Here is a 55807-nt window from a genome sequence, read left to right as displayed (position 1 = left end):
GGCCAGTGCGCTCCTGGGTGTGCCCCAGGTCGCCGCTCCGGCGGGCTTCGCCCGCGTCCTGGGCGTGGACGACACCTTCCGGCACCGCTCGGCCACGACCGCCGTCGGTGTGCGGGAGCTGGCGGCGGCGACCGGGCTGCTGGGACGACCGCATCCCGCCTGGCTCTGGGGCCGCGTCGGCGGCGACCTCATGGATCTGACGATGCTGACCCGGGCCCTGAAGAACCACGACGGCCGCGGCCTGGGCCGCACCGTTGCCGCGACCGCCGCGGTCACCGCCATCACGGCCACGGACGTCTACGCGGCCGTGACCCGCACCCGTAGGAGCGCCCCCATGGAACTGACCGCGGCCACCACCGTCGCCCAATCCCCGGACGAGGTCTACGCCCTCTGGAGGGACCTGGAGCGCCTGCCGGACTTCATGGCGCACCTGGACGAGGTGCGCGTCACCGGCCCGCGCACCAGTCACTGGCGGGCCGGCGCGCCGTTCGGCAAGGCGGTCGAATGGGACGCCGAGACCACGCAGGACGTCCCCGGCCGGCTGATCGCCTGGCAGTCGGTGGACGGCGCCGAAATCGACAACTCCGGCGAGGTCCGCTTCGCGCCCGCCCCCGGCGGCCGGGGCACGGAGATCCGGGTGACCCTGCGCTACGACCTGCCCGGCGGAGCGCTGGGCAAGGCCGCGGCGCGCTACTTCGGCGAGGAACCGCACCAGCAGCTGGACGACGACCTGCGCCGCTTCAAGCAGATCGCGGAGACCGGCGAGGTCGTCCGCTCCGAGGGCGCACCCGGCGGCAAGCGGGCCCGCGGCGAGTTCCCGCAGCACCCGGCCCGACCGCTGACCGAGGACGAACTGAAGGAGGCCCTGGCATGAAGGCGAACTGCTGGACGGGACGCAACTCGGTCGAGGTGCAGGACGTTCCCGAACCCTCGATCCTGAACAGCCGCGACGCCATCGTGAAGATCACCTCGACGGCGATCTGCGGCTCCGACCTCCATCTGCTCGACGGTTACGTCCCCACCATGCAAAAGGGCGACATCATGGGCCACGAGTTCATGGGAGAGGTCGTGGAGGTCGGCCCCGGCATCACCGACGGCAAACTGCGCGTCGGGGACCGGGTCGTCGTGCCCTTCCCCATCGCCTGCGGCGCCTGCGCGTCCTGCCGCGCGGAGCTGTACTCGTGCTGCGAGAACACCAACCCCAACGCCGGCATCTCGGAGAAGTTCTTCGGCCACCCCACCGCCGGGATCTACGGCTACTCCCACCTGACCGGCGGCTTCGCCGGGGGCCAGGCCGAGTACGCCCGTGTGGTGCTCGCCGACGCCAACGCCCTCAGGATCGAGTCGGACCTCGGCGACGAGCAGGTGCTGTTCCTGTCCGACATCCTGCCGACCGGGTACATGGGTGCCGACATGTGCGACATCCAGGAGGGTGACGTCGTCGCCGTCTGGGGCGCCGGTCCGGTCGGCCAGTTCGCCATGGACAGCGCCCGGGTCCTGGGCGCGGAGAAGGTCATCGCGATCGACAAGGAGACCTACCGGCTCGACATGGCCGCCGCCCAGGGCTACACCACCATCAACTTCGAGGACACCGACGTACGCTCGGCGCTGCTCGAACTCACGGGCGGCCGGGGCCCCGACAAGTGCGTCGACGCGGTCGGCATGGAGGCCACGCACGGCGCCTCCCACGTCCACCTCTACGACCGCGCGAAGCAGGCGGTCCGCTCCGAGACCGACCGGCCACACGCCCTGCGCCAGGCCATCCTGTCCTGCCGCAGCGGCGGCGTGGTGTCGGTCATCGGCGTCTACGGCGGACTGATCGACAAGTTCCCGGCGGGTGCCTGGATGAACAGGTCCCTGACCCTGCGCACCGGGCAGTGCCACGTGCAGAAGTACATGAAACCGCTGCTCGGGCTGATCGAGCAGGGCAAGATCGACCCCACCAGGGTCATCACCCACCGGCTGCCCTTGACCGAGGCACCGACCGGCTACGACGTGTTCAAGAACAAGAAGGACCGCTGCGAGAAGGTCGTCCTCACGCCGTGAAGGTCGTCCTCACGCTTGAGGGGCCCGGCGGGATCACCCCGCCGGGACGAGTACCTCGTCGGCGCTGCGCGGTTCCGTGCGCGGTTGCAAGTTGAGCTTGTGGCCCGCGATGGAGGAGTGGCGGTAGACCTCTTTGCGGGCCCGCATGATGTTGCCCAGAGGGGCGTGCTCGGCGGTGACCCTCCAGGGTGTGAAGGACAGTGAGTCCATCTTCGCCAGGTTCTCCGGGCCGGAGATGTCCTGCTGTGGGAGCCGCAGCCTGGCCACGGTGACGGACGGCGACAGCCCCTCGGGCCACTCCACGGTGGTGTCCTCCACCGGCATGCGTCGCAGGTCGGTGCAGAGCTGGACCTGGATGTCGAAGGCGTAGGGCCGCTCCCGCAACTAAGGTGGTGCGTCCGGTCGGAAGCTGGTGGACGTCCTGTTCCCAGATGACCCGGACACCGGGGGTCTCCTGGTAAGCGACCTGGGCCCGTTCCAGTCTGGACCCTCTCGTCATCCGCCGCGTCGGCCATGGTGGCGAGATCCTCGCGCAACGCGTCCGCATGGCCGGGCTTGATCTCGGTGAACACGGTGAACTCGCTGCACACCCCGTTCGACCTGCCGGGACGGTCGGGGTGGGCCGACTGGTCCGCTCGTGCCGTTGCAGTCATCGTGAAACTCTCCTGCCACGGATCGGTGTGAGGGTCGCCAAGCACCCGAGCCCAGGGCACCATCGCACCCATTCATGCTCGGCACGGATGCGCCGCCTCGCATTTCGGCCGCCGGGGACCGTGACCCGAGTCGAAGCCGCCGAGGACAGATCGAGCCCGGCGCAGGAAGAGGGGACTGGGCCGTGCGTGCCGAGCACGGGGTTGTCACCTTCTCGGTCCGCCGTCCCCCCCGCGGCCGTGAAGCCGCGGCGCGACCTTGCGCACGGGAACCCCTCCCGCCGGGCAGGCGGCCGGGGCAGTCGCTTCACCTGCCCCCCGCCGGACCACTGCTCAACGGGATCGCCACCCTGACCTCAGCTGGAGGCAGCCATGGGCGCAGTTCTCGGTGACGTGCTGGGTTTCGCGGCCGGCGTCGCGGTCAGCCCGCTTCCGGTCATCGCCGTCATCCTCATCCTCGCCACGCCCCGAGGACGTCTCAACGGAATCCTCTTCACCGTCGGCTGGATCCTCGGGCTCTCGGCACTGGGCGCCGTGATGCTGGCGATCGCCTCCCCGGCGGGTGCCTCCGCGCACAAGCACCCGGCCACCTGGGTCGGGGCTCTCAAGCTCGCTCTCGGCCTGCTCCTCCTCTTCTTCGGTGCCCGGCAGTGGCGGCGGCGCCCGAAGGATCCCTCGCAGGCGAAGCTGCCGAAGTGGATGGGCGCGATCGACCGCCTCACGCCGGTCAAGGTCTTCGGACTCGGCACGGCCCTGGCCGCGCTCAACGCCAAGAACGCCCCGCTGACCGTCGCCGCGGGTGCCGCCATCGGCTCGGCCGGCCTCCCGGTCGGGCAGCAGATCGTGTCACTTGCGGTCTTCGTCGTGATCGCCACGCTCGGCCTGCTGGTCCCGCTCGGCGTTTTCCTGCTCGGAGGGGCGCGGGCCAGGACCACGCTCGGGAACTGGAAGGACTGGGCGGCTCAGCACAATGTCGCCGTGATGGCCGTCCTGTTCTTCGTTCTCGGGCTGAAGCTGCTCGGAGACGGCATCTCCGTCCTCGCCTCCTGACGGGCCATGGCCGGAGGTGCCGGCACCTCCGGCCAGTCAGCACTCCTCGGTCGGGTCGTTGCGGTTCAGCTTCTCCAGGTATTCGTGGGCCAGCGCCGTGGCGCGGGTGAACCAGTCGGTGATGATCGCCAGCTCCTTGGGGGAGTAGTCGGAGAAGAGGGCCGTGAGGCGCTTGTAGTGGCCCGCGTACACCGCCTCGACGCGGGTGACGGCGTCCGGTACGGCGGCCACGCGGACCCGGCGGCGGTCGGTGGGGTCGGGGCGGCGGGTGACGTAACCGGCGCGTTCGAGGCGGTTGAGGATGCCGGTGACCGCGCCCGTGGTGACGTGGGCGCGGGCCGCGAGGTCGCCCGCCGTCAGCAGCTCGTCGCCGGCCTCCAGGACGAAGGCGAAACAGGTCAGGTCGGTGACGTTCAGTCCCAGCCGCCGGGCCAGCTCCTGCTGTCCGATGAGGTGGGCGGCGATGAGGTGGTCCATCGCCGACAGCGCCTGGGCCGGAGTGGCGGGCGGGCGCGGCGTGCCGTGCATCTTTCGAAATCCCTTAGGTAGTGAGATATTCGGAGTATAGATTTCTTAGCCCGTGAGGGAAATGGGTCGTCCCCTGGAGGCGGTTCCATGAGTCTGTACGACGAGGGTCACACGATCGCCGGCTGGACCGGCGCCGCCATCGCGACCACGGGAGGCGCCGTGGTGGGGCTGGGAGTCTGTACGGCCTCCCTCCCCGTGGCCGGTGCCGGGCTGGCCGTGGTGGCGGTGAGTGTCCTGGTGACCTGGGCCCTGCATCTGTCCGGCTGGGGCAAGTCGCCCGGGGTGCGACCGCGCGAGCAATGGGGGATGCGGGTCCGGGACACGCAGGCCCGGGACGGGCACGCGGGGTGCGTCGGGTGCCGGCTGGCGGGGCGGGGACGGAAGCGGTCGGCCGGGGCGCCGGCCTCGGTGTCGGGTGCGGTGCCGGCCTCGGCGCCGGGTCCGGTTCCTGCCGAATCGATCCCTCTGTCCCCTATCGAGTGAACGAGCTTTCTTCGAACGGCAGTTGCCGATCGCCGACCCTAGCTTCCGGGGTGGAGGTGATGCTCGATGAACGAGCAGAACGACACCCCGTCGGAGCAGCCGACGGGAGCGAAGCGGGACGCGATCGACATCAACGACTTCGTGTTCGCGGCCACGGGGGCGCGGGTGCGGAGGCTGACGACGCCGAGAGGGGAACACTGGTTTCCTGCGGCGGACGTGGCGGCAAGGCTGGGCTACTCCAACACGCGCGACGCTCTCAAGTCGCACGTTGACTCCAGTTTGCAAATGAGCCTGGGTGAGATTGCGCAAGGCGTCGGTACAGCCGACACCTTGCGCAAACTCGCAGGTCACAGGCTTCAGCGCTCGATGAAGATGGTGAACCTCAAGGGGCTCATCCAGCTCGTCAACGGCTGCACCAAGCCCGAGTGCGGCCCCTTCAAGACCTGGGTTTGCGAGGTCATCGAGACCGTCCAGCGAGACGGTTCCTACTCGCTCGACCCCGCCCCCGTACAACCCGCCCCGGACGGCACCACCGCCTACCTCATGCCCCAGCAGGTCGCCGACGCGATCGTCCGGCTGGAGGAGCGGAACATCCGGGCGGACGAGGAGCTGGCGGTCGCGCGGTTCGAACGGATCGAGCAACTGCGCCGGACCAACGAGCACCTGGGGCACGTCACCGATCAGCTGAGCCGGACCAACGATCAGCTCGGTGGCGTCAACGACCGCCTCGGCGCTCTCGCCGACCGTGTCGGTGGTGTGCATGACGTGCTCGGGCGGATCGCCGACTCGCTGGACGTCATCGCGGACCGGCTGCGGCCGACCGGTCCCGTTCGCTCGGCGGTGAGTCCTCAGCAGCTCCTCGCGACCTGGCGGGCGAAGAACCTCGTCGTGACCGAGGACGTGCACGCCGTGGCCGCCTATCTCGCCCCGGCGCTGGTGCGCGGGCCGGTGCACTGCCGGCTGGAGGAGGTCGCGGACCGGACGGGGCTCACGCTCGACCGGGTCCACGACTGTGTGCGCATGCTGCTCAAGCGGGGCTGCATGCGGCAGGCGGGAGTGGGGGCCGGGGGGATGCCGGTGTACGTCCTGCCGTAGCCGGGCAACGGAGGAAGGCCCGAAGCCGCAATACAAGCTTGCGGCTTCGGGCCTTCGCCCACCGTACCCCCGTCCGTCGCCCTCGGGCGGTTGTCAGACCCACGTCCTACCCTCACGAGTGATGGCACAGGTCTGGAAGTGCACGGGACTGCGGTGGGCGGCAGGTGGTCCGGTGCTGGAGTGGGACGGTGGGCGGCGCAGTGCGCTGCCCCGGGGGAAGCGGGTCGCCTTCGCGGTTCCGGAGGGCGGAGGGCGTACGTGTGTGGGGGCGCGGGGGCATGTCTGTCCGGTGCGGGCCGCCGTGCCGGCGCGGAGTACCGGGGCCCGCTGCGAGGAGTGCGCGCGGCTGGACCGGGCGCACTCCGTGGCCGCCGACACGATCGCCGACGATCCACGGCCGTACCGGGTGTATCTGGCGTGGTTCGGGCCGGGGATGGTCAAGGTCGGCATCACCGCCGTCGAGCGGGGGCCGGCCCGGCTGCTGGAGCAGGGCGCGGTCTGCTTCAGCTGGCTCGGTAACGGTCCGCTGATGGCCGCCCGGCGCACCGAGGAGCTGTTGCGGGCCGCGTTGCGGGTGCCGGACCGGATTCCGTACGCCGAGAAGCGGGCGGTGCGGTCGGCGCTGCCGGGGACGGAGGCCGAACGGGCCGCCGAGGTCCGGGAGCTGCACGCGCGGGCCGTCGCGCTCGCAGGGTGGCCGGAGTCGCTGCGGACCGAGCCCTGCGAAGTGGTCGACCACGTCGCGGTTTTCGGGCTCGGTGGGGGGCCGGAGGCGTGCGGGGAGGTGGTCGGACTCGTTCCCGGCGGGGGTGTGAGCGGTGAGCTGGTCGCGGTTGCCGGGCCCGATCTCCATCTGGCGGTCGGCGGTCGCGGGGTCGTCGTGCTGGACACGCGGCTGATGACCGGCTGGGAGCTGGTGCCGTCGGGGTCGGTGGCGGCCGGATGCGCTTTCCCCGTCCGGGAGTTCAGGAGGGAACCGGACGGGTTGTTCTGACCCGGGTGTTCCCTGAGAGGCGCCTGTGCGTTTCTCAGGGAAATCACAGATTCGTGAAAGCGTGTTCTCAGAGGGCACCGACAAGGTGTCCAGCATGACCACGACCTCGCCCCAGGGGCGCACCGAACTGCTGAGGCCGGACGGGAGCCCCGTCCGCGTGCTGGTGGTGGACGACGAGATGTCGATCACCGAACTGCTGAGCATGGCTCTTCGTTACGAGGGCTGGCAGATCAGGAGTGCGGGGGACGGACAGGGGGCCATCCAGACGGCCCGTGAGTTCCGGCCCGACGCCGTCGTGCTCGACATGATGCTGCCGGACATGGACGGGCTGAGCGTCCTCGGCCGGCTGCGGCGCGAGCTGCCCGATGTGCCGGTCCTCTTCCTCACCGCCAAGGACGCGGTGGAGGACCGTATCGCCGGGCTCACCGCCGGCGGGGACGACTACGTCACCAAGCCGTTCAGTCTCGAAGAAGTCGTCGCGCGGCTGCGCGGGCTGATCCGCCGGTCGGGGGCCGCCGACCGGCGGTCCGACTCCGTGCTCGTCGTGGGCGATCTGACCCTGGACGAGGACAGCCACGAGGTGTCGCGGGGCGGGGACAACATCCATCTGACCGCCACCGAGTTCGAGTTGCTGCGCTTCCTCATGCGCAACCCCCGGCGGGTGCTGAGCAAGGCGCAGATCCTGGACCGCGTGTGGTCGTACGACTTCGGCGGGCAGGCCAATGTGGTCGAGCTGTACATCTCCTATCTGCGGCGGAAGATCGACGCCGGGCGGGAGCCGATGATCCACACCCGGCGGGGAGCGGGTTATCTGATCAAGCCCGCCGCGTCATGAGCGGGCGGCGACGGCCGGGTCCGCGGCGGCGGCGGAAGCGACGAGCCGGACAGCCGCGCACGCTGCGGACGCGGCTCGTCGTCGCGTCCGTGACGCTGATCGCCGTGGTGTGCACCGTGATCGGCACGGTCACCACGCTGGCGCTGCGCTCGCACCTGTACGAACAGCTGGACGGGCAGGTGGCGGAGGCCGGCAAGCGCCTGTCGGGACCCGTGAAGCCCGGCGGCATGAACGACTCCGGGCTGACGGACCGGCTCACCGGCTTCGTCAAGGGCCCGACGCAGCGGAAGACCATCGCCGCCGAGGTCGGCCCCGACGGCACGGTCACCCGGGCGGTCATCGCCCGGCAGGCTTCCATCGACAACGGCCCGTTCCAGCGGAACGACGCCGTCGCCCTCAGCGACGAGCAGAAGGCCGCCCTGGGCAAGGTGCCCACCACGGGCACGCACACCGTCGTCGTCCCGGGCCTCGGCGAGTACCTCGCGCGGTACGTCGCCGGAGCCGGGGGCACCTACTACGTCGCCCTGCCGACCGAGACGGTCGGCAACACGATCGACACCCTGATCCTCGTGGAGATCAGTGTCACCGCCGCCGGTCTCGTCGCCGCCGCCATCGCGGGGTACGTCCTCGTCGGCGTCGCCACCCGGCCCCTGCGCAAGGTCGCCGCCACCGCCACCCGGGTGTCCGAACTGACGCTGCACACCGGCGAGGTGAACCTCAGCGAGCGGGTCCCGGAGGCGGAGTGCGATCCGCACACCGAGGTCGGGCAGGTCGGTGCCGCGCTCAACCGCATGCTGGAGCACGTCCACGGCGCCCTGCACGCCCGGCAGCAGAGCGAGACGCGGGTACGGCAGTTCGTCGCCGACGCCAGCCACGAGCTGCGGACGCCGCTCGCCTCCATCCGGGGGTACGCCGAGCTGACCCGGCGCGGGCGGGAGCAGGTCGGGCCCGACACACGGCACGCGCTGGGGCGGATCGAGTCGGAGGCGGGGCGGATGACCCTGCTGGTGGAGGATCTGCTGTTGCTCGCCCGGCTGGATGCCGGGCGGCCGTTGCGGTTCGAGCAGACCGATCTCGTCCCGCTCGTCGTGGACACCGTCAGCGACGCCCGCGCGGCCGGCCTGGACCACGTCTGGCGGCTCGAACTGCCCGACGAGCCGGCGCCGGTGTCGGCGGACGCGGCCCGGTTGCAGCAGGTGCTGGTCAACCTGCTGGGCAACGCCCGCAGTCACACGCCGCCCGGTACGACGGTCACCGCGCGGGTGCGGCGGCGCGGGCCGTGGATGTGCGTGGACGTCGAGGACAACGGGCCGGGGATCCCGGCGGAGCTGCTGCCGCACGTCTTCGAGCGGTTCGCCCGCGGGGACTCCGCGCGCTCGCGCGCCACCGGGTCCACGGGGCTCGGGCTCGCGATCGTGCAGGCGGTGGCCGCCGCGCACGGCGGTGCCGTGACCGTGGACAGCGTGCCCGGCCGCACGGTGTTCACCGTGCACCTGCCCGCCCTCGGCCCCGCCGTGCCCCGGCAGGAGCCCGGAACGAGCCGGGGCTCGGACTCACAGCCACAGCACAGTGCCACCACATGGGTGCGACAGGGGAGTTGAGAAAAGTCGGTGCCATGCGAACCGACTCTTCTCCCGGCACCCTGCCGGCGCGGGAGCACCTCCCGGCCGGAGACGCCGGTACGCCTGTCCTGGACGTAGTGATCCCCGTCTACAACGAGGAGAAGGACCTCCAGCCGTGCGTCCGCAGACTGCACGAGCACCTCACGCGCACCTTCCCGTACGCGTTCCGCGTCACGATCGCGGACAACGCGTCCACGGACACCACCCCGCTGGTGGCGGCGCGGCTGGAGGCGGAGATCCCGGAGGTCCACAGCGTCCGCCTGGAGCAGAAGGGGCGGGGGCGGGCGCTGCGGACCGTGTGGTCGGCGTCGGACGCCCCGGTCCTCGCCTACATGGACGTCGACCTGTCCACCGACCTCAACGCCCTGCTGCCGCTGGTGGCGCCGCTGATCTCCGGTCACTCCGACCTGGCGATCGGCTCCCGGCTCGCCCGCACCTCCCGGGTCGTGCGCGGCCCCAAGCGGGAGTTCGTCAGCCGGGCCTACAACCTGATCCTGCGCGGCTCGCTCCAGGCCCGCTTCTCGGACGCGCAGTGCGGGTTCAAGGCGATCCGGCGCGATGTGGCGCAGGTGCTGCTGCCGCTGGTGGAGGACACCGGGTGGTTCTTCGACACGGAGATGCTGGTGCTCGCCGAGCGGGCCGGGCTCAGGATCCACGAGGTGCCGGTCGACTGGGTCGACGACCCCGACTCCACCGTGCACATCGTGAAGACCGCGACCGACGACCTGAAGGGCGTGTGGCGGGTCGGCAAGGCGCTGACCACCGGTTCGCTGCCGCTGGACCGGCTGACCCGGCCCTTCGGTGACGACCCGCGCGACCGCGAACTCACCGACGTGCCCCGGGGACTCGCCCGCCAGCTGGTCGGCTTCTGCGTGGTGGGCGTCCTGTCGACCCTCTTCTACCTGCTGCTGTACAGCCTCTTCCGGCAGTTCTGCGGCTCGCAGCTCGCCAACGCGCTCGCCCTGCTGGTCTCGGCCGTGGCCAACACGGCCGCCAACCGCCGGCTCACCTTCGGGGTGCGCGGCCGGGGCGGCGCGGTACGGCACCAGGCGCAGGGCCTGGTCGTGTTCGGCATCGGTCTCGCGCTGACCAGCGGTTCGCTCGCCGCCCTGAACGCGGCCACGGACAGCCCGGCGCACTCCACCGAGCTGGCGGTGCTCATCGCGGCCAACCTGGCGGCCACCGTGCTGCGGTTCCTGCTCTTCCGCGCCTGGGTCTTCCCGGAGCGCCAGGAGTCCGTCCCGTCCCCGGTGGCCGCACCGGCCCCCCGCACGACGGCTCCGTACGCACCGCTGCCGCAGCGGCCGGTCGCGCCGCCGCAGCCGTACCAGACCACTCAGTTCCGCGCCGGTGAGGCCGCGGACGGCAACGGGAGCGGCGTCACCGACGCGACCATGCGGTTGCAGCCGGTGCGCCCTCATGACACCGACCCGGGGGATGCCCGATGACCACGCACCACGACCCGCCGACGACAGAGCACGGCGCCGCGGCCGACTGGGGACCGCCACCGACCGCGCCCCCGCGGGGCCCCCAGGCGGGTGAGCCGAGGCAGCCGTTCGTACGGAGACTGTGGCGCGGCCGGCCCGAGGACCCCCGCTGGGTCCGCCCGGCCCTCCTCGGCCTGCTCGCCGCCACCCTCGTGCTGTACCTCTACGACCTCAGTGCCTCGGGCTACGCCAACTCCTTCTACTCCGCGGCCGTCCAGGCGGGCAGCAGGTCCTGGAAGGCGTTCTTCTTCGGCTCGCTGGACGCGGGCAACGCGATCACCGTGGACAAGCCGCCGGCCTCGCTGTGGCCGATGGAGCTGTCGGTCAGGGTCTTCGGTCTGAACTCGTGGGCGATCCTGGCGCCCGAGGTGCTGATGGGCGTGGCGACGGTCGCCGTCGTGTACGCGGCCGTGCGCCGCCGGTTCAGCCCGGTGGCCGGTCTGATCGCGGGCGCGGTGCTGGCGCTCACGCCGGTCGCGGCGCTGATGTTCCGGTTCAACAACCCGGACGCGATGCTGGCCCTGCTGATGTCGGTGGCCTGCTACCTCGTCGTCCGGGGCCTGGAGGACGGCCGTACGAAGTGGCTGGTGTGGGCCGGGGTCGCGATCGGCTTCGCGTTCCTCGCCAAGACGCTCCAGGCGTTCCTGATCCTGCCGGCGCTGGCGGTCGTGTACGCGGTGTGCGCGCCGGTGTCGCTGAGGAAGCGTTTCGGTCAGCTGGCCGCGGCGACCCTCGCGCTGGTCGTCTCGGGCGGCTGGTGGGTCGCGGTCGTCGAGCTGTGGCCGGCGTCGTCCCGCCCGTACATCGGCGGCTCGCAGAACAACAGCTTCCTGGAGCTGACCTTCGGGTACAACGGGCTCGGCCGCCTCAACGGCGAGGAGACCGGCAGCGTGGGCGGCGGCGGTGGCGGCGCGGGCGGCTCCGGCATGTGGGGTGAGACCGGCTGGGACCGGATGTTCAACTCCGAGATCGGCGGCCAGATCTCCTGGCTGCTGCCCGCGGCGCTGATCCTGCTCGTCGCCGGCCTGGTGGCCACCCGCAAGGCCCGCAGGACGTCCGTCACCCGCGCCTCGTTCCTGGTCTGGGGCGGCTCGCTGCTGATGACCACGGTGGTCTTCAGCTACATGGCCGGCATCTTCCACCAGTACTACACCGTGGCCCTCGCCCCCTACCTCGCGGCCGTCGTCGGGATGGGCGCCGGGCTGCTGTGGGAGCGGCGGCGACAGCCGTGGGCGTCGATCGCGCTCGCCGCGTCCGTGGTCGCGGCGGCGGCCTGGGGATATGTGCTGCTCAACCGCACCCCCGACTACCTGCCCTGGCTGAAGTGGCTGGTCCTGATCGGCGGGCTGACCGCGGCGCTCGGCCTGGTCTTCGCCGGCCGGATCTCCCGGCGACTGGCGCTCGGCGCGGCGGCGGTGGGTCTCGTGGCCGCGCTGGCCGGACCCACGGCGTACACCCTGAGCACGCTCCGGGAGGGCCACACCGGTTCGATCGTCACGGCAGGCCCGGCGGGCGCGAGCGTGATGGGCGGCCGGGGCGGGGGTCCCGGTGGCGGTATGCGGGGCGGCTTCGGCGGCGGGACGCCGGGCGGGCAGGGCCGGCAGAACCAGCAAGGCCGGCAGGGCAATGGCTTCCCGGGCGGCGGTGGCTTCGGCGGGGGCACCCCGACGCAGCCGGGTCAGCAGGGGCAGCAAGGGCAGGGCGAGCGGAACGGCAATGGCTTCGGCTTCCCCGGCGGCGGCGGCGGCCGGACGGGTGAGGGCGGCCTGGGCGGCGCCGGTGGCGTCGGCGGCCTGCTGAACGGCGCGAGCGTGTCGTCCGAGGCCGAGAAGCTGCTGGCGGAGGACGCCTCGAAGTACACCTGGGTCGCCGCGTCCGTCGGCTCCCAGAACGCGGCCGGCTACCAGCTCGCCACCGGCGACCCGGTGATGGCGATCGGCGGCTTCAACGGCACCGACCCGTCCCCGACGCCGGACCAGTTCAAGAAGTACGTGGAGGAGGGGAGGATCCACTACTTCATCGCCGGCGGTGGCATGGGCGGCGGCGGCAACGGCGGCACCGCCTCGCAGATCAGCTCGTGGATCCAGAGCACCTTCAAGAAGGTGACGGTGGGATCGGCGACCTTCTACGACCTCACGCAGAAGGCGGACGACTGAGGGCAGCCGACTGACCGGGAAATGCGTTGTACACCGTATAGCGACAGCTATACGGTGTACGGCGTGTCCACCCCCCAAGGCCATCCCCAACACTGGCTGATCCTCGGCGTCATCTGTCTGGCGCAGCTCACCGTGCTGCTCGACAACACGGTCCTGAACGTGGCCATCCCCTCCCTGACCCGCGAACTCCACGCGGAGACCTCCGACATCCAGTGGATGATCAACGCGTACTCCCTGGTGCAGTCCGGCCTGCTGCTCACCGCGGGAAGCGCCGCCGACCGCTACGGCCGCAAGAAGATGCTGATCACGGGGCTCGCCCTGTTCGGCGTGGGTTCGCTCGTGGCCGGGCTCGCCGGCAGCACCGGCCAGTTGATCGCCGCGCGGGCCGGGATGGGGATCGGCGGCGCGCTGCTGCTGACCACCACCCTGGCCGTGGCGATGCAGATCTTCTCCCCCGAGGAGCAGCCGAAGGCGATCGGCATCTGGAGCGCGGTCAACGCGCTGGGTTTCGCCGGCGGCCCGCTGATCGGCGGCTTCGTGCTCGACCACTTCTGGTGGGGCGCGATCTTCCTCGTCAACATCCCGGTCGCGGCGCTCGGCCTGGTCGCGGTGGTGGTGCTCGTACCGGAGTCGAAGAACCCACGGGGTGACCGTCCGGACCTGCCGGGCGCGGTGCTGTCCACCATCGGCATGGCCTCGCTGGTGTACGCGATCATCTCCGGGCCGAGCCACGGCTGGACGTCGGCGCGCGTGCTCGGCACGGCGGCCGTGGCGGTGCTCGTGCTGAGCGCCTTCGCCTGGTGGGAGAGCAGGGCCGACGAGCCGATGCTCGACCTCCACTTCTTCCGGGACCCGCGGTTCACGGGGGCGGTCGCCGGGGCCGTGCTCATCGTGTTCGGCATGGGCGGCGCGTTGTTCCTGCTGACACAGCACCTCCAGTTCGTGCTCGGGTACGGGCCGCTGGAGGCCGGCCTGCGCACCGCTCCGCTGGCGCTGACCGTCGTGGCGCTCAACTTCACCGGGTTGTCGGCGAAGTGGTCGGCACGGCTGGGCACGCCGGTGTCGATCGCGCTGGGGATGGTGTGCATGGCCGGGGGCCTGGTGTCGATCGCGGAGGTGGACTCCGGGGGCTATGCGGGGACGCTGCTCGGGCTGTTGCTGATCGGCGCGGGGTGCGCGGTGGCGAACCCGGCGATGGCGCACGCCATCATGAGCGCGATTCCTCCGGAGAAGGCCGGGGTGGGGGCCGGGATCAACGGCACCCTCGCCGAATTCGGCAACGGGCTCGGGGTGGCCGTACTGGGCGCGGTGCTCAGTTCTTCGGTGGCGTCCGGGGAGTCCCTGTCCGCGGGACTGGGGACCGGTCAGCTGGTGGGGGCCGTCGCCGTGCTGGTCGGGGGGTTCGTGGCAGCGGGGCTGTTGCGGCGGGCGGAGCGGGTGTCCGCCTAGGTGCTCGCGGGCAGGGGTAGTCGGGCGACCGTGCTACGTCGTGGTCGGCCGCACGCCCCTTAGGTTGGGACAGTGAGCGGAATCGAGGAAGGGCCGCCGGTGACGAAGCAGGCAGGTCGGTCGGCACGGGACAGTGTGTGGCTGGAGGGCAAGGCCCGGCGCGGTGGGCGCAGTGGGCAGCCGTCCGGGCTGGACCGGGAGCGGATCACCGCGGCGTCCGTGCGGCTGCTGGACGCCGAGGGCCTCGCCAAGTTCTCCATGCGGCGGCTGGCGTCCGAGCTGAACGTCACCGCGATGTCCCTGTACTGGTACGTCGACACCAAGGACGACCTGCTCGAACTCGCCCTGGACGCGACCTACGCCGAGCTGCGGCTGCCCGATCCGGAGAACGCGGACGAGGACTGGCGGGAGCAGCTGCGCGCGCTGGCCTCCGCGTACCGGGCGCAGCTGGTCCGCCATCCGTGGCTGTCCCCGCTGGCCGGGCGTTTCCTCAACATCGGCCCGAACTCCCTGGCGTTCTCCCGGGTGATCCAGCGGGTCGTCCGCCGGGCCGGGCTGCCGGCGCACGGGGTGACCGGGGCGATCTCGGCGGTCTTCCAGTTCGTGTACGGCTTCGGCACGATCGAGGGCCACTTCCTCACCCGGATAGCGGACACCGGGCTGAGCCCCGACGAGTACTTCGAGCAGGCCATGTCCATGGTGGACGAGGTCCCCGGGACCGCCGACGTGATGAGGGAGTCCAAGGACCTCATGGCGGCGCGCGGCGGCGACACGGTGGCCGAGATGCTGGACCGCGACTTCACCTTCGCGCTGGACCTGCTGATCGCGGGCCTGGAGGCGATGGTCACCCGCGGCTGACCCCTCCTCCGCCCCCGTGCCCGCCCTCACGGGGCCGGCCCGGGGCGGGGACTACTCGGACGCCAGTCGTGCGGGGAAGCCGCCGGTGGCGACCGGGCCCCATCGCTTCGGGGTCACCCGGATGATGGACTTGCCCTGCTTGACCATTGCCCGGCGGTACTCGTCCCAGTCGGGGTGTTCGCCGGCGATGTTGCGGTAGTACTCGACCAGCGGTTCCACCGAGTCGGGCGTGTCGATGACCTCGGCCGTGCCGTCGATCTGGACCCAGGGGCCGTTCCAGTCGTCGCTGAGGACGACCAGGGCGACCCGGGGGTCCCGCTTGGCGTTGCGGGTCTTGGCCCGCTCGGGGTAGGTCGAGACGACGATCCGGCCGGAGTCGTCGACGCCGCAGGTCAGCGGGGACGCCTGGGAGGAGCCGTCGGCCCGGCGCGTGATCAGCAGGGCGCGGTGCCGGGGGCGTACAAAGTCCAGCAGCTCGTCCAGCGACACACGGGTGTTGGTAGCGATGTTCGGTGCCATGGGGGCAGCCTAGGGGCAGCGGGTGCCCCGGTGGCTGACCCTGCTGTGCCTATGTCTACGCCTGGGGCAGGGAGTCGCCCTGCACCGCCTGGATGTCCAGCTCCACCTTCAGCGTGGTGCCGATGGCGGCGATGCCCGCCTGGAGGACCTGGTTGTAGTTCATCGCGAAGTCCTCGCGGTGCAGCTCGGTGGTGGCCCGGAACGCGGCCCGGGTGCCGCCCCACGGGTCGGCGCCGGTGCCCAGGTAGGCCAGGTCCAGGTCGACGGGTCGTACGACCCCGTGCAGCGACAGCTCGCCGTGCACGGTCCAGCGGTCGGGGCCGGCCTGCGTCAGTCCCGTGGAGCGGTACGTGATCTCGGGGTGGTTCTCGACGTCGAGGAAGTCCGCGGAGCGCAGGTGCGTGTCGCGCATGCCGTTGCCGGTGTCGATGGACGCGGCCCTGATCACCGCCTCCACCCGGGACTTGGTGACGTCGTCGGGCGCGATCTCGATCGTGCCGCCGAACTCCGTGAACCGGCCGCGCACGCTGGAGATGCCCAGGTGCTGGGCGACCGCGGCGACGGAGGAGTGCGCCGGGTCGACGGTCCAGGGGCCGGGCGGCGGCAGCTCGGTGCCGCCCTGCCGGGCCAGTGTGACCGTGCCGACCTCGGCCCGGCCGCTCGCGGTGACGATCGCGCTGGACGCGGCGGGCGCGTAGCCGACGGCCGTCACGATCACGGTGTACGCCCCCGGCGCGAGCTCGGTGGTGTCCCGTACGGCCCCCTCGGCGTCCGCCTCGGCCCGCAGCACCTGCGTGCCGGTCATGTCGGTCACCGTGACGACCGCGTGCGACACGGCCCACCCGTCCCGCGTACGGATCTTCGCGGTCAGTCCCATCCCGTTTCTCCCTGAAAAAGGCTCAAAAATTGGTCGTATGAGACCGGCCCGTGGCGGGCGCGCCCTCCGCTCAGGGCGCGCGCCGCCACGGGCCGGGGTGCACTACTCGCCGGGGTGGGCGAGTTCGATGTCGTGGCCGTCGGCTCCGGTGCCGGAGACGGTCAGGGCCGTCGCCACCGGCGGGTAACCCGTCGCGATGACGGTGTACTCGCCGCTGTCCAGGTCGGTGAAGGCGTACGCCCCGTCCGTTCCGGTGGTGGCGGTGCCGACCACGTTGCCGGCCTGGTCGACCAGGGTCACCCGGGCGTCGGCCAGGGGGCCGTGCGGGGCCCGGACGACACCCTGGAGCCGGGCGCCGGCGTCCAGGTCGACCTCGATCCGGGTGACGCCGGTGGCGCCGACCTCGACCGGCAGGGCGCGCGGCCGGAACCCGCTCGCGTTGACCGCGACGGTCACGGTGCCGGGCACCAGGTCGGTGAGGGCGAAGTCGCCCTGCTCGCCGGTGGCGGCGGTGGCCAGCAGGTCACCGCGGACATCGGTGACGATCACCATCGCGTCCTTGACCGGCAGCGCGCTCCCCGCGGCCCGGACCACACCGGTCAGCCCGCTGGTGCCGCTGAGCAGGATGTCGTACGACAGCGGTTCCTCGCCCACCACGACGGTGGAGGCCTGCGGCTGGTAGCCGTCGGCGGAGGCGATCAGGACGTAGCTGCCGGTGCCCGGGGCGTCGAGCGCGTAGGCACCGTCGGCCTGGGCGACCGCGCGGCCCAGCTGGCGGCCGGACAGCGAGATCAGGGTGACCGCGGCCTGCGGGACCGGAGCGCTCTCGGCGCCGCGGACGAAGCCGTGCACCGGGGTGCCGCCGGAGTTGCCGGGCTCGGCGATCGTGGCGACGGCCGCCATCGGCCGGGTGGCGGTGGCCGTGCCGTCGGAGGTGGCCTTTGTGGTGGCGGCGACCGCGGCCGGGACCGGTGCGGCGACCGGGGCCTGGGCCTCGGCGACGGCCGGCGCGGCGGCCGGGTCGGTCACGGGGGCCTCGCCCTCGGCGGACTGTGCGAGCGCGCCCTTGGTCTTCAGCGGGACCTCCTTGATGAACAGCGTGATCAGGAAGGCGACGGCGGCGAGGCAGCCGGCGATCATGAAGACGTCGGCGATGCCGTGGCCGTAGGCGCTCTCCAGCAGCGTCCGGATGGGCTTCGGGAGCGCGTTCATGTCCGGGATGCTGTCGGTCGAACCGGAGCCGCCGGCCAGGGCCTTCTGGTACTTGGGGCTGAGGTCGGCGACGCCGTCCTGGACGTAGTGGGTGATCCGGCGGGACATCACGGCACCCAGCGCGGAGACGCCGACCGCACCGCCGAGGGAGCGGAAGAAGGTGACCGTGGAGCTGGCCGAGCCGAGGTCGGCGGGGGAGACCTGGTTCTGCGTGGCGAGGACCAGGTTCTGCATCATCATGCCGATGCCGAGACCCAGCAGCGCCATGAAGACGGCCATCTTCCAGTAGTCGGTGTCGTACCGGATGCCGCCGAGCAGCAGCAGGCCGGCCGTGACCAGCACGCCACCGCTGACCAGCCACGCCTTCCAGCGGCCGGTGCGGGTGATGAACTGACCCGAGACGGTCGAGGAGACGAACAGACCGCCGATCATCGGGATGGTCAGGACGCCCGACATGGTCGGGGACTTGTCGCGGGCCAGCTGGAAGTACTGGCTGAAGAAGACGGTGCCGGAGAACATCGCGATACCGACGAACAGCGAGGCGAGCGACGCCAGCGTGATCGTGCGGTTCTTGAACAGGCGCAGCGGGATGATCGGCTCGCTCGCCTTGGACTCGACGAGCACGAACAGCGCGCCGAGGACGATCGATCCGCCGACCATCGCGTAGGTCTGCCAGGACAGCCAGTCGTACTTGTCACCGGCGAAGGTGACCCAGACCAGCAGCAGGGAGACGGCCGCGGAGATGAGGGTCGCGCCGCCCCAGTCGACCTTGACCTCCCGCTTGACCACGGGCAGGTGCAGTGTCTTCTGGAGCACGATCAGCGCGAGGACGGCGAAGGGGACGCCGACGTAGAAGCACCAGCGCCAGCCCAGCCAGGAGGTGTCGGTGATGACACCGCCGAGCAGCGGGCCACCGACGGTGGCGACGGCGAAGGTGGCACCCAGGTAGCCGGAGTACCGGCCGCGCTCACGCGGGGAGATCATCGCCGCCATGACGATCTGCGCCAGGGCGGACAGACCGCCGACGCCGATGCCCTGGAACACCCGGAAGGTGATGAGCATGCCGGGGTTCTGCGACAGGCCGGCCGCCATCGAGGCGACCACGTAGATGATCAGGGCTATCTGGACGAGAGCCTTCTTGCTGTACAGGTCGGCGAGCTTGCCCCACAGGGGAGTGGCCGCGGTCATCGACAGCAGGGCGGCGGTGACCACCCAGGTGTAGGCGGACTGGCCGCCGCCGAGGTCCCCGATGATGTGCGGCAGGGCGTTGGAGACGATCGTGGACGACAGGATCGCCACGAACATGCCGAGCAGCAGCCCGGACAGTGCCTCCATGATCTGCCGGTGCGTCATCGGGGCGTCGCCGTGGGAGCCTCCCCCGTGCTTGGCGTGAGCCCGCACACCGGCTGGTGTGGTCGTTGCCATGGGCTTCCTTTTCTTACGTGCTTGCGGGTGTACGGGTGGTCTCTTCGTCTACGGGAGCGGGGAGCCGCAGCGGGGCGGACCGGCAGTCGCCGAAGGACGCGCGCAGACGCGTCATCAGCCGGATCAGCTCGCCGACGTCCTCGTCGGTCCAGTCCGCGAGCCGCTCGGCCAGCAGGTGCGTGGTCCGCCGGGACAGGTCGTCGAGCTGGTGCAGGCCCTCCGGCGTCAGGCGCAGGATGCGCGAGCGCTTGTCCGCCGGGTCCGGGTGCCGCTCGATCCAGCCGCGTGCGGCGACGTGCGCGACATGCCGGCTGGTGACCGACATGTCCACGGCGAGCAGCTCCGCGAGCTTGCTCATGCGCATGTCTCCGTGGCGGCCGAGCAGGGTCAGCACGGCGGCCGAGCCGGCCGGGCAGTCGGGCGGCAGGATCCGCCCCATGTCCCGTTTCACGGCTCCGACGGCACTGAGCTGACGCGCCAGCTCTTCAAACTGCGCCTGCCCGGCCATCACACCTCCCGTATTCGTTGCTTGGGGCAACCATAGGACTGCTTGGTTGCTGAAGGCAAACAAACAGGGGTCCGGCGGCGCAAAAACTTGGCAAAGGCAAGTATTGCGATCGTAAATATGCAGGTGACTGCGGGTGGCGTGCCCCCGTCTGTCCCGGTGGCCCCGCACTTGGGTCGGTCACCAGGATTCGCTAGGGTCTCGGGGCATGGCTAACACCCAGGGCCCCCAGGGCAATTACGACCCCGCAGGCAGCACCCAGATGTTCCGCGCGTTCGTCGACGAGGCCCCCCAGGGCCCCCAGCAGCAGGCGGCCTCCTCCGGCCCCCGGGTCGGTCTGATCATCGGCGTGATCGTGGCGCTCGTGGTGGTGGCCGGCGTCGCCTGGCTGGCGGTCAGGTAGGACTCACCCCCACCGGACGGAGACGTCCCGCGTCTCCACGTGCATACCGAGCGGTACTCGCCAGGCGTCGACGCACACCGTCCAGGTGGGGCTCCTGCGCGCACCCGGCGCCACCGGCACCGGCAGCTCCACGGCCGACTCGACCGTCCCCCAGTCGATCCCGAGCGCGCCGATGATGTGCGTGCCGAAGGTCACCGACCCCGAACGCACGGCCGTACCGCCCGAGTTGCGGAAGGCGACGGTCACCTTCTGGCACCACCGCTTGTCGGTGTCCTCGGTCACCGGGGCGCCCCAGGAGAGGTCGGCGGGTGCGGCGGGGGCCGTCGTACGGCTCGGAGCGGGGGCCGGGCTCGGTGAGGCCGCCGGGCTCGGTGACGCCGTCGGCGGAGTCGTACGACCGTCCGGGCCGCCATGGGGCCGGGGGGTGCCGGGGCCGTCCTCGCCGGTCGGTGCCGGCGCCGGCACCGGTGGGGCGGAGCGCGGGTCACCGGACGGGGCCGATTCCTCCGTACGCGCGGCGGCGCCGGTCCCGCGCGGGGCGTCCCGGGGGGTGCCACGGCCCTTGTCCCCGTCGAGCGGTACGAGGATCACCGACCCGGACGGCGCCGCGGCCGTCGGGCCGCCCGGCCCCGCGCCGACCGCCGTGTAGCCGCCGCCCGGACCACCGCCCGCGCACGCGGCGAGCCCCCCGCCCAGACAGACGACGGCCGCCGACGCTGCCGTAACGGCGCCTCGGCGGCCACGCGTCCATGTCGTCGTACGAAGCATCCCGGCACGAAGCATCCGGTCATGGTGACTGACGCCTCGTCAGATGGGAAGCGGACGGGAAGCGTCAGTCCGAGATCAGACCCTCCCGCAACTGCGCCAGCGTCCGGGTCAGCAGACGGGAGACGTGCATCTGGGAGATGCCGACCTCCTCGCCGATCTGCGACTGGGTCATGTTGGCGAAGAAGCGCAGCATGATGATCCGGCGCTCCCGGGGCGGGAGCTTGGCCAGCAGCGGCTTGAGGGACTCCCGGTACTCCACGCCCTCCAGGGCCGTGTCCTCGTAGCCGAGCCGGTCGGCGAGCGAGCCCTCGCCGCCGTCGTCCTCGGGGGCCGGGGAGTCGAGGGAGGAGGCGGTGTAGGCGTTGCCGACCGCGAGGCCGTCGACCACGTCCTCCTCGGAGACACCGAGCACGGCGGCCAGCTCGGTCACCGTGGGGGAGCGGTCCAGCTTCTGGGACAGCTCGTCGCTGGCCTTGGTGAGGGCCAGGCGCAGCTCCTGGAGCCGGCGCGGGACGCGCACCGACCAGGAGGTGTCGCGGAAGAACCGCTTGATCTCGCCCACGACGGTCGGCATCGCGAACGTCGGGAACTCCACGCCCCGTTCGCAGTCGAACCGGTCGATCGCCTTGATCAGGCCGATGGTGCCGACCTGGACGATGTCCTCCATCGGTTCGTTGCGCGAGCGGAACCGCGCCGCCGCGTAGCGGACCAGCGGCAGGTTCAGTTCGATCAGGGTGTCCCGGACGTACGCCCGCTCGGGGCTGTCCTCGCCCAGCGCGGCCAGGCGCAGGAACAGCGAGCGGGACAGGGTGCGGGTGTCGATGGTGGCCGTGACCTGCGCGGCCGGGACAGCTTCGGCGGCCGGGCCGGCGGCCGGGGACGGCACGGCTTCGAGGGCCGTGACACCCTCGAAGCCGTCGAGGACGTCGAGAGCGTCGAGCTCCTTGGGCGCTGCCTCGCTCAGCGTGGGCGTCAGCACCTTCGAGCTGCCCTGGTCTGCGGACATGCCACCCCCTTTGGGTCGCGGGACGGTCGCGGCGGCGCCGTCTCTTCCGAGCAACGCAGCCTTCACCTGGATACCGGAGCCGGGGCCCCGGCAAACGCGCTTCCCGCAGAATGTCACATGTCGGCAACGCGCTGTACCGACATGTCGACATGTCAGATCGGAATCGGCCCTGCAAACAAGGGGTCTGACGGGATTTCGGAACCGAAGTGTCGGCAACAGCCCTGGTGAGCGATTCGCCCGCGCCGGTTAACGCTCGATCGGGTTTGCGATGCAGTGGTGTTCGGGGCGTGCTTCCGTGCGCCCGCTATGCATCAGCCGCCACGGCGTCTGCTGCGGTTATGCGTCGATCCGATTTGCGGAACGCAGCCGCTGGAAGCTACGGGCGAGGAGGCGTGAGACGTGCATCTGGGAGACGCCGAGTTCCGCGCTGATCTGTGACTGGGTGAGATTGCTGTAGTAGCGCAGGAGAAGGATGCGTTGTTCTCTCTCGGGGAGCTGGACGAGGAGGTGGCGGACCAGGTCGCGGTGTTCCACGCCGTCCAGGGCCGGGTCCTCGTAGCCGATCCGGTCGAGCAGTCCGGGCAGTCCGTCGCCCTCCTGGGCGGCCTCCAGCGAGGTCGCGTGGTACGAGCGTCCTGCCTCGATGCAGCTGAGCACCTCGTCCTCGCTGATCCGGAGCCGCTCGGCGATCTCGGCCGTGGACGGCGAGCGGCCGTAGAGCGTGGTCAGGTCCTCGGTGGCGCTGTTGACCTGCACCCACAGCTCGTGCAGCCGGCGCGGGACGTGGACCGTGCGGACGTTGTCCCGGAAGTACCGCTTGATCTCGCCGACCACGGTGGGCATCGCGAAGGTCGGGAACTGCACGCCCCGGTCGGGGTCGAAGCGGTCGATGGCGTTGATCAGCCCGATGGTGCCGACCTGGACGACGTCCTCCATGGGCTCGTTGCGGGAGCGGAAGCGGGCGGCGGCGTAGCGTACGAGCGGGAGGTTCGCCTCGATCAGCGCTCCGCGCACCCGGTTGTGCTCCGGCGTGCCGGGGGTGAGGTCCTTCAGTTCGGCGAACAGCACCTGGGTCAGGGCCCGGGTGTCCGCGCCGCGGCGCTTCTCGGGGGCCGGTGGGGTCGGAGTGGGCGCCTCTTCCTGGGGCGGCGCAGTACTGGCCGACACGGTCAACGCCACCTCTTCGTCGGTCAATCATCCGTCAAAAGCGGTCATAGCATCACAAGACATGTGCACCGTGTGCAAGCACCCGATAACCTCGTGTTGTGGTTCAAACGCTGATGAATTGGGTACGCATCGCACGAAAAACCCCTCGCCGGAACGACGAGGGGTTCTGGGGGTGCGGGGCTCAGAACGCGTAGTCGGCGATCACCCAGGTGGCGAACTCCCGCCACAGCGCGACGCCCGCCTGGTGGGCCGGGTGCTCCAGATAGCGCTTGAGGGCGTCGGCGTCCTCGACGGCCGAGTTGATCGCGAAGTCGTAGGCGATCGGCCGGTCGCTGATGTTCCAGGCGCACTCCCAGAAGCGCAGTTCCTCGATCTGGCCGCCGAGGGCCCGGAATGCCTCCGCACCCGCCACGACCCGCGGATCGTCGCGCTCGACGCCCTCGTTGAGCTTGAAGAGGACCAGATGGCGGATCATGGGGTGTACCTCAGCTCTTTCCTCCGTGGGCGACCCAGGTCATGAAGTCGCCGACGGCCTTCGCGGCGTCCGATATGCCCTCGAAGCCTATCTGCACGTAGTCGGCCGCCTTGGCCGGATCCGTGATGATCACGTACAGCGCGAAGACCACGAGCACGTACACGGCGATCTTCTTGGCGTTCACCGCCATCGCGGCCTCCCCTGTACCAGCGCCCTCGGGCCCCTGCTGCCCGCCGGCCGCGAGTGTAACGTTCGGCCTCCCGCGTACGGTCAACAGCGCGCCGTCACACGCGGCTTGTGTCCGGAACGCGCGAAAGGCCCCGTCGGTCGACGGGGCCTTTCGGTGAGCGGTAGCGGAGGGATTTGAACCCTCGGTGACTTGCGCCACACTCGCTTTCGAGGCGAGCTCCTTCGGCCGCTCGGACACGCTACCGAGGGAGACCCTACAGCACGGGGGGCCGTGGTTCGAAATCGGTATCCGGCGTGGCTCAGCGGGCCCGGAAGAACTCGGTGAGCAGCCGCGCGCACTCCGCCGCGAGCACACCCTCGATGACCTCCGGCCGGTGGTTGAGCCGGCGGTCGCGCACCACGTCCCACAGGGAACCGGCCGCGCCCGCCTTCTCGTCCCGGGCGCCGTAGACCACCCGGTCCACCCGGGACTGGACGAGCGCGCCCGCGCACATCGTGCACGGCTCCAGCGTGACGACGAGCGTGCAGCCGGTCAGCCGCCACTCCCCGAGCCGGGCCGCCGCCCGCCGGATCGCGAGGACCTCGGCGTGGGCCGTGGGATCACCGGTGGCCTCACGCTCGTTGTGCCCGGCACCGAGCACCGTCGTACCGTCCGGGGACAGCACGACGGCGCCGACCGGGACGTCCCCGCCCCGGACGGCCAGCCCGGCCTCGTCCAGGGCGAGCCGCATCGCGGCCCGCCAGGGGGCCCGCACCGGGTCCGGCGTGCCCCGCGCCCGCTGTGGCGTGGTCAGCGGACGGTCTCCAGCACCTCCGAGGCACCCAGGGCCTCGGCGATCGTGTTCAGCGCGTCGTCGGCGTCCAGCGCGCGCAGCTCCTTCTCGCTGATGCCCAGGTCGTCCAGGATCTCGCTGTCGCCCACCGGGCTGTGCGGTACCGCGTCGGTGGCGGCACCCTCCTCCTCGTCGTCCTCGGACTCGCCGTCCTCGGTGCCGTCGAGGTCCAGGGAGTCCAGGTCCGGGCCGTCGTCCGCGCCGGGCTCCCGGCCGAGCAGCTCGTCGGTGAGCAGCAGCTCCCCGTACGCGCTGCGCTGGGCGGCGGCGGCGTCCGAGACGTAGATGCGAGGGTCGTCCTCGCCGTCCACGCGGACGACACCGAACCAGGCGTCCTCCTGCTCGATCAGGACGAGCACCGTGTCCTCGTCGGGAGAGGCTTCCCGGGCCAGGTCGGCCAGATCCGACAGGGTCTCCACATCGTCGAGCTCTGTGTCGCTCGCTTCCCACCCGTCTTCGGTGCGCGCGAGCAGTGCGGCGAAGTACACCGTGACTCTCCCACTGGTCATAGGCGTGCCGGTTGGGGGTCCCCCCGGCGGAGGTACTTGGGCGGAGAGAGCTGGGCTCCGAGCCCCACCCACTCGGAATCGTGGCAGAAACAAGGCCTCCAGGGGACGTCTTCGGCTCCCTGTGTCTGGCTGTTTCGATCGTGGATCCGTGATCGGCTCACCAGCGCGCTCATTGCCGCCACCTGCGGATCGTACGCGGCTTTTCCCGGCGCTCACGCACGCCCGCCTCCCGACACCGGCGCGAGCGTGGCTCCTTCGTCCCACGAACGGCCCCGGATCTACCAGCGGAACGTCCGCATACGCATCGCGTGGCGCAGCCGTGCGGCCTTGGCGCGCCGGGGCTGGACCCGGGCGCGCAACGCACGGGCCTCGGCGAGTTCACGCAGGAACTGCGCCCGGCGGCGCCGGCGTTCGGTCTCGCTCTCGGGCTTGTCGGAATCGGTCCGCGCGGAGCGCGCAGCGGAGCCGGCCGTGTCGCCGGTGGGCCCGGAGGCGTCCGCGGGCAGGTCAGGCAGGTCAGACACGTCACACCACCCCAGTCCGTCCCTCCCACTTTCCCCCGGATGGCCGGTTTGACGCCAGCGTGAGGGCAGTCCGGGGCGCAGGTACCGTTAGGGGCATGCGTCTCCATGTCGTCGACCACCCCCTGGTCGCCCACAAGCTCACCACGCTGCGCGACCAGCGCACCGACTCCGCGACCTTCCGGCGGCTCGCCGACGAACTGGTCACCCTGCTCGCCTACGAGGCCACGCGGGACGTGCGCACCGAGGCCGTCGACATCCAGACGCCGGTCGCGGTGACCACGGGCGTCAAGCTCGCCCGCCCCCGCCCGCTGGTGGTGCCGATCCTGCGGGCCGGCCTCGGCATGCTGGACGGCATGGTCCGGCTGCTGCCGACGGCCGAGGTGGGCTTCCTGGGCATGATCCGCAACGAGGAGACGCTCCAGGCGTCCACGTACGCCACGCGCATGCCGGAGGACCTCTCGGGCCGCCAGGTGTACGTCCTCGACCCGATGCTGGCCACGGGCGGCACGCTGGTCGCGGCGATCCAGGAACTGATCAAGCGCGGCGCCGACGACGTCACGGCGGTGGTCCTGCTGGCCGCTCCCGAAGGCGTCGAGGTCATGGAGCGGGAGCTGGCGGGGACGCCGGTCACCGTGGTCACGGCGGCTGTCGACGACCACCTCAACGAGCTCGGGTACATCGTGCCGGGGCTGGGGGACGCGGGGGACCGGCTCTACGGGGCGGCGGAGTAGGTCGCCGCCCACCGGGGCGCGACTCGCTCGCCGTGCGCGGGTGCGGGGGCGTGCGTGGTTCTCGCGCGGTTCCCCGCGCCCCTCGCCTTCAGCAGCTCTTCTTCGGAGAGGCCGTCGGAGCGGGCTCGCTCAGCTTGGCCAGGGCCTGATCGGCCGCTCCCTGCTTGGCCAGCCCCTTGAAGGCGTCGCCGATGACGAGGTCGAGATCGGCTGCCTTGCGGCTGTCGGCGCGCAGTTGCGCACCGTCGAGCTGGGTGCCGAGGACGCGCAGTGAGGTGTCCCGCGCGGCGGCGGAGCCCAGGAGTATCCCGGCGCCCTTGACCTTCTTGTCGTACTGCTTCGACGCGTTGCCCACGTCGCCGATCTTGAAGCCGCGTTTCTTCAGCTCGTCCGCGGTGGTCTTGGCGAGCCCCGTGCGCTTGGTCGCGTTGTAGACGTTCACGGTGATCTGGCCGGGCCTGGGCAGGGTGTGCACCTGGGCCGCCGGGGCCGCGGCGGTCTTGGTCCGGCACTCCTTCGCGGAACCCGTCGCCGTGTACTTGTCGCCGCCTCCGGTGAAGACGTCGACGAGCTGGAGCGTGCCCCAGCCGATCAGGCCGAGCGCGGCGACGGACGCCACCGCGACGGCCACGAGCCTGCCGCGCCGCCGGGGCGGACGCATCCGAGGGTATTTGTCCCCCGTGACGCGGTACTGGCCGCCCATGCCGGGGGGAGTCAGCATGCTCATGGGCGCAGCGTAGTGCGCCCGAGCGGCGATGCCTATCAGATGATCAGTCGATGCCGCTGGATGCCGCTCAGCGGAACCCGAAAGGGCCAACGGCCGTGTCGCGCCGGGTCAGTCGAGTTCGAGCACGCGCGCGTGCAGCACCTGGCGCTGCTGGAGGGCGGCGCGGACCGCGCGGTGCAGGCCGTCCTCCAGGTAGAGGTCGCCCTGCCACTTCACGACGTGCGCGAAGAGGTCGCCGTAGAACGTCGAGTCCTCCGCCAGCAGGGTCTCCAGATCGAGCTGCTGCTTGGTGGTGACGAGCTGATCGAGGCGGACCGGGCGCGGCGCGACGTCCGCCCACTGCCGGGTGCTCTCCCGGCCGTGGTCGGGGTACGGCCGGCCGTTTCCGATGCGCTTGAAGATCACACGGAAAGCCTACCGGCCAAGACGTTCCGGGCGCAGCCATGGCGACGGAGTGCGAGGCTTGAAAAGACGGATCAAACCGGGCATATGGGTAACTACGGGGACAGGGGTCGGAGATGAGTGACAGCGAGACCGTGCCGCCCGCCGGCCCGCAGGGGCCGCCCGCACTGCCCGAAGAGGCCCGGAAGATCGCCTCCGGTTACGCCTTCGCCGGCCCCGCGCTCGATCTCGGCGCCCTCCTGTGGGACGGGGCCTGTCGCGCCGACGCGCCGGTCCGCATCCCGCTGCCCGTGCTCAACCGGCACGGGTTGGTCGCGGGCGCCACCGGCACCGGCAAGACCAAGACCCTCCAGCTGATCGCCGAGCAGCTGTCGGCACAGGGCGTGCCCGTGTTCCTCGCGGACATCAAGGGCGACCTGTCCGGCATCGCGCGGCCGGGGCAGCCGAACGAGCGGGTGCGCAAGCGGTCCGCCGACGTGGGCCAGGAGTGGGACCCGGCCGGCTTCCCGGCGGAGTTCTTCGCGCTCGGCGGCCTCGGCCACGGCATCCCCGTACGGGCCACCGTCACCAGTTTCGGCCCCGTGCTGCTGGCCAAGGCGCTCCGGCTGAACCAGACCCAGGAACAGTCCCTCGGCCTGATCTTCCACTACGCCGACACCAAGGGCCTGGAGCTGATCGACCTCAAGGACCTGCGCGCGGTCGTCGCCTTCCTCACCTCCGACGAGGGCAAGGCCGAACTCAAGGACATCGGCGGCCTGTCCGGCGCCACGGCCGGGGTGATCCTGCGCTCCCTCACGGCCTTCGAGGCGCAGGGCATGACGGACTTCTTCGGCGAGCCGGAGTTCGGCACGGCGGACTTCCTGCGCACGGCGCAGGACGGGCGGGGCATCGTCTCGGTCCTGGAACTCGCGGCGGTCCAGGACAAACCGCTGCTCTTCTCGACGTTCCTGATGTGGCTGCTCGCCGACCTCTTCCACGACCTGCCCGAGATCGGCGACGCCGACAAGCCCAGGCTGGTGTTCTTCTTCGACGAGGCGCACCTGCTGTTCGACGACGCGTCCAGGGCGTTCCTGGAGTCGATCACCCAGACGGTCCGCCTGATCCGATCCAAGGGCGTCGGCGTCTTCTTCGTCACCCAGACCCCCAGGGACGTGCCCGGCGACGTCCTCGGCCAGCTCGGCAGCCGCGTCCAGCACGCCCTGCGCGCCTTCACCCCCGACGACCACAAGGCCTTGCGGGCGACCGTGCAGACCTTCCCGAGATCGGCGTACGACCTGGAGGAACTGCTCACCGGGCTGGGCACCGGCGAGGCCGTGGTGACCGTGCTCGGCGAGACCGGCGCCCCGACCCCGGTCGCCGCCACCCGGCTGCGCGCCCCGCGGTCCCTGATGGGCCCGGTGGACCCCGCCGAACTGGACCGGGTGGTCCGTGACTCCCCGCTCCACGACCGTTATGCACAGGCTGTGGACCGCGAGTCGGCGTACGAGAGGCTGAGCGCCGCCCGGCCGGCGGAACAGCCGCCGGAGCCGGCCGCCGCACGCGCTCCCCAGGAGGAGCCGTCGCTGGTCGAACAGGTCGTCAGCAGCGGGATATTCAAGTCGCTGGCCCGTTCGGTCGGCACCCAGCTCGGCCGCGAGATCACCCGTTCCCTCTTCGGCACCGCCCGGCGGAGGCGGTAGCCCGCCCCCGCCGGTGCCGGGTCAGCGGTCCCGTTCCTCGGGCGACCGCTGGGGTTCCGGTGTCCGCTGGTCCGGCCGGGATGCCGTACCGCGCCGGGCCTCCGCGCGCAGCAGGGCGCGCAGGACGGCGTAGGGATCCTTGGGCATGGCTGTGCTGCTCCTTGCGTCGAGCCGACTGACCTTGCGGGGACGCGGGTCCGTCAGCAGCGCAGGACCACCGTGCGCAGCAGGGGCGCGGTGTACGGCGCCCGGGGCGCGGCGGGGCCCGGCCGGGCCGCAGGAACGGCGGGCGCCGGGGCGGGTAGGGGTGCGAGGCGCTCGGGCGTGTCGGCCCGGTGGATCGCGCGGGCGGGCGGTCGTAGCGGTGTGTCGAGGACATCGTGCTCGGCCGTCTCGGCGGCCACGGCGAGATCCGGCACCGCCTGGGCCGGCACATGCGCGCCGGGCACCCACAGGGCGAGGAGCAGCACGAGGACGCGTAGCCAGGTACGGCCCCGAGGCGTGCTCCTGCTCCTGCTCACACCCCCTGTTTTCCCGCGGCACGCGGGAAGCGCAGCACGCCGGGGGCGAGATCCACCCGTCCGGAGTACGTGGGTGGGAGGGAGGTTTACGGCGGGGGCCGTCGCGGGGGCGGGGCGGGGGCGTCGGGCAGGGAGGCACAGCGGGGTTGCGGTGGTCACGGGCGGCGGGGTCCCGGCGGTCGCGGTGGGGGCTGGGAGTGGTCGCGGGAGCGGGCGCGGCGGGGAGGACGGCGTCGGTCGCGGCGGTGGTCACAGGGTCTGCGGTACATGGCGTGCCCGGCGGCGGATGCCGAACGCGGTAACGATCTCCACGATCCCCACCACGACCAGCCAGATCCCGCCGACGAGGGTCAGCACGGCGACCGACTTGAACGGCGAGTCGATGAGCACGATCCCGGCGATGAAGGTCAGGATCCCGAGGAAGATCTGCCAGCCCCGGGCGGGCATCCGGGCGTCGTGCACGGCGGCCAGGGTCTGCGTGATGCCGCGGAAGAGCCAGCCGATGCCGATCCACAGGGCGAGCAGCAGGATCGACTGCATGGGCCCCCGGAAGCAGAACAGGCCGAGCAGGATGGACAGCGCGCCGCTGATGAAGGCGAGGACGCGCAGGGAGGTCGCCCGGTGCGTGCCGAACGCGGACACCAGCTGGAGGACCCCGCTGTACAGCAGGTAGAGGCCGAACAGCACACCGGCGGCCACCAGGGAGGGACCGGGCCAGACCAGCACCAGGACGCCGAGCACCAGCGAGCCGATGCCGGTGAGCAGGACGATCTGCCAGGCGGCCCGCGACAGGGCGTGCAGCGGGCCCTCGAACGGCGGCTCCGGTTCGTGGTGGGCGCCGGGCGGCGCCGCGGCGGGATGGCCGCCCGCTGCCGCCCCCGCGTGAACATGCCGGTCGTCGTACGCACGGTCCCGCTCGGGACCGCTGCTCGGTACCTCGCTCATACCCCATGCTGAGACCGGCCGGGCGGCGTGGGCCAGCGGGATGGGCCGAGCGGGTGGTGGGGGCGGGGCGGCGACCTCCCGGTCGGGGCGTAGGCGGGGGAGGCGGCTTACCTCTTCGCCGCCTTGGCCGCCTTCGCCGCCGCCTTCATCTCCTGTTTGTGGGCGCGGACCTTGGCCAGGGACTCGGGGCCGGTGATGTCGGCGACGGACCGGAAGGACGCCGCTTCACCGTAGGCTCCCGCGGCCTCCCGCCAGCCCTCGGGCGCGACGCCGAGCCGCTTGCCGAGCAGGGCCAGGAAGATCTGCGCCTTCTGCTTGCCGAACCCCGGCAGGTCCTCCAGCCGCCGCAGCAGCTCGGCTCCGCTGTCCACGCCCCGCCAGACCGCCTCCGCGTCCCCGTCGTGGTGCTCGACGAGGTACTGGCACAACTGCTGGATCCGCTTCGCCATCGAGCCCGGATAGCGGTGCACCGCGGGCTTCTCGGAGAGCAGCGCGGCGAAGGCCTCGGGATCCATCGCCGCGATCTCGTGCGCGTCCAGGTCGTCCGTGCCGAGCCGGTCGGCGATGGTGCGGGGTCCCTTGAACGCCCACTCCATGGGAATCTGCTGGTCCAGCAGCATCCCGGTCAGCGCGGCGAGCGCGGAGCGTCCGAGCAGCGCGTCGGCCGCGGGGTCCTGGGCGAGGTGCAGGGTGACGTCCATGCGTCGATGATCCCGCGCGTGGGATGGCTCCGCCCGCCGGGTGGTCACTCGCCCCCGGTGGTCCCCGGCTCGCCCGCCCCAGCTCAGTCCGCGCGCCAGTACCCCAGGGCGTGCACCCGGTGCTTCGGCACACCGAGGTCCCTGCGGACGTGGGCCGCGAGCGTGCGGGTGGTCGCGGTGTCGCAGGCGATCCAGACGTACGGGTGCCGGGTGCCGGCGAGGACGGCGGGCAGTTCGGCACGGACCCGTTCCACCAGGTGGGCGCCCGCGTCCCGGTGCGGCACCGCCCGCATCTCGTGCCGGTCGGCCTCGGTCCTGGACCGCCACCGGATCGTGATCGACCCGGACGTGCGCAACGCCAGGGCCATCGCCCGCTTCGAACGCCAGGGCTTCGAGCGGGGCCCGGCCGTCGTCCTCCCCGAGGTCGACCTGCCCGACGTGTACCTGCCTAGGCCCTGTCGTCAAACTCCCGTCTGCCGCGCGACGCCATGCACGCTCCCCCACTGCCTCAACGGCGTGGGAGGTGCCCCCACTCGCCGCACCGGGCCCCGACCCAAGTACATCCAGTACGAGGGCCGGGGCCCGGCACTCCCCCAGCCTTCGGCCGGGGGGACCCCCAGAGCACGCACCTGACGCCGCGCGGCCCGCCCTCCGGGCGGACGACGGGAGGTTGACGACAGGACCTAGGAAGCACGCGCAACTCGCCTTCCTGGACCGGGCGGCGGCCTTCCCCGGGTGACGGCGCCCGACGAGCTGATCGCGCTCCCCCACGCCCGGCTTCGCTCGCGCGGGGGCACCCCCCCACCGGCCACGAACCGATCCCCCGTGAGGGCGGCCTGTTCCGCCGTACCCGGGCCGGGCCCGCCCGTCCCGACGGCCGTCCCGAGGGCTCCGCCATCGTCGCGCTGCTCACCGGCGCCGACTTCTCCGCCCCGCACCGCCTGCCCGTCGCCGAGACCTGGCACTTCTCCCTCGGCGCCCCCCTCCCACTCCTGTTCCTCGCCCCCACCGGCCGCCTGGGCCGCCCCGAGGACGTGGCCGACGCCCGCGTCTTCCCCGCCTCCCCGCTCGCGACCCGGATCACCGGCCACGACCTGGTCTCGGACCTGGTGAGCACGCGGCCGGTTCCCCTCGTACCTACGGGGAGGCACGGGTGCACGGTGGGAACGGAGGCTGACGGTGCTGCGCGACGCGGACAACGACGGAGCCCACGGCGGGGACCGTGAGCGAGCCCGGGACGGCGGACGGCGACCGCGCGGACGACGCGGCCCGTCCCGGCGTCCGACAGGGACGTTCCTGCTCGTACTCCTCCTCCCCGCGCTCCTCCCCGCCCTCCTCCTCGGCACGGCGCCGCCCGCCTCGGCGCACGCCGTCCTGCGCGCGACGGACCCCGCCGACGGAACCGTCCTGCGCACCGCCCCCCGTCACGTCACCCTCGCCTTCACCGAGTCGGTCGGCCTGCTGACCGACTCCTTCCGGGTCTACGACCCCGCGAACCGCCGCCTCCGCACCGGCCCCGCGGGCCACGCCGCCGGCCGCTCCGACACCGCGCGCGTCACCCTCCCCGCCCGGCTCGCCACCGGGACGTACACGGTCGCCTGGCGGGTGGTCTCGGCCGACAGCCACCCGGTGTCCGGCGCGCTCACCTTCTCGGTCGGGAAACGCACGGCGGCGCCGGCGGCCCTGCCCCCGGACCGCACGGAGAACGGGGCCACCACGGCCCTGCACACCATCGCGCGCTACCTCGCCTACCTCTCCCTGGCTCTCCTCCTGGGCACGGCCGCGTTCGTGGCGTACTGCCGTCCGCCGACGACGGTCCATCTGCGGGCCCCCGCCCTGGCCGCCGCGGTGACGCTGGTGGCCTCCACCCTCGCCGTGTACCTCCTGCGCGCCCCCTACGAGGAGGCGGCCTCCCCGACGACCGCCTTCTCGCTCTCCGCCCTCACCCACACGGCGACGACCCGCCCCGGCCGGCTCCTGCTCCTCCGCCTGGCGCTGCTGCTCCTGGCCGCGGTCGCCGTGGCCCTCCTCGGAACCCGCCGCGTCCACCTCCCGCGCCGCGCCACCCTCGCGGCGGCCACGGCCCTCGCCGTCGCCCTGGCCCTGACCTGGTCGGCGTCCGACCACGCCTCGGCGGGCGTCCAGGTCCCGGCGGCGATCGTCTCGTCCACCCTGCACCTGCTGGCCATGGCGGCCTGGCTGGGCGGCCTGGCCGCGCTCCTGTGGACGCTGCGGCGCACCCCGGAAACGGCTGCCGCCCCGCCGGCCCGGGTCCCGGCCCGCTTCTCCCGCCTGGCGTTCACATCGGTGGTGGTCCTGGTCGTCACCGGCGTCTACCAGTCCTGGCGCGGCCTGGGCTCCTGGCAGGCACTGACCGGCACGACGTACGGCCGCACGCTCCTGGCGAAGCTGGCGGTGGTCACCGCGCTGCTCCTCGCGGCGGCCTGCTCCCGCACCTGGACGGCCCGCCTGACCCGTCCCACGGGGGCCGCCGTCCGCGCCCGCGTCCCCGAACCGGCCATGGGGCCACCACTCCCCGAGCTCCCCCCGGAACCGCCCCCGGACCCGCCCCTGCGCCTCCTGCGCCGCTCGGTCCTCCTGGAGGCGGTGGCCGCCGCGCTGGTCCTGGCCCTGACCACCCTTCTGACCAGCACGGTCCCCGGCCGCGCGGCGACGGAGTCCGCCCCGGCCGTGCCCTTTGCGGCGACGGGCGTCCAGACGGCCTCGGTCATCACGATCCCCTTCGACACCGGCGCCCCCGGTGGCCACGGCAAGGTCCAGATCACCCTGGACCCCGGCCGCGTCGGCACCGACTCCCTCCAGGCGGTGGTCTACGGCCCCGACGGCGGCCTCGCCACAGTCCCCGAGCTGCGCGTCACCCTCACGCTCCCGGCACAGCGCCTGGGCCCCCTGGACACCAGGCTCACCGACCGCGGCGGCTACTGGTCCACCCCCGCCTTCACCGTGCCCCTCCCCGGCACCTGGACGATGAAGGCGACGGTCCGCGTGTCGGACCTGGACCAGGTGACGGTGTCGGCGCCGGTGCGGGTGACGCGGTAGGGGCGAGGGGCCGGCGGGGTCAGACGGTGTGCAGGAAGAGCTGCGGTGACCAGCCCGTGCAGCTTCCGGGCCCCGCCTCGTCGATGGCGCCGGCGCACGCCCTGACCTTGAAGTTCCAGTCACCGCGCGCGGGCGCGTCGACCGTCGCGACCCGGTACTCGCCCATGCGCAGCTGCCAGCTGTACCAGCCGAGCCGTGACGGATACGTGTACCGGACCTCGTAGTAGGAGTAGCGGGGGCTGGAATAGCCGCCGTAGTACACCCTCAGCGTGTTGGCGCACCCGTCGAAGCGGGCACCGGCGTACGGGGTGCCCGCGTACGTGAACCGCTTGGGCGTCCCGCCCAGATCGGTGCCGCCCCCCGGCGCGTACGCGTCCTCGGACGCGCACTGGCCCGCCGGAGCGGAGACAGGCACCCGTGCCCGCGCCGCGGTCGCCGTACCGCCCACGAGGACGACGGGGACCAGCAGAGCCGCGGCAGCAGCCACAACAGGGAACGAACGCCCCAAGGCCCTCACCTCCAGCGAAAGAACCTCAGCCACCACAGTGCACTTTGGCCCCAGAGGCCGCATCCGCTGACCTGGATCACCGGCCGCAGGCGCATCCGGTCGCCGTCGGGGTCTCCTCGGTGCCCTGGCTGGTGCAGCAGCCGTCGCCGGCGGCGTCGGGGCCGGCGCTCTTGCCGAGGGTGTCGGCGTCGGCCTTCACGACGTACACCTCCCACGGCTCCTTGCCGGGGCCGTGCACCCAGACCTTGTCCTGGAGGGCGTAGCAGCAGGCGGTGTCGTTCTCCTCGAAGGTGGCCAGGCCGGCCTCCTCCAGCCGGGTGGTGGCGGCGTTGACCTGTTCGGTGGACTCGACCTCGACGCCGAGGTGGTCCAGGCGGGTCTCCTCCCCGGGCTCGCCCTCGATGAGGACGAGCTTGAGCGGGGGCTCGGTGAGAGCGAAGTTGGCGTAGCCCTCGCGCCGCTTGGCCGGTTCGGTGCCGAACAGCTTCGAGTAGAAGGCGATCGACGCTTCCAGATCACTGACACGCAGGGCGAGCTGAGCGCGAGACATGACGGGCTCCCATCCGGCTGTATTGATAGCTGTCGATGCAAGATTGCGGGTTGGATCGAAGGCTGTCAATATTGAGACATGTCGAATCAAGAGCTGAGGGTGCTCGGTCAGAGCGACGACGCCGGAGCGTGCTGCCCCGGGCTGCTGACCGCGCCCCTGGACGAGGACCAGGCCGTGGAGCTGGCGAAGGTGTTCAAGGCGCTGGGCGATCCGGTGCGGCTGCGCCTGCTGTCGATGATCGCCTCGCGCTCGGGCGGCGAGGTCTGCGTCTGCGACCTGACCCCGGCCTTCGACCTGTCCCAGCCGACGATCTCCCACCACCTGAAGCTGCTGCGGCAGGCGGGCCTGATCGACTGCGAGCGGCGCGGCACCTGGGTCTACTACTGGCTCGTCCCGGAGACGACCGACCGGCTCGCCGGCATCCTGACCCGTCCCGCCGGCGAGCCGCTGCCCGAGGGCACCGCGCCGGCCGGAGCCGCGTCGTGAGCACTGCCACACCCGAAGGGAACGTGGCCGGACGCCTGTCCTTCGTCGACCGCTACCTGGCTGTCTGGATCCTCGCGGCCATGGCAGTGGGGCTCGGACTGGGCCGCCTGGTTCCGGGGCTGGGCGACGCGCTGGCCAAGGTGACCGTGACCGGAGTCTCCCTGCCGATCGCCCTGGGCCTGCTCGTGATGATGTACCCGGTGCTGGCCAAGGTCCGCTACGACCGCCTCGACACCGTCACCCGCGACCGCCGCCTGCTGCTGCCGTCCCTGCTGCTGAACTGGGTGGTCGGCCCGGCGCTCATGTTCGCCCTGGCGTGGCTGTTCCTGCCGGACCTGCCCGCCTACCGCACCGGCCTGATCATCGTCGGTCTGGCCCGCTGCATCGCCATGGTCATCATCTGGAACGACCTCGCCTGCGGCCACCGCGAAGCCGCCGCCGTCCTGGTCGCCCTGAACTCCGTCTTCCAGGTCATCGCCTTCTCGGCGCTGGGCTGGTTCTACCTCTCCGTCCTGCCCGGCCGGCTCGGCCTGGAACAGACCGGGCTGGACGTGTCCGTGTGGGAGATCGCCCGTAGCGTGCTCGTCTTCCTCGGCATCCCGCTCGCGGCCGGCTACCTCACCCGCCGCGTCGGCGAGAAGGCGAAGGGCCGCACCTGGTACGAGACCAGGCTCATCCCACGCATCGGCCCGTTCGCCCTGTACGGGCTGCTCTTCACGATCGTCGTCCTCTTCGCCCTGCAAGGCGACGCCATCACCTCACAGCCCCTCGACGTCGCCCGCATCGCCCTGCCGCTGCTGGTCTACTTCGTCGTCATGTGGGCCGGGTCCATGGCCCTGGGCCGCGCGGTCGGCCTCGACCACTCGCGCGCCACGACACTGGCGTTCACCGCCGCGGGGAACAACTTCGAGCTGGCCATCGCCGTCGCCATCGCCACCTTCGGGGCCAGCTCCGGCCAGGCCCTCGCCGGCGTCGTCGGCCCCCTCATCGAAGTGCCTGTCCTCATCGGCCTGGTGTACGTCGCCCTGTACGCCCGCCGCTACTTCACCGTCCCCGCCCCCCAGGAGGACCCCGCCCATGTCTGACACGGCCGTGCCGTCCGTGCTCTTCGTCTGCGTCCACAACGCCGGACGCTCCCAGATGGCCGCCGCCTTCCTCACCCACCTCGCGGGCGACGGCGTCCAGGTCCGCTCCGCCGGCTCCGCCCCGGCCGGCACCGTGAACCCGGCCGTCGTCGCAGCCATGGCGGAGGTCGGCATCGACATCGCGGCCGAGGTACCCAAGGTGCTCACGGTGGAGGCGGTCCAGGCGTCCGACGTCGTGATCACTATGGGCTGCGGCGACACCTGCCCCGTCTTCCCCGGGAAGCGCTACCTCGACTGGGAACTCCCCGACCCGGCCGGGCAGGGCGTCGAAGCGGTCCGCCCGATCCGCGACGAGATCGAGAAGCGCATCCGCGGCCTGGTCGACGAGATCGCCCCGGCGAACTGACCGTGGGCACGGCCGGCACGTACCGGCTGGGAAGAGTTCGACGCCGCCGAGCTTCCGCAGCACCGATACGTCGCCGTCGACGAGTCGGCCGAGGTGCTCGGCACCAGTTCCCGCATCCGCGGGTCCCGGCGCCTCCGCACGGCCGAAACCTCGGCGGTCTCGGCCTGTTCCAGCTCCAGACCGACGGCTTCGCACAGCTCGTCATGGAGCGAGGCCGGGAAGTTCAGGTCGAGCAGTACCCGCGCCATCTGGCCGAGCAGCGATGGCTCACGTCGCAGCGCCGCCCGCGGCTCGGGCGCCAGGCGTCCTGCCGCTCCCGCGGCCCGCAGCTCTCGTACCCCGCTTCCGGGGCTGCCCGGTCCGCGATCGGTACGCACCTGAGACCAGCACTGAGACCAGCGAATGACGCGAACCCCGGTCGCCATGCGACCGGGGTTCGCTTTCGCAGTTCTGCGGCTGCAGAGGATACGAGATTCGAACTCGTGAGGGGTTGCCCCCAACACGCTTTCCACATGTTCGTCTGGGGGTTCTGGGGCGTACGGCAACGTCCTGACCTGCGGTGCAGCTGGTCCCGGTGAGGGTTCTGAACGGTGCTGTACACCGGTGAATGCAACCAGAACTGCAACCACGGAAGTGGAGCAGCGTGAGTGTGCTCAGCTTCTGCTCGTGATTCCTGGTCAGCGGGGAATCGCCTCCTTACTCCCCGTTCTGCGACCAGGCCGCGGTGAGCGCGGTGACCGGGTCACTGTCGGCTGGTGCCGCGGGCCACCATTCGCCGTCGTCGTCCCGGAGGTAGGGGTACCAGCGGGCGTCGGGGCCCAGACGCAGCTGGATGCCGTGGTGGGTGAGGGTGAGGCGGTTGAGCCAGGCTCTGAGATGTGCGGGGGAGTCGGTCATCTCGGAGAGGGCCGTGTCCAGGGCGGTGCGGGCGGCCTTCATCACCGCCGGGTCGGGGGCGTGGGGCTGTTCGGCGACGGTGATGCCCGTGGGGCCGCCGTGGCGCCAGGCGCCAGTGAGGCGTGCGAAGGCAGTGGGGTTGGTGCCGGTGTTCTGGATCAGGTGGTGGAACCACTCGGGTCCGGGGTTGCCCGCGGCGATGCGGACGGCGTCCTGGTGCTGGGTCAGGTGCAGGTCGGCGGTGTCGCCCGCGAGGAGCCGGGCGGCGCGCGCGGTGACGTCGGCCATGAGGCGTTCCAGGTCCGCGGCGGCCAGGCCGGCGCCGGATGGCGGGGCGACGGGCAGTGCTGCGGTGTGGGCGGCAGGTTCCGGGAGTTCGGGCAGTTCGGGGGGCTCTTCGGCCCAGTGGGCGTACGCGGCGGCGGCCGGAATGCCGGCCGGTGCTGGTGGGACGGCGGTGTCCTGTGCTGCCGTACGGAGTGCGCGCAGCTGGGCGAAGACCTCCTCGCGGCCGCGGCCGCGCAGTGCGAAGAGCACGAATGGGTCGGTGTCGATGGTTGCGGCGATGGCGTAGCAGAGCGCGGCGGCGTGCTTGCAGGGGTGTCCCCAGTCGGGGCAGGAGCACTCCGGATCGAGCTCGGTGGGCAGTGGGAGCAGTGGGACGCCTGCGTGCCGGGCGTCGTCCACGAGTTCGGCGGGCATCTCGTCGTCGAGAAGTGCTGCGAGATGTCCGGCGCGGGCCGCGATCGTCTCGAGCAGGGTGTCCCACTGAGGGGCGGTGAGGACGGGCAGGTGGACCGAGGAGCGGTACGGGCGCGGGCGGCTGCCCTGGACAGCGGCACTGACCTTGCCCGGAGCGACGGTGACCGGGCCGACCATGCCTGCGCGGGCGTAGGTGCGTCCGCGCGCGAGCCGTCCGGCGTCCAGGGTGGAGTCCTCCAGGGCGGCCACCCATGCCTGGCCCCACCAGGTCGAGGCGAAGGCTCGCTTGCCGCGGGCGGGCGCACGGCGCGGACCGGGGACAGCGGGGCTCATGACTGCCTTCCCAGGGCGACGAGTTCGGCGAGGTCGGCGTCGGACAGTTCGGTCAGGGCTGCCTCGCCGGAGCCGACTACGGCGTCGGCGAGGGCGCGCTTGGCTTCGAGCAGCTTGGCCACCTTGCCCTCTACGGTTCCCTCCGCGAGGAGCTTGTGTACCTGGACGGGTTTGTCCTGGCCGATGCGGTAGGCGCGGTCGGTGGCCTGCTCCTCGACGGCCGGGTTCCACCAGCGGTCGTAGTGCACGACGTGGCTTGCGCGGGTGAGGTTGAGTCCGGTGCCCGCCGCCTTCAACGACAACAGGAACACCGGCACTTCGCCGCGTTGGAAGCGGTCCACCATCTCCTCGCGCCGCGCGACGGGGGTGGCACCGTGCAGGAAGAGAGTGGGGACGCCGCGTTCGGCGAGATGCTTCTCCAGCAACGCCGCCATCTGTTTGTACTGCGTGAAGACCAGCACGGATTCGCCTTCGGCGGTGATGGTGTCGAGAAGTTCGTCGAGCAGGTCGAGCTTGCCGGAGCGGCCCCGCAGGGGGGTGGACTGGCGCAGGCTGGTTTCTTTCAAATACTGGGCGGGGTGGTTGCAGATCTGCTTCAGAGCGGTGAGCAGCTTGAGTACCAGACCGCGTCGGGCGATGCCCTCCGACTCCGCGATCTTCGCCATGGTCTCGCGGACCTGCGCCTCGTACAGGCTGGCCTGCTCGGCCGTCAGCGGGACGATGTGGTCGGTCTCGCTCTTGGGCGGCAGTTCGGGCGCGATGCCGGGGTCGGACTTCTTGCGGCGCAGCAGGAAGGGACGTACGAGACGGGACAGGCGCTCGGCTGCCTCGGGATCCTCGCCCGCCTCGATGGCGCGGGCATGCCGGTCACGGAAGGCGGCGAGTGTGCCGAGCAGCCCGGGGGTGGTCCAGTCGAGCAGTGCCCACAGCTCCGAGAGGTTGTTCTCCACGGGGGTGCCGGTGAGAGCGACGCGGGCGAGGGCGGGCAGGGCACGCAGTTCGCGGGCGGTGACGGCGTAGGGGTTCTTGACGTGCTGGGCCTCGTCGGCGGCCACCAGCGACCAGGCTGTCTCGGCGAGCACTTCGCGGTCGCGGCGCAGCACCCCGTAGGTAACCAGGACGATCTCGTCGCCGGCCAGGTCCCCCAGGTGGCGGTCGCCGCCGTGGTAGCGGCGTACGGGCGTGAGCGGTGCGAACCTGGCGGCCTCGCGCTGCCAGTTGCCGAGCAGGGAGGCCGGGCAGACGACAAGGGTGGGGCCCGCGGTGATGGGGTCGCTCTGGCGGTGCAGGTGCAGAGCGAGCAAGGTGATGGTCTTGCCCTGGCCCATGTCGTCGGCGAGACAGCCGCCGAGGCCGAGTGCGCACATCTCAGCCAGCCAGGCCAGGCCCCGCTTCTGGTACTCGCGCAACGTGGCCTTGAGGGTGGCGGGCTGGGGCACGGGGGTGCGGGACTCGGGGTCGCGGATACGAGCCACCAGGTCGCCGAGCGCACCGACCGCCGCACAGGGCACCCGGTCACCGTCCCGCTCGGCCTCGCCGGTCAGCGCGGCGCTCAACGCCTCCATGGGGGTGAGGGGTTCCATCCGGCGGCGCTTGGCACGGGCCACCAGCTTCGGGTCGGCGACCACCCACTGGTCGCGGAGCCGGACGAGAGGACGGCGTGACTCCGCGAGGGCATCCATCTCGGCGTCGGTGAGCGGCTCGCCGCCGAGGGAGATCTGCCAGCGGAATTCGAGAAGGGCCTCGGTGTCCAGCAGGCCGCCCGCGGCGGAACCGGGGGCGGTGCGCCGCCCGATCTCCGCGGTCGCGGTGAGCGCCTTGACCAGGTCGCGCGGCCAGTGCACGTCGACACCGGCCGCGCGCAGCGCGTCCGTGGCATCCCCGAGGAGATCGAAGGCTTCGTCGTCGGTCAACCGGAGCTGATCGGGAGCGGCATCGGCGAGGAGCCTTTGCAGCGGGGGCCAGGCGCGGGCGCCGCGGCACAGGGCGAGCAGGGTCTCGGTCTCGGCGCGCGGGCCGAGCAGCCGCTCCACTTCGGTCGGCTCGCTCCACAGCCGTGCGGCCTCGACGACGAGCGCCGGGTCCGCCGCGGTGTGCAATTGCAGGACCGCCCGAAACTGCCGTCGGCGTCCTTCGGGTACGTCGACGCGCAGGGAGACACTGACCTCGGCGGTGAGCGCCGCCTGGGTCTCCTCGGCCCATTCACGCAAGGCGGGCACGGCACGGGCCTCGCGCCAGACGTACGGCAGCGCTCCCATGGCGAGCGGCGCGGCCGGAGTACGGACCAGGTCATCGGCGACCGCGTCGCAGAACTGGCGTAGCAGCGCAGCCGGTTCGGCGATCCGCACCGGCGCGGGGCCTGGCTCGGGCAGGCAGTGGGCGTGCGGCGGGAAGGCGGCGGCCAGGGCGTCCAGCGTCTGGCGCTGGGCGGCGGTGAAAGGGCCCGCCTGCCAGGTGTCGTAACCGGCGGGGGTGAGGGCCGGGTGGAGGCGGCCGTCGGCGAGCAGCCGCAGCGCGAAGCGAGTGGCGGCCTGCCAGGCGTCGCCGGAGGGATGCGTCGGCTCCGCAATGACCAGGGCGGAGACAGCGACGGCGACAGGCAGCGCGTAACCCTCGACCCTGCGCCGCCTGACCGAGCGGCCGTGCGGCAGAACCAGCTCCACCACCTCGGTCTCGAGGCCGACGGGCGCCATACTGACTTTGGCTGCTGCCCCGGTCGGCTTCCACAGCAGCAGCCGCCCAAGGCGGGCGGGCTCACCGGGCAGGAACACCGCCGCCCAGCCGGCGCCGAGCAGTTCCCGCACGAAGGCGGACGTTTCCCGTCGGGCAAGCGGCGGTGCGCTCTTCGCGCCCGTACTCGGCTCTCGTACGACGACTCGTGCCACTCTCTTCCGTCCTGTCGCTTGCCGGACCCTCCCCTGGGCCGCTCACTACCGAACCCCACCAGGCAACGTCACACGCTGGCAACCGCGGGCCTCGGCTTGACCGCCGGCGACGGTGCCACGACGGGTGAGTCGCTGCTGAACACACCGGTCCCCGGCCGTGCGGTGCAGCGCTACGGTGAGGCCATGAGCACCTGGGACCCAGCCGCGCTGGAGGCGTTGGTCGAGGAGGCCACCGTCGACGCCTACGGTGAGGATGAGCAGCTCACCGGCTTCTTCACGATGATCGAGGAGAGCCTTGCCGTGCCGTTCACCACGACTGTTCTCGGCGTCGAGGTGAGCGTGGTCGGTGTCGATCTGGCCGAGGACGGGCGCATGGTCGCACGTTGCACCCGGGGGCGAGTCCGACAGGACATCGGAATTCTGGACCTGTCGCTGCCGGAACCCGCCCCCGAGGGCTCGCAATGGATCGAGGCACACCGCTACTGGGCCCGCTGAACTGGCGCGTCGTACAACTAACCAGCTGAGCCCCCGCCTGAACAGACAGTCGCCCCGACTGCCGCTGACAGGACCGACTGCGAGGAACAGACAGCACGTAGCGCGCATACCGCAGTATGCTTGCAGCTATGGCTGACACCACGCGCATCACGGTGACGCTCCCCACCGAGCAGGTGGCGGAGTTGAGGAAAATCACGGACAACATCTCCGGCTACGTGGCCGAAGCGGTCGCCAGGCAGATCCGGCACCAGCTCTTGGGGGCCGACCTGCGCAGCCATACGGACGAGCACGGGGCCTTCAGTGAGGAAGAGCTGACCGAGGCGCGGGCGCGGATCTTCGGTGCGACGTCGGCAGCGGGCGGCGCGAGCGCCGCGTGAGCGGGCACATTGAGACCGTCGTCCTGGACAGCGAGGGGCTGTCGGCCTGGGTGGCGCAGGACCGGAAAATTCTGGCGATGTTCCAGGTCTTCCACGACATGGGGGCGGACCTTGTCGTCAGCGCCAACACCATCGTGGAGGTGAGCCACGCCAGGGTGAACCTGCCCCGACTGCAATGGGCACTGTCCCGGGTCAAGGTTGAGCCGATCACGGAGGCAGCGGCCAAGGCGGCGGCCCAACTGCTCAAGGGCGCCGGTCTGCACGGACACAAGTACGCGATCGACGCCACCGTCGCGGAAGCCGCCTTGCGTCAGCCCGGCCCGGTCGCCATCCTCACGTCGGATGTCGATGACATGACCCGGCTGTGCGGCAGCAAGGTCCGGATGATCGGGCTATGACCGCGACATCGTCCCGGGATCCTGGGCAGAGCCGCGTGGATCCGCAGAAACCAGAGTCGCCGCAGGTCAGCCCGCGATGAGTGAACGGGGCATGACCGTGTTCGGTGTCAAAGCTCCTCAGGGTATGCGCCGACGCCGGTCGCCGCGCAGGACCAGAGCGTGTGCCTTTCCTGTTTGAAGATTTGTCCTAAATGTCAGCTGTAAATGCAACCGAAACTGCAACCAGAGCATGACGAAGAGTCGGACCGCAACGAGCGGTCCGACTCTTCGTCTCGCCTGGTCAGGCGGCTGCGGAGGATACGAGATTCGAACTCGTGAGGGGTTGCCACCAACACGCTTTCCAAGTCTGTTGGTGGTCCCGCAGACGTTGTGCTTGGGCGTTCACCGGCGGTCATGCCCGTCCGCTTGCTCAGCGATAGCCGTCGACCGGACTCACCTGAACGGCGATGACCGTCGCTGAATGAGACGGAAACTGAGACGGACAGGCACTGGCTGACCAGGCCTAGCGGTCTAGGCGTGGTCGGCTGCCGCGTTTCGTGTGCACCTGGGCCAGGTACTTCGTCGCGGACTGGGCCGGTCGGGGCAGCGGCGGGACCGGAGGGCCCTGGTCGGTTCACTGGGTCCGGAGTGAGGCTGGAGGGACCAGGCTGGTGTCTGCTGGCTCGAGCGGACGCCGATGGGGCGACCCGAAGGGGTGATGATCGTGTCCAGCAGAAGCAGGCGGACCGTCTCCACGCTGGTGGGCCTCGCGCTGGCCGGCACGGTGGTTGCCGGGTGCACGGCAAACGACACCACCTCCGGCCGCGCCGCCCTTCGCCCGGCCGCCGCGCCAAGCCCCTCCGGCAGCGATTGCTGGAGGTCGGGCACATCGGGTGACGACTGGGACAACTGGAACTCATGGGGGCCGGGCATGGGGCCGGGCATGATGGGCAACGACTGCTCGTGGGGCCCCGGCATGATGGGCGGGCACTACTGGCAGCGCGGTGACGGCACCTCGGTAAAGACCCTGGATCAAGCGCGACAGCGGGCCGACGCTTTCGCCCACCGGCTTGATCTGCGCGTTGGCGAGGTCATGCAGTTCTCGCAGAACTTCTACGCCGAGCTGAAGACTCCCTCCGGCAAGCTGGCTACCGAGATCCTCGTCAACCCAGCCAATGGTGACACCGGGATCGAGTACGGCCCGGCAATGATGTGGAACACCGACTACGGCATGCACCCTCGCGGTCAGACACAGACCCGGCTCTCCTCGGACCAGGCCCAGCACCGCGCCCAGCAGTGGCTGCGTGACCGGGGCAGCAACCTGACCGCAGACAAACCCGACGCGTTCCCGGGCTACTACACCCTGCACACCATGCGCTCCGGGAAGATCAAGGGCATGCTGTCGGTCAACGGCTTCACGGGCGCGGTGTGGTATCACACCTGGCACGGCACCTACATCGCCACTAGCGAGCACTGATACGTGCCAGGAACCATCGCGCGCGAGACGCCCGGCGCCCAGCGTTTGCCCTGCCCTGCAATGGGCTGAGCGGTAAAGCTCAGGAGGGTGGGGCAGAGCTGGACCGTCCAGGCCTGGCTGGAGCACTGGGTCGAGAACATCGCGAAGCCGTACGTCTCCGAGAACACGTACGACGGGTACGAGGTCGACGTTCGCGTTCACCTCGTGCCCGGCCTGGGCGCTCACAAGCTCGACCGCCTGGAGCCGGAGCATCTGGAGCGCTTCTACCGGAAGATGCAGGAGTCCGGGAGCGCGGCCGGCACTGCCCACCACGTCCACCGCACGATCCGGGTTGCCCTCGGCGAAGCCGTCCGACGGGGACACGTCCCCACGAACGTGGCCGAGATCGCCAAGGCTCCCCGCCTCGAAGAGGAGGACATCGAGCCGTACACGATCGAAGAGGTTCAGAGTCTTCTGGTCGAGGCGGCCAAGCTCCGGAACAGCGCGCGCTGGGTTGTCGCCTTGGCCCTCGGCCTCCGCCAAGGGGAGGCACTCGGGCTCCACTGGGAGGACGTCGACCTGGACGCGGGGTATGTCCGCATCCGCAAGAACCGACTGCGGCCCAAATACGCGCACGGCTGTGGTGCGGAGCCGTGCGGCAGGAAGGCTGGGTACTGCCCGAAGCGGGAGCAGACCCGGCGCGAGCACAAGTCCACCAAGTCACGTGCGGGGCGGCGCACCATCGGCCTGCCTGAGCCGCTGATCAAGATTCTCCGCCAGCACCAGGAGGTACAGGACCGGGAGCGGATCGCCGCCGGTGCGGACTGGGAGGGCAAGGGGTACGTCTTCGCTTCGCCGACCGGTGGGCCGCTGAGCCCGAACACCGACTTCCACGTCTGGAAGCGGCTTCTCCGGGACGCGGGCGTACGAGACGGCCGCCTCCATGACGCTCGCCACACCGCCGCGACCGTCCTCCTGATCCTGGGCGTCCCAGACGTGGTGATCGACTCGATCATGGGTTGGGAGCCTGGGGGAGCGGCGCGGATGCGCGCCCGGTACATGCATGTGACCGGGACCATGCTCCGCAAGGTCGCTCAGCAAGTCGGAGACGCGCTCTGGGTGCCGCCCGGCACCCAAGAAAAATCCAACTGAGACGGAAACTGAGACGGACAACGTCGAAGGGCCCCACCGCAAGCGGTGGGGCCCTTCGACATCGTGCCCGGTGAGGCACTGGCGGAGGATACGAGATTCGAACTCGTGAGGGGTTGCCCCCAACACGCTTTCCAAGCGTGCGCCCTAGGCCTCTAGGCGAATCCTCCGCCGGAAACATTACATGACCGAGGGGAGTGCTCGCGAACTCGTTCCCGCAGGCCGTCCCCGGGTGGGGTCGCGGGCCCGATCGGGTTCGGACCGCCGCCCGCCATCGGGTACTGTGGGGCACAGCCCCTCACGCGGCGCTATCTGACTGAACTCCCCCAGGGCCGGAAGGCAGCAAGGGTAGGTCGGCTCTGGCGGGTGCGTGGGGGGCCCTTGCGTTCCGGGGCCCGGGGTGCGCGTCCGGGGCGGGGCCGGTTGTCAGTGGGCGCCATTAACCTCGTATGCGTGTCGTCTCTCGCGCTGTACCGCCGCTATCGCCCGGAGACCTTTGCCGAGGTCATCGGGCAGGAGCATGTCACCGACCCGTTGCAGCAGGCGCTGCGGAACAACCGGGTCAATCACGCGTACCTCTTCAGCGGTCCGCGCGGATGCGGCAAGACGACCAGCGCGCGCATCCTGGCCCGCTGCCTGAACTGTGAGCAAGGTCCCACCCCGACGCCCTGCGGCGAGTGCCAGTCCTGCCGCGACCTCGCGCGCAACGGACCCGGATCGATCGACGTCATCGAGATCGACGCGGCCTCTCACGGTGGTGTGGACGACGCCCGTGAGCTGCGCGAGAAGGCCTTCTTCGGCCCCGCGAGCAGCCGCTACAAGATCTACATCATCGACGAGGCCCACATGGTCACGTCGGCCGGCTTCAACGCGCTGCTGAAGGTCGTCGAGGAGCCGCCCGAGCACCTGAAGTTCATCTTCGCGACCACCGAGCCCGAGAAGGTCATCGGGACCATCCGGTCGCGGACCCATCACTACCCGTTCCGGCTGGTGCCGCCCGGCACCCTGCGGGACTACCTCGCCGAGGTGTGCCAGAAGGAGGACATCCCGGTCGAGGACGGCGTGCTGCCGCTCGTCGTGCGCGCGGGCGCGGGCTCCGTGCGTGACTCCATGTCCGTCATGGACCAGCTCCTCGCCGGCGCCGGGGCGGACGGTGTGACGTACGCCATGGCCACCTCCCTCCTCGGCTACACCGACGGCTCCCTGCTCGACTCCGTCGTGGAGGCGTTCGCCACCGGTGACGGCGCCGCCGCCTTCGAGGTGGTCGACCGGATCATCGAGGGCGGCAACGACCCGCGCCGCTTCGTCGCCGACCTGCTGGAGCGGCTGCGGGACCTGGTGATCCTCGCCGCCGTGCCCGACGCCGTGGAGAAGGGGCTCCTCGACGCCCCGGCCGACGTCCTGGAGCGGATGCAGGCCCAGGCCGAGACCTTCGGCGCCGCCGAGCTGAGCCGCGCCGCCGACCTGGTCAACGAGGGGCTGACCGAGATGCGCGGCGCCACCTCGCCCCGCCTCCAGCTGGAACTGATCTGCGCCCGCGTCCTGCTCCCCGCCGCCTACGGCGACCAGCGGTCCGTGATGGCCCGGCTCGACCGCCTGGAGCGCGGCATCAGCTTCTCCGCCGGTGCCGGTGCGCCGGCCATGGGGTACGTCCCCGGTCCCGAGGCGCACGGCGGCGCCCTCGCACCGGGCGCCGGTGCCGGTGCCGGTCCGGATGCCGGTGGCTCGCCCGTGCCGCCAGGTGGGGGGCCCGCGGCGGCTCGCGCGGCGGTCCGGGCCGTGGGGGGGCCGGCCGGGTCCGGTACACCGGCCGCGGTTCCGGCCGGTCCGGGTGGCCCCTCCGGTACGGCGGGTCCGGGCGAGTCCGCTCCGGTCGCCCCCGTCACCCCGGCCGCTCCGGTGCCCACGACCCCTGCCCCTGCCCCTGCACCTGCGCCCGCGCCCGCGCCCGCTCCCGCTCCAGCCGCCCAGACTCCGGCTGCCGCTCCCGCTCCCGGCGCCTGGCCCACCGCCGCCCCCGCCGGCGGCGGCCGACGCCCCGGCGGCTGGCCCACTGCCACCGCTCCGGGCGGCCAGCAGGGGCAGACCCAGGGCGCGGGGCAGGGGCAGGGTCCCGGCCGTACGGTCGCGGCCCAACCCCAGCCGGCCCAGTCCGCGCCCCCGGCCGCCCCGGCCCCCCCGCCCCAGGCCCCCGCCCCGGCCGCCCCCACCGGGGGTCTCGACCCGCGCGCGCTCTGGCCGAACATCCTGGAGGCCGTCAAGAACCGCCGCCGCTTCACCTGGATCCTGCTCAGCCAGAACGCCCAGGTGACCGGCTTCGACGGCACGACCCTCCAGCTCGGTTTCGTGAACGCCGGCGCGCGTGACAACTTCTCCGGCAGCGGCAGCGAGGACGTGCTGCGGCAGGCGCTGGCCGAACAGTTCAACGTGCAGTGGAAGATCGAGGCGGTCGTCGACCCGTCGGGCGGCGGCTCCGCCCCACCGGTCGCCGGCGGCTACGGCGGAGGCGGCGGCTACGGCGGCTCTTCCGCCGGTGGCCATGGTGGCGCCCCCGGCGGCGGTGGCTACGGCGCCCCGGCCGCACCCCGCCCCGGAGCCTCCCAGCCGTCCCCGCAGCCGCCCGCCGCCCCGCGGAGCGGCACCCCTGCCGCGCCCGCCGCGCCCGCCCCGGCACCCCGGCCGGCCGCCGCACCCGAGCCGCCGCCCGTCTCCCCGGAGGACGACATCCCGGAGGACGACGACCCGGATCTCGACGAGTCGGCGCTCTCCGGGCACGAGCTGATCGTGCGGGAACTGGGGGCGACGGTGATGGAGGAGTTCTCCAACGAGTGAGGGCCCCGCGCACGGGGAACGGCTCTCTTTGGAGGAAAGTCCAACAAACCCGGCGCCCAGGCTTCGGCAACCTTGCCATTAGGCTGACCCCGTGAAGGTCCTCGTCATCGGCAGCGGCGCCCGCGAACACGCCCTGTGCCGCTCCCTGTCCCTCGACCCCGACGTCACCGCGCTGCACTGCGCCCCCGGCAACGCCGGCATCGCCGAGGTAGCCGAGCTGCACCAGGTCGACGCGCTCGACGGTGCCGCGGTGGCCGCGCTGGCCACCGGCCTCGGTGCCGAGCTGGTCGTCGTCGGCCCGGAGGCCCCGCTGGTCGCCGGCGTCGCCGACGCCGTCCGCGCCGCGGGCATCCCGGTCTTCGGCCCCTCGCGGGAGGCCGCGCTGATCGAGGGGTCCAAGGCCTTCGCCAAGGACGTCATGGCGGCGGCCGGCGTGCCGACCGCCCGCTCCTACGTCTGCACCACCGCCGAGGAGGCCGCCCAGGCCCTCGACGCCTTCGGCGCCCCCTACGTCGTCAAGGACGACGGTCTCGCCGCCGGCAAGGGCGTCGTCGTCACCTCCGACGCCGAGGCGGCCAAGGCGCACGCCGCCGAGTGCGAGCGCGTGGTGATCGAGGAGTTCCTCGACGGTCCCGAGGTGTCCCTGTTCGCCATCACCGACGGCGAGACGGTCGTCCCGCTCCAGCCCGCCCAGGACTTCAAGCGCGCCCTGGACGGCGACGAGGGCCCGAACACGGGCGGCATGGGCGCGTACTCGCCGCTGCCGTGGGCCGACCCGAAACTGGTCGACGAGGTGCTGGAGACGGTGCTCCAGCCGACCGTGGACGAGATGCGCCGCCGGGGCACGCCGTTCTCCGGGCTGCTCTACGCCGGTCTCGCGATCACCTCGCGCGGGGTCCGGGTCATCGAGTTCAACGCCCGCTTCGGCGACCCGGAGACCCAGGTCGTGCTGGCCCGGCTGCGGACTCCGCTGGCCGGTGTACTGATGGCCGCCGCCACCGGCAACCTCGCCGACCTCGCGCCGCTGCGCTGGAGCGAGGACGCGGCCGTCACCGTCGTCGTCGCCTCGCACAACTACCCGGGCACCCCGCGCACCGGTGACCCGATCACCGGCCTGGACGAGGTGGCCGCCGAGGACGCCCCGCACGCGTACGTGCTGCACGCCGGCACCAAGCGGGACGGCGACGCGGTCGTCAGCGCGGGCGGACGCGTGCTGTCCGTCACGGCGACCGGCCAGGACCTGGCCGAGGCGCGCGAGCGGGCGTACCGGGCGGTGGGCCGGATCCGGCTCGACGGCTCGCAGCACCGCACCGACATCGCGGCGAAGGCGGCGCAGGAGGCACAGACGCAGGCGTGACCACGGCCGGTACGACTCCCTCGTACCGCCCCTCGCACCCCATCGGGCCCCGGAGGCAATCCGGGGCCTGATCTTTGCTGTCTGTCACCCAGCTCTGACCAAAGCCATTCCATCGAGTGAGCAATCGCCCATATGGCTGACGGGGGCCGGTGCCCCAACTAGGGTGCCGCGCAAGCGTTCCGGCACTTGGCCCACCGGCATTGCGATGTCAGTGGCGGGTGCCACAGTGGGGGAGTGAGCAAGACCAGGGCGGCACGCGATCGCGAGGGAGGGGGCGAGATCGGCACGTGACCGGAATCGGTGTGGAGGCGGGCGCGCAGGCCGCGCGCTCCCGGGCCCTCGCCGTGCTGCGGGTCCGGGGCCGGGCGCTGGCCGTGGCGCTGCTGCCCGCGGGCACCGAGGTGATCCTGCTGACCGGTGCCTCCACCGGCCGTCTCGTCGGCCCGGGGTGGCACGCCGCCCGGTGGGTCGTCGGCGTGCTCGCGGTGCTGGTGCTGCTGGCCGCGGCCGGTATCGCGGTGGTCGTGGGCCGGGCCCGCCCCGCCATGAGTCCCACGGTGCATGTCCCGGAGGGCTCCGCCCCCGACCTGTACGGGATGGTGCGCGACCTCGCCGACCGGCTGGACGTGCCGGCGCCCTCGGCCATAGCGCTCACCCCGGACTGCGACAGCTGGCTGGAGGACCGGGCCCATTCGGCCCACGGACCGCCCCCGCGTCCGGCGCCCGACGAGATAGCGGGCCCCGGCCGCCGCCGGGCCCCGGTCGCGCCGGTCCTCGTCATCGGCTCGCCGTTCCTGTGGTGGATGCGCGTCGGCGAGCTGCGCGCGGTCCTCGCCCCGGTCATCGCCGGTACGGGCCCCTCGGCCCACCCGGACATAGCCGCCGCCCGCCGCTTCGTGCGGGGGCTGGACGCGGCCGTGGCCGTCGCCTCGACCCGGGGCCGCTGTCCGCTGACCCGCGGGGTGTGCGCCACCCTCGGCTGGGTGGCCCGGCTGCTGCTGCGCGGCTGCCGGGAGCACGCGACCCAGATGGAGCGCGGGGTCGCGGCGGCAGCCGCCGAGCGCGCCCAGGCGGTGGACTACGGCCTGCGGATCGTCGCCCAGGAGCAGGTCGGGCTGGCGTACGCCGGCTGGGACCGGCTGCTGACGAGAGTGGCGCTGCCGGCCTGGCGCATGGGGCGGTGGCCGTCCCGGCTGGACGCGGGGGTGGTGGCGGCGCTCACCGAGCTCTCCCGCCGGGACCGGCTCGCCGAGGGCTTCGCCTCCCGGCTCGGCGAGCGGCCCGCCTGCGATCTCCTGGAGGAGCCCGGCGCGGTCGACGAGGCCGCCTCCCTCCTCGCCGCCCGGCTCTTCCACGGCGGTCCCGCCGAGTCGGGCCCCGACTGGGCGCCGGTGGACTGGCAGGCGTATCCCGAGGAGGTCGTGGACCGCACCTGGCGCGCCGAAGCGGCCCGCCTGCACCGCGTCCTGGACACCCTCGGCGTCCGCCCCTCCCTGGACCCCCGGACCCCCGACCCCGGCGGCCCCACCCTGGCCCGGGTCCTGGACCACCTCACGGCTACCGCCGAGGACGGAGCCTGGGGGGTGATGGGCGCCGACGCGGGTCCCGGTACGGGTGGGGTGGGTCCCGGGGCCGCCGGGGCTCCCGCAGCGACCGGCGTGGCGGCCTGTGGGGCTTCCGGTGCCGGAGGGAACGGCACTGCGGCCGACGTGGGTCCCGTGGCCGCCGGGGCCTCCGGTTCCGGCTCCCGACCGGACCAAGTCGCTCCGGGCGCCCAGAGCGCCCAGGGCGCCGTGGCCGCCGGGACCTCCGGCGCCGGAACTGACGGCGCCGGCACGGGGGCGATGGACGACCTGGCCGCTGGGCGTGCCGCTTCCGGAGCGGCCGGCACCGCCCCGGGTACGCCGGGCGCCCCGACCCCGAGCCCTTCCGCCTCCGGGACCGGTCCCTCCGACTCCCAGGCCGACGACGCCGACGGACCAGCCCCCGCCGATGCCCCCACCGCTGTCCCCACCGCTGTCCCCGCCGGTCCCCCCACCGCTGTCCCCACCGCCGACAGTGCCCCCGCCGCCCGGGAGCCCGGCCCCCGGTTCCCCTTCGGTGAGGAAGAAGACCCCACCACCGAGCGCAGTGCCGCTCTCGCCGCCGGGCTGAGTGCCGAGCTGGCTCGGGAGGAGGCCGCCGGGGTGGACGCGGGCGCCGCGGGCCGGCGGAGTCCAGAGAGTGCCCAGTGGGACGAGTTCGCCGGCGGGCTGCCCCTCTTCCCGCTGCAACCCCAGCGCACCGCCCGCGAGCTGCTCGCCGACCACGTCACGGCGATGGTGTGCTGCGCGGCCGTGGACACCGCCGGTGCCGTCCCCGCCCTGGACTGGCTGGACGGTCCCTCCCTGCTGCTGGGCGGTGAGCGGGCCGCCGACCTGGTCCCCAAGGTCCTCACCCTCATCGAGGAGGGAGACCCGGGCCCGCTGCGCGACTGGCTGGCCGCGTCCGGCATACGCCCCGAGAAGCCCGTACGTCTCGTCTGACCGGACCGTGAGCCTGCCGGCCCGTACGTCGCACTCCGTAACGGAAAGGCGACTTCCAGTTCAGGTCAATTCGCAACGAGTAGTGACCGTCCCCGTGCGTTATGTGATGTGCTGGGACCGACCACGCCCTTGGCAAAGGCACGCGACATACGACAGTACGGCCGCGAACAACCGAGCACGGCGAGAACAGTGAGCACCACCGCGACAGGCACGGGGGCCTGAGGGAGGGGAGCGGCCATGGCCTCGGACCACATCCGCCGCTGGGAGTCCGGAGCACTCGCGCACGCCGTCACGGACCCCTTCGGACAGGGCCCGGTGCCCTGGCTCCGCGGCAGTGAGACGTACTTCGACGACACCGGCCACGTCGTGCCGTGGTACGTCGACCCCAGCCCGCAGCGGCTCACCAGTGGCGACCGCGCACGCGTCCCGGCGCCCCGCGCGTCCGGGCCCGGCCCCCGCTCGGCCGACGACGTGCACCGGCAGATCAAGGGCTTCACCTCCACCGGGGCGGTCGCGCCCGGCGAGGCGATCGACTTCCACATCACGGTCGACCCGCCGCAGCAGTTCAGCGTGGACATCTACCGCATCGGCCACTACGGCGGCGACGGCGCGTCCAAGATCACCACCAGCCCGCGCCTCTCCGGCATCGTCCAGCCCCCGCCGCTGACCGCCGACCGCACGGTCTCCTGCCACCACTGGTGGCTGTCCTGGCGCCTCCAGGTGCCCTCCTACTGGAGCATCGGTGCCTACGTGGCCGTCCTGACCACCGCCGACGGCTACCGCTCCCACGTGCCGTTCACGGTCCGCGACGACCACCCCGCCGACCTCCTCCTGCTGCTGCCGGACATCACCTGGCAGGCGTACAACCTCTACCCGGAGGACGGCCACACCGGCGCCAGCCTCTACCACGCCTGGGACGAGAAGGGCCGGCTGCTGGGGGAGGCCGACGCCGCGACCACCGTCTCCTTCGACCGGCCGTACGCCGGCGCGGGCCTGCCCCTGCACGTCGGCCACGCCTACGACTTCATCCGCTGGGCCGAGCGCTACGGCTACGACCTCGCCTACGCCGAGGCCCGTGACCTGCACGCCGGCCGGATCGACCCCACCCGCTACCGGGGACTGGTCTTCCCGGGCCACGACGAGTACTGGTCGGTGCCGATGCGCCGGGCCGTCGAGGGCGCCCGGGACCGTGGCACCTCGCTGGTCTTCCTCTCCGCCAACACCATGTACTGGCAGGTGGAGCTGGGCCCGTCCCCGTCCGGGGTCCCGGACCGGCTGCTGACCTGCCGCAAACGCAAAGGCCCCGGCCGGCCGGTGCTGTGGCGCGAGATCGACCGGCCCGAGCAGCAGTTGGTCGGCATCCAGTACGCGGGCCGGGTCCCCGAGCCGCACCCGCTGATCGTCCGCAACGCCGGCCACTGGCTGTGGGAGGCGACCGGCGCCCATGAGGGCGACGAGATCGCGGGCCTGGTCGCCGGTGAGGCGGACCGTTACTTCCCGCGCACCCCACTGCCCGAGCACGACGAGCGCATCCTGCTCGCCCACTCCCCCTACACCGACAACGACGGCGTCCTGCGCCACCAGGAGACGTCGCTCTACCGCGCCCCCTCCGGCGCCTGGGTGTTCGCCTCCGGCACCTTCGCCTGGTCCCCGGCCCTGGACCGTCCGGGCCATGTGGACGCCCGGGTCCAGCGCGCCACGGCGAACCTGCTGGACCGCATCTGCAAACGCGACTGACACCACGCGACCCACACCCGGCACCCCGGCCCGCACCCCCGGGCGCGCCCTATCAGCCCCATACGGGAGAATCGAGGCATTGGACAGAACCACGGGGAGGAACCGTGTCCGGATTCGTAGAAAAGCCCGAGCCGATCGAGGTTCCGGGCCTGGTGCACCTGCACACCGGGAAGGTGCGCGAGCTGTACCAGAACGAGGCGGGCGACCTCGTGATGGTCGCCAGCGACCGCATCTCCGCGTACGACTGGGTGCTGCCCACGGAGATCCCCGACAAGGGCCGCGTCCTCACCCAGCTCTCCCTGTGGTGGTTCGACCAGCTCCGCGACCTCGCCAGGAACCACGTCATCAGCACCGAGCTGCCCGAGGGCGCCCCGGCCGACTGGGCGGGCCGGACGCTGGTGTGCAAGTCCCTGAAGATGGTCCCGGTGGAGTGCGTGGCCCGTGGCTACCTCACCGGCTCCGGCCTCGTCGAGTACCAGGAGTCCCGTACGGTCTGCGGCCTCGCCCTCCCCGAAGGCCTCGTCGACGGCTCCGAACTCCCCGCCCCGATCTTCACCCCCGCCACCAAGGCCGAGGTCGGCGAGCACGACGAGAACGTCTCCTACGAGGAGGTGGCCCGTCAGGTCGGCGCCGAGACCGCCGCCCAGCTGCGTCAGGCCACGCTCGCCGTGTACTCGCGCGCCCGGGACATCGCCCGGGACCGGGGGATCATCCTGGCCGACACCAAGTTCGAGTTCGGCTTCGAGGGCGACACGCTCGTCCTCGCCGACGAGGTGCTCACCCCGGACTCCTCCCGCTTCTGGCCGGCCGACCAGTGGCAGCCGGGCCGCGCCCAGCCGTCGTACGACAAGCAGTTCGTCCGGGACTGGCTGACCTCGCCGGCGTCCGGCTGGGACCGCAAGAGCGAGCAGCCCCCGCCGGCGCTGCCGGAGGAGGTCGTGGCGGCGACCCGACAGAAGTACGTGGAGGCGTACGAGCGGCTGACGGGCACCAGCTGGTCGTAGGCATGAAGAGACCCCGGTCCAGTGGACCGGGGTCTCTTTCCCGAGCGGACGACGAGGCTCGAACTCGCGACCTCAACCTTGGCAAGGTTGCGCTCTACCAACTGAGCTACGTCCGCGTTGCGCCGTGGCGCGAGAGCAACTATACCCAACCTCGCCCGTGTGTGAGACGCACTGCCGCAGGACGGTTGTCGGCACCGGGTTCCGTGGCCGCCGAG

53 protein-coding genes, 3 tRNA genes, 1 other RNA gene and 5 pseudogenes (2 of these 62 only partly in view) are annotated in these 55807 nt (G+C 71.9%); 32 read left to right on the top strand and 30 right to left on the bottom strand.

Annotated elements, in window-relative coordinates:
* Together IE273_RS33160 and IE273_RS33155 are read left to right on the top strand one after the other, a co-directional pair.
* Positions 1–874, top strand: partial view of an SRPBCC family protein gene (locus IE273_RS33160; RefSeq protein WP_189818822.1) — the 3' portion only. It extends 65 nt beyond the left edge of the window; only the last 874 of its 939 coding nucleotides appear in the window; the start codon falls outside the window, past its left edge; its stop codon occupies positions 872–874.
* Positions 871–2046 (top strand): zinc-dependent alcohol dehydrogenase, encoded by a 1176-nt coding sequence (locus tag IE273_RS33155; RefSeq protein ID WP_189818821.1) that lies wholly within the window; start codon positions 871–873, stop codon positions 2044–2046. The genes IE273_RS33160 and IE273_RS33155 overlap by 4 nt, the downstream gene beginning before the upstream one ends.
* Positions 2047–2079: 33 nt before the next feature.
* On the opposite strand, the gene IE273_RS33150 is transcribed toward IE273_RS33155, so the two are convergent.
* Entirely contained in the window at positions 2080–2430 is a 351-nt protein-coding gene (locus IE273_RS33150; RefSeq protein ID WP_229887783.1) for a catalase family protein, read from the bottom strand.
* 638 nt (positions 2431–3068) lie between these two features.
* On the opposite strand from IE273_RS33150, the gene IE273_RS33145 reads away from it, so the two are divergent.
* Positions 3069–3746 (top strand): GAP family protein, encoded by a 678-nt coding sequence (locus IE273_RS33145; protein ID WP_189818820.1) that lies wholly within the window; start codon positions 3069–3071, stop codon positions 3744–3746.
* A gap of 36 nt (positions 3747–3782) precedes the next feature.
* On the opposite strand, the gene IE273_RS33140 is transcribed toward IE273_RS33145, so the two are convergent.
* Positions 3783–4274 (bottom strand): MarR family winged helix-turn-helix transcriptional regulator, encoded by a 492-nt coding sequence (locus tag IE273_RS33140; protein WP_189818819.1) that lies wholly within the window; start codon positions 4272–4274, stop codon positions 3783–3785.
* An 87-nt stretch (positions 4275–4361) separates the two neighbouring features.
* Here IE273_RS33140 and IE273_RS33135 point away from each other — a divergent pair, with 87 nt between their 5' ends.
* The 9 genes from IE273_RS33135 (at position 4362) to IE273_RS33095 (ending at position 15253) form a co-directional block, all read left to right on the top strand.
* A complete protein-coding gene (locus IE273_RS33135) occupies positions 4362–4757 on the top strand; it encodes an HGxxPAAW family protein (protein WP_189818818.1) in 396 nt (131 codons plus the stop codon).
* 66 nt (positions 4758–4823) lie between these two features.
* Positions 4824–5852, top strand: coding sequence for a BRO-N domain-containing protein (locus IE273_RS33130; protein WP_189818817.1), 1029 nt, complete (start codon positions 4824–4826; stop codon positions 5850–5852).
* Between the two features lie 121 nt (positions 5853–5973).
* Positions 5974–6846: a DUF2797 domain-containing protein gene (locus tag IE273_RS33125; RefSeq protein WP_189818816.1), complete on the top strand. Its 873-nt coding sequence runs from the start codon at positions 5974–5976 to the stop codon at positions 6844–6846.
* Positions 6847–6940: 94 nt separating this feature from the next.
* On the top strand, positions 6941–7681 hold the full coding sequence (locus IE273_RS33120; RefSeq protein ID WP_189818815.1) for a response regulator transcription factor: 741 nt from the start codon (positions 6941–6943) through the stop codon (positions 7679–7681).
* Positions 7678–9282, top strand: coding sequence for a sensor histidine kinase (locus tag IE273_RS33115; protein WP_189818814.1), 1605 nt, complete (start codon positions 7678–7680; stop codon positions 9280–9282). The genes IE273_RS33120 and IE273_RS33115 overlap by 4 nt, the downstream gene beginning before the upstream one ends.
* Positions 9283–9296: 14 nt before the next feature.
* Positions 9297–10751 carry a bifunctional glycosyltransferase family 2/GtrA family protein gene (locus IE273_RS33110; RefSeq protein ID WP_189818813.1) on the top strand — a complete coding sequence of 485 codons (1455 nt, stop codon included), beginning with the start codon at positions 9297–9299 and terminating at the stop codon, positions 10749–10751.
* Positions 10748–12946, top strand: a complete 2199-nt coding sequence (locus IE273_RS33105; RefSeq protein ID WP_189818812.1) for an ArnT family glycosyltransferase — start codon at positions 10748–10750, stop codon at positions 12944–12946. Before IE273_RS33110 ends, IE273_RS33105 begins: the two co-directional genes overlap by 4 nt.
* A gap of 21 nt (positions 12947–12967) precedes the next feature.
* A complete protein-coding gene (locus tag IE273_RS33100; protein ID WP_229887781.1) occupies positions 12968–14395 on the top strand; it encodes an MFS transporter in 1428 nt (475 codons plus the stop codon).
* A gap of 99 nt (positions 14396–14494) precedes the next feature.
* On the top strand, positions 14495–15253 hold the full coding sequence (locus IE273_RS33095; protein ID WP_229887779.1) for a TetR/AcrR family transcriptional regulator: 759 nt from the start codon (positions 14495–14497) through the stop codon (positions 15251–15253).
* A 51-nt stretch (positions 15254–15304) separates the two neighbouring features.
* Here the strand turns inward: IE273_RS33095 and IE273_RS33090 are convergent, their stop codons facing one another.
* From IE273_RS33090 to IE273_RS33075, 4 genes are all read right to left on the bottom strand, one after another.
* Entirely contained in the window at positions 15305–15772 is a 468-nt protein-coding gene (locus IE273_RS33090; RefSeq protein WP_189818810.1) for a PPOX class F420-dependent oxidoreductase, read from the bottom strand.
* Between the two features lie 55 nt (positions 15773–15827).
* Positions 15828–16649 carry a YceI family protein gene (locus IE273_RS33085; protein WP_014673646.1) on the bottom strand — a complete coding sequence of 274 codons (822 nt, stop codon included), beginning with the start codon at positions 16647–16649 and terminating at the stop codon, positions 15828–15830.
* Positions 16650–16751: 102 nt separating this feature from the next.
* Positions 16752–19214: an MFS transporter gene (locus IE273_RS33080; RefSeq protein ID WP_506005273.1), complete on the bottom strand. Its 2463-nt coding sequence runs from the start codon at positions 19212–19214 to the stop codon at positions 16752–16754.
* A gap of 85 nt (positions 19215–19299) precedes the next feature.
* Positions 19300–19794 carry a MarR family winged helix-turn-helix transcriptional regulator gene (locus IE273_RS33075; protein WP_014673644.1) on the bottom strand — a complete coding sequence of 165 codons (495 nt, stop codon included), beginning with the start codon at positions 19792–19794 and terminating at the stop codon, positions 19300–19302.
* A gap of 205 nt (positions 19795–19999) precedes the next feature.
* On the opposite strand from IE273_RS33075, the gene IE273_RS33070 reads away from it, so the two are divergent.
* Positions 20000–20194 (top strand): hypothetical protein, encoded by a 195-nt coding sequence (locus IE273_RS33070; protein ID WP_103817759.1) that lies wholly within the window; start codon positions 20000–20002, stop codon positions 20192–20194.
* 3 nt (positions 20195–20197) lie between these two features.
* On the opposite strand, the gene IE273_RS33065 is transcribed toward IE273_RS33070, so the two are convergent.
* The 9 genes from IE273_RS33065 to IE273_RS33025 form a co-directional block, all read right to left on the bottom strand.
* Positions 20198–20977, bottom strand: coding sequence for a hypothetical protein (locus IE273_RS33065; protein WP_229887777.1), 780 nt, complete (start codon positions 20975–20977; stop codon positions 20198–20200).
* A 49-nt stretch (positions 20978–21026) separates the two neighbouring features.
* Entirely contained in the window at positions 21027–21968 is a 942-nt protein-coding gene (locus tag IE273_RS33060) for an RNA polymerase sigma factor SigF (RefSeq protein ID WP_189818808.1), read from the bottom strand.
* A gap of 336 nt (positions 21969–22304) precedes the next feature.
* A complete protein-coding gene (locus IE273_RS33055) occupies positions 22305–23141 on the bottom strand; it encodes an RNA polymerase sigma factor SigF (protein WP_041665339.1) in 837 nt (278 codons plus the stop codon).
* 175 nt (positions 23142–23316) lie between these two features.
* Entirely contained in the window at positions 23317–23610 is a 294-nt protein-coding gene (locus IE273_RS33050) for a Dabb family protein (RefSeq protein ID WP_189818807.1), read from the bottom strand.
* 10 nt (positions 23611–23620) lie between these two features.
* On the bottom strand, positions 23621–23800 hold the full coding sequence (locus IE273_RS33045; RefSeq protein WP_014673639.1) for a hypothetical protein: 180 nt from the start codon (positions 23798–23800) through the stop codon (positions 23621–23623).
* 158 nt (positions 23801–23958) lie between these two features.
* A tRNA-Ser gene (locus tag IE273_RS33040) sits at positions 23959–24043 on the bottom strand.
* Between the two features lie 55 nt (positions 24044–24098).
* The gene (tadA, locus tag IE273_RS33035) at positions 24099–24530 is read right to left on the bottom strand and encodes a tRNA adenosine(34) deaminase TadA (protein WP_015493289.1); all 432 of its coding nucleotides are present in this window, start codon (positions 24528–24530) and stop codon (positions 24099–24101) included.
* A 59-nt stretch (positions 24531–24589) separates the two neighbouring features.
* On the bottom strand, positions 24590–25120 hold the full coding sequence (locus IE273_RS33030) for a tRNA adenosine deaminase-associated protein (protein ID WP_132785103.1): 531 nt from the start codon (positions 25118–25120) through the stop codon (positions 24590–24592).
* A gap of 299 nt (positions 25121–25419) precedes the next feature.
* Positions 25420–25665 carry a hypothetical protein gene (locus tag IE273_RS33025; protein ID WP_189818805.1) on the bottom strand — a complete coding sequence of 82 codons (246 nt, stop codon included), beginning with the start codon at positions 25663–25665 and terminating at the stop codon, positions 25420–25422.
* Between the two features lie 95 nt (positions 25666–25760).
* On the opposite strand from IE273_RS33025, the gene upp reads away from it, so the two are divergent.
* Positions 25761–26396, top strand: coding sequence for a uracil phosphoribosyltransferase (gene upp, locus IE273_RS33020; RefSeq protein ID WP_014673635.1), 636 nt, complete (start codon positions 25761–25763; stop codon positions 26394–26396).
* Between the two features lie 88 nt (positions 26397–26484).
* On the opposite strand, the gene IE273_RS33015 is transcribed toward upp, so the two are convergent.
* Together IE273_RS33015 and IE273_RS33010 are read right to left on the bottom strand one after the other, a co-directional pair.
* A complete protein-coding gene (locus IE273_RS33015) occupies positions 26485–27123 on the bottom strand; it encodes a LytR C-terminal domain-containing protein (RefSeq protein ID WP_229887775.1) in 639 nt (212 codons plus the stop codon).
* A 108-nt stretch (positions 27124–27231) separates the two neighbouring features.
* Positions 27232–27528, bottom strand: a complete 297-nt coding sequence (locus IE273_RS33010) for a type II toxin-antitoxin system VapB family antitoxin (protein ID WP_004943146.1) — start codon at positions 27526–27528, stop codon at positions 27232–27234.
* Between the two features lie 113 nt (positions 27529–27641).
* Between IE273_RS33010 and IE273_RS33005 the strand changes: the two genes are divergently transcribed.
* Positions 27642–29204, top strand: a complete 1563-nt coding sequence (locus IE273_RS33005; RefSeq protein WP_189818804.1) for a helicase HerA-like domain-containing protein — start codon at positions 27642–27644, stop codon at positions 29202–29204.
* Between the two features lie 21 nt (positions 29205–29225).
* On the opposite strand, the gene IE273_RS44770 is transcribed toward IE273_RS33005, so the two are convergent.
* The 5 genes and pseudogenes from IE273_RS44770 to IE273_RS32985 form a co-directional block, all read right to left on the bottom strand.
* The gene (locus IE273_RS44770) at positions 29226–29351 is read right to left on the bottom strand and encodes a hypothetical protein (protein WP_257726427.1); all 126 of its coding nucleotides are present in this window, start codon (positions 29349–29351) and stop codon (positions 29226–29228) included.
* A gap of 53 nt (positions 29352–29404) precedes the next feature.
* Positions 29405–29725 (bottom strand): hypothetical protein, encoded by a 321-nt coding sequence (locus IE273_RS33000; protein WP_229887773.1) that lies wholly within the window; start codon positions 29723–29725, stop codon positions 29405–29407.
* Positions 29726–29974: 249 nt separating this feature from the next.
* On the bottom strand, positions 29975–30670 hold the full coding sequence (locus tag IE273_RS32995) for an HdeD family acid-resistance protein (protein WP_189818803.1): 696 nt from the start codon (positions 30668–30670) through the stop codon (positions 29975–29977).
* Positions 30671–30777: 107 nt separating this feature from the next.
* Positions 30778–31371, bottom strand: coding sequence for an HhH-GPD-type base excision DNA repair protein (locus IE273_RS32990; protein ID WP_189818802.1), 594 nt, complete (start codon positions 31369–31371; stop codon positions 30778–30780).
* Positions 31372–31454: 83 nt separating this feature from the next.
* Positions 31455–31688, bottom strand: a pseudogene (locus IE273_RS32985) (SIP domain-containing protein); the annotation flags it as partial.
* Between IE273_RS32985 and IE273_RS43990 the strand changes: the two are divergent.
* The 3 genes and pseudogenes from IE273_RS43990 to IE273_RS32975 all read left to right on the top strand — a co-directional run.
* Positions 31684–31821: pseudogene (locus tag IE273_RS43990) on the top strand (GNAT family N-acetyltransferase); the annotation flags it as partial. The pseudogenes IE273_RS32985 and IE273_RS43990 overlap by 5 nt on opposite strands.
* Positions 31822–32189: 368 nt before the next feature.
* A complete protein-coding gene (locus IE273_RS32980) occupies positions 32190–32597 on the top strand; it encodes a cupin domain-containing protein (RefSeq protein ID WP_189818835.1) in 408 nt (135 codons plus the stop codon).
* Positions 32551–34431 carry a copper resistance CopC/CopD family protein gene (locus IE273_RS32975; RefSeq protein WP_189818801.1) on the top strand — a complete coding sequence of 627 codons (1881 nt, stop codon included), beginning with the start codon at positions 32551–32553 and terminating at the stop codon, positions 34429–34431. The genes IE273_RS32980 and IE273_RS32975 overlap by 47 nt, the downstream gene beginning before the upstream one ends.
* 19 nt (positions 34432–34450) lie before the next feature.
* Here IE273_RS32975 and IE273_RS32970 read toward each other — a convergent pair whose 3' ends face one another.
* Together IE273_RS32970 and IE273_RS32965 are read right to left on the bottom strand one after the other, a co-directional pair.
* Entirely contained in the window at positions 34451–34918 is a 468-nt protein-coding gene (locus IE273_RS32970) for a hypothetical protein (protein ID WP_189818800.1), read from the bottom strand.
* Positions 34919–35015: 97 nt separating this feature from the next.
* Entirely contained in the window at positions 35016–35489 is a 474-nt protein-coding gene (locus tag IE273_RS32965; protein ID WP_189818799.1) for an ArsI/CadI family heavy metal resistance metalloenzyme, read from the bottom strand.
* A gap of 78 nt (positions 35490–35567) precedes the next feature.
* Between IE273_RS32965 and IE273_RS32960 the strand changes: the two genes are divergently transcribed.
* Genes IE273_RS32960 through IE273_RS32950 form a run of 3 tightly spaced genes read left to right on the top strand, consistent with a single transcriptional unit; the run spans position 35568 to position 37466 of the window.
* Positions 35568–35975: an ArsR/SmtB family transcription factor gene (locus IE273_RS32960; RefSeq protein WP_189818798.1), complete on the top strand. Its 408-nt coding sequence runs from the start codon at positions 35568–35570 to the stop codon at positions 35973–35975.
* Entirely contained in the window at positions 35972–37060 is a 1089-nt protein-coding gene (arsB, locus tag IE273_RS32955; protein ID WP_268257526.1) for an ACR3 family arsenite efflux transporter, read from the top strand. The genes IE273_RS32960 and arsB overlap by 4 nt, the downstream gene beginning before the upstream one ends.
* Positions 37053–37466: an arsenate reductase ArsC gene (locus IE273_RS32950; RefSeq protein WP_189818797.1), complete on the top strand. Its 414-nt coding sequence runs from the start codon at positions 37053–37055 to the stop codon at positions 37464–37466. Before arsB ends, IE273_RS32950 begins: the two co-directional genes overlap by 8 nt.
* A 53-nt stretch (positions 37467–37519) precedes the next feature.
* On the opposite strand, the pseudogene IE273_RS43985 reads toward IE273_RS32950, so the two are convergent.
* From IE273_RS43985 to IE273_RS32940, 3 genes and pseudogenes are all read right to left on the bottom strand, one after another.
* Positions 37520–37846, bottom strand: a pseudogene (locus IE273_RS43985) (phosphorothioated DNA-binding restriction endonuclease); the annotation flags it as partial.
* Positions 37847–38162: 316 nt separating this feature from the next.
* Positions 38163–39398 (bottom strand): SWIM zinc finger family protein, encoded by a 1236-nt coding sequence (locus IE273_RS44765; RefSeq protein WP_268257525.1) that lies wholly within the window; start codon positions 39396–39398, stop codon positions 38163–38165.
* Positions 39395–42202, bottom strand: a complete 2808-nt coding sequence (locus IE273_RS32940; RefSeq protein WP_189818796.1) for an SCO1167/SCO6262 family helicase — start codon at positions 42200–42202, stop codon at positions 39395–39397. Before IE273_RS32940 ends, IE273_RS44765 begins: the two co-directional genes overlap by 4 nt.
* A 264-nt stretch (positions 42203–42466) precedes the next feature.
* Between IE273_RS32940 and IE273_RS32935 the strand changes: the two genes are divergently transcribed.
* The 5 genes and pseudogenes from IE273_RS32935 to IE273_RS32915 all read left to right on the top strand — a co-directional run.
* Positions 42467–42778 carry a calcium-binding protein gene (locus IE273_RS32935; RefSeq protein WP_189818795.1) on the top strand — a complete coding sequence of 104 codons (312 nt, stop codon included), beginning with the start codon at positions 42467–42469 and terminating at the stop codon, positions 42776–42778.
* A gap of 128 nt (positions 42779–42906) precedes the next feature.
* Positions 42907–43155 (top strand): type II toxin-antitoxin system CcdA family antitoxin, encoded by a 249-nt coding sequence (locus IE273_RS32930; protein ID WP_189818794.1) that lies wholly within the window; start codon positions 42907–42909, stop codon positions 43153–43155.
* The gene (locus tag IE273_RS32925; protein WP_189818793.1) at positions 43152–43553 is read left to right on the top strand and encodes a DNA-binding protein; all 402 of its coding nucleotides are present in this window, start codon (positions 43152–43154) and stop codon (positions 43551–43553) included. Before IE273_RS32930 ends, IE273_RS32925 begins: the two co-directional genes overlap by 4 nt.
* Before the next feature lie 703 nt (positions 43554–44256).
* Entirely contained in the window at positions 44257–45009 is a 753-nt protein-coding gene (locus tag IE273_RS32920) for a hypothetical protein (protein ID WP_229887771.1), read from the top strand.
* 75 nt (positions 45010–45084) lie between these two features.
* Positions 45085–46140, top strand: a pseudogene (locus IE273_RS32915) (tyrosine-type recombinase/integrase); the annotation flags it as partial.
* Positions 46141–46219: 79 nt separating this feature from the next.
* Here the strand turns inward: IE273_RS32915 and IE273_RS32910 are convergent.
* A tRNA-Ser gene (locus tag IE273_RS32910) sits at positions 46220–46307 on the bottom strand.
* Between the two features lie 119 nt (positions 46308–46426).
* On the opposite strand from IE273_RS32910, the gene ffs reads away from it, so the two are divergent.
* From ffs to IE273_RS32880, 6 genes are all read left to right on the top strand, one after another.
* Positions 46427–46523, top strand: an RNA gene (ffs, locus tag IE273_RS32905) — signal recognition particle sRNA small type.
* 67 nt (positions 46524–46590) lie between these two features.
* Complete coding sequence (locus IE273_RS32900; RefSeq protein ID WP_189818792.1) at positions 46591–48969, top strand: DNA polymerase III subunit gamma and tau; 2379 nt, start codon at positions 46591–46593, stop codon at positions 48967–48969.
* A gap of 91 nt (positions 48970–49060) precedes the next feature.
* Entirely contained in the window at positions 49061–50326 is a 1266-nt protein-coding gene (gene purD / locus IE273_RS32895; RefSeq protein WP_189818791.1) for a phosphoribosylamine--glycine ligase, read from the top strand.
* Between the two features lie 287 nt (positions 50327–50613).
* Entirely contained in the window at positions 50614–52851 is a 2238-nt protein-coding gene (locus IE273_RS32890) for a hypothetical protein (protein ID WP_189818790.1), read from the top strand.
* Between the two features lie 237 nt (positions 52852–53088).
* Positions 53089–54588 (top strand): N,N-dimethylformamidase beta subunit family domain-containing protein, encoded by a 1500-nt coding sequence (locus IE273_RS32885; RefSeq protein ID WP_189818789.1) that lies wholly within the window; start codon positions 53089–53091, stop codon positions 54586–54588.
* Positions 54589–54692: 104 nt separating this feature from the next.
* The gene (locus IE273_RS32880; protein ID WP_189818788.1) at positions 54693–55592 is read left to right on the top strand and encodes a phosphoribosylaminoimidazolesuccinocarboxamide synthase; all 900 of its coding nucleotides are present in this window, start codon (positions 54693–54695) and stop codon (positions 55590–55592) included.
* Positions 55593–55635: 43 nt separating this feature from the next.
* On the opposite strand, the gene IE273_RS32875 is transcribed toward IE273_RS32880, so the two are convergent.
* Positions 55636–55708, bottom strand: a tRNA-Gly gene (locus tag IE273_RS32875).
* Between the two features lie 23 nt (positions 55709–55731).
* Positions 55732–55807 (bottom strand): annotated as a pseudogene (locus tag IE273_RS43975) (DNA-binding response regulator); its annotated part runs 449 nt beyond the window's last position; the annotation flags it as partial.

This window comes from Streptomyces olivaceoviridis (assembly GCF_014650115.1).
Classification (GTDB): domain Bacteria; phylum Actinomycetota; class Actinomycetes; order Streptomycetales; family Streptomycetaceae; genus Streptomyces; species Streptomyces olivaceoviridis.
Note: the sequence above shows the minus strand (reverse complement) of the source record. Positions and strands in the feature narration are given on the sequence as shown.

What these genes read in the sequence shown, in the direction of transcription:
- IE273_RS33015 (WP_229887775.1), bottom strand. Translation starts at nt 27,123, where the DNA reads ATGAGCATGCTGACTCCCCCCGGCATGGGCGGCCAGTACCGCGTCACG.
- IE273_RS33115 (WP_189818814.1), top strand. Translation starts at nt 7,678, where the DNA reads ATGAGCGGGCGGCGACGGCCGGGTCCGCGGCGGCGGCGGAAGCGACGA.
- IE273_RS33085 (WP_014673646.1), bottom strand. Translation starts at nt 16,649, where the DNA reads ATGGGACTGACCGCGAAGATCCGTACGCGGGACGGGTGGGCCGTGTCG.
- IE273_RS33080 (WP_506005273.1), bottom strand. Translation starts at nt 19,214, where the DNA reads ATGACGCACCGGCAGATCATGGAGGCACTGTCCGGGCTGCTGCTCGGC.
- IE273_RS33005 (WP_189818804.1), top strand. Translation starts at nt 27,642, where the DNA reads ATGAGTGACAGCGAGACCGTGCCGCCCGCCGGCCCGCAGGGGCCGCCC.
- IE273_RS33100 (WP_229887781.1), top strand. Translation starts at nt 12,968, where the DNA reads ATGCGTTGTACACCGTATAGCGACAGCTATACGGTGTACGGCGTGTCC.
- IE273_RS33125 (WP_189818816.1), top strand. Translation starts at nt 5,974, where the DNA reads ATGGCACAGGTCTGGAAGTGCACGGGACTGCGGTGGGCGGCAGGTGGT.
- IE273_RS33070 (WP_103817759.1), top strand. Translation starts at nt 20,000, where the DNA reads ATGGCTAACACCCAGGGCCCCCAGGGCAATTACGACCCCGCAGGCAGC.
- IE273_RS33050 (WP_189818807.1), bottom strand. Translation starts at nt 23,610, where the DNA reads ATGATCCGCCATCTGGTCCTCTTCAAGCTCAACGAGGGCGTCGAGCGC.
- IE273_RS33155 (WP_189818821.1), top strand. Translation starts at nt 871, where the DNA reads ATGAAGGCGAACTGCTGGACGGGACGCAACTCGGTCGAGGTGCAGGAC.
- IE273_RS32930 (WP_189818794.1), top strand. Translation starts at nt 42,907, where the DNA reads ATGGCTGACACCACGCGCATCACGGTGACGCTCCCCACCGAGCAGGTG.
- IE273_RS32990 (WP_189818802.1), bottom strand. Translation starts at nt 31,371, where the DNA reads ATGGACGTCACCCTGCACCTCGCCCAGGACCCCGCGGCCGACGCGCTG.
- IE273_RS33145 (WP_189818820.1), top strand. Translation starts at nt 3,069, where the DNA reads ATGGGCGCAGTTCTCGGTGACGTGCTGGGTTTCGCGGCCGGCGTCGCG.
- IE273_RS33045 (WP_014673639.1), bottom strand. Translation starts at nt 23,800, where the DNA reads ATGGCGGTGAACGCCAAGAAGATCGCCGTGTACGTGCTCGTGGTCTTC.
- IE273_RS32960 (WP_189818798.1), top strand. Translation starts at nt 35,568, where the DNA reads ATGTCGAATCAAGAGCTGAGGGTGCTCGGTCAGAGCGACGACGCCGGA.
- IE273_RS33060 (WP_189818808.1), bottom strand. Translation starts at nt 21,968, where the DNA reads ATGTCCGCAGACCAGGGCAGCTCGAAGGTGCTGACGCCCACGCTGAGC.
- upp (WP_014673635.1), top strand. Translation starts at nt 25,761, where the DNA reads ATGCGTCTCCATGTCGTCGACCACCCCCTGGTCGCCCACAAGCTCACC.
- IE273_RS32935 (WP_189818795.1), top strand. Translation starts at nt 42,467, where the DNA reads ATGAGCACCTGGGACCCAGCCGCGCTGGAGGCGTTGGTCGAGGAGGCC.
- IE273_RS33135 (WP_189818818.1), top strand. Translation starts at nt 4,362, where the DNA reads ATGAGTCTGTACGACGAGGGTCACACGATCGCCGGCTGGACCGGCGCC.
- IE273_RS33140 (WP_189818819.1), bottom strand. Translation starts at nt 4,274, where the DNA reads ATGCACGGCACGCCGCGCCCGCCCGCCACTCCGGCCCAGGCGCTGTCG.
- IE273_RS32965 (WP_189818799.1), bottom strand. Translation starts at nt 35,489, where the DNA reads ATGTCTCGCGCTCAGCTCGCCCTGCGTGTCAGTGATCTGGAAGCGTCG.
- IE273_RS32995 (WP_189818803.1), bottom strand. Translation starts at nt 30,670, where the DNA reads ATGAGCGAGGTACCGAGCAGCGGTCCCGAGCGGGACCGTGCGTACGAC.
- IE273_RS33130 (WP_189818817.1), top strand. Translation starts at nt 4,824, where the DNA reads ATGAACGAGCAGAACGACACCCCGTCGGAGCAGCCGACGGGAGCGAAG.
- tadA (WP_015493289.1), bottom strand. Translation starts at nt 24,530, where the DNA reads ATGCGGCTCGCCCTGGACGAGGCCGGGCTGGCCGTCCGGGGCGGGGAC.
- IE273_RS33065 (WP_229887777.1), bottom strand. Translation starts at nt 20,977, where the DNA reads ATGCTTCGTGCCGGGATGCTTCGTACGACGACATGGACGCGTGGCCGC.
- IE273_RS32950 (WP_189818797.1), top strand. Translation starts at nt 37,053, where the DNA reads ATGTCTGACACGGCCGTGCCGTCCGTGCTCTTCGTCTGCGTCCACAAC.
- IE273_RS33120 (WP_189818815.1), top strand. Translation starts at nt 6,941, where the DNA reads ATGACCACGACCTCGCCCCAGGGGCGCACCGAACTGCTGAGGCCGGAC.
- IE273_RS32885 (WP_189818789.1), top strand. Translation starts at nt 53,089, where the DNA reads ATGGCCTCGGACCACATCCGCCGCTGGGAGTCCGGAGCACTCGCGCAC.
- IE273_RS44765 (WP_268257525.1), bottom strand. Translation starts at nt 39,398, where the DNA reads ATGAGCCCCGCTGTCCCCGGTCCGCGCCGTGCGCCCGCCCGCGGCAAG.
- IE273_RS33105 (WP_189818812.1), top strand. Translation starts at nt 10,748, where the DNA reads ATGACCACGCACCACGACCCGCCGACGACAGAGCACGGCGCCGCGGCC.
- IE273_RS33090 (WP_189818810.1), bottom strand. Translation starts at nt 15,772, where the DNA reads ATGGCACCGAACATCGCTACCAACACCCGTGTGTCGCTGGACGAGCTG.
- IE273_RS44770 (WP_257726427.1), bottom strand. Translation starts at nt 29,351, where the DNA reads ATGCCCAAGGATCCCTACGCCGTCCTGCGCGCCCTGCTGCGCGCGGAG.
- IE273_RS33075 (WP_014673644.1), bottom strand. Translation starts at nt 19,794, where the DNA reads ATGGCCGGGCAGGCGCAGTTTGAAGAGCTGGCGCGTCAGCTCAGTGCC.
- IE273_RS33110 (WP_189818813.1), top strand. Translation starts at nt 9,297, where the DNA reads ATGCGAACCGACTCTTCTCCCGGCACCCTGCCGGCGCGGGAGCACCTC.